The organism is Sagittula sp. S175 (genome assembly GCF_049800975.1).
Lineage (GTDB): Bacteria > Pseudomonadota > Alphaproteobacteria > Rhodobacterales > Rhodobacteraceae > Sagittula.
In genome coordinates this window covers 576,837-618,781 of sequence record NZ_JBNAGB010000001.1, presented here as the reverse complement: position 1 = coordinate 618,781, position 41,945 = coordinate 576,837, and the positions used below count along the sequence as shown (strand labels likewise).

Here is a 41,945-nt window from a genome sequence, read left to right as displayed (position 1 = left end):
AAAGATCACCGGCGCATCGTTCGTCCCGGCGATCACGATCCGAAAGGTCTGGTCGAAGGAGGTGTTGTTCGCCGCCCCGCTGCTGTCCACCACCCGCAAAAGCGTGGCCAGCGTCAGCGACTCGCCATGCGCCAGCTGGTCCAGCAGCAACGTGGCAGGCAGGTCCAGCGACCACGACCCGTCCGCGCCAAAGCTCAGCCCGTCGATGATCACCGCCTCGGTTGCCGCGTCAAAGGGCGAGGGGCCCATGCCACCTTCGCCATCGCGGAAGGTCAGTTGTGGCATGTCGACCGGGGTCACATGCGTGTCGTTCAGGTCCAGATCGTCCCATGTCACCTGACCCGAGGCGAACAGCGGCGCAGGATCCACCGCTTCGTTCAGGATCACCTCGACCGGGGCCGAGGTGATGGCCGGACGGTCATTCGTGCCGGTGAGGGTGAACTGCACCACATCCGTCGCCACCGCCCCGGCACTGTCCGTCGCCGTGATCGTGTAGGACCAAGTGACCGTCTCGCCCTCGGACAGGAAATCCAGAACGGCGGTCGCGTCATAGGTCCAGGGGACGCTGCCCGGTGCCATCGGCCCCGTGGCCCCCAGCGAGAATCCCGCCACCAGCGTATCCGCCAGCAACGCCTTCAGCGTCCCGCCGCTCCAGACCATGTCGTCGTTCGAGGCAACCGACAGCGCGATCAGGTCGCCGCTGTCGATATCGTCAAAGCTCACCACCCCGGTGTCGGACAGCGTCTGGTTCTGCGCGTCCAGCGCCTCGACAAAACCGGTCGCGGGCGTGGCCGAGACCGTCGGCGCATCGTTCGTCCCGCTGACCGTGACCGTCACATGGGCCACCGCCGTCGCGCCCTGCGCGTCCGTCGCCGTCACCTCGACCACCACGTCCCGCGTCTGGCCAACCCCGAGGTCCTGGAAATCCGCCAGCGGGTCAAAGACCAGATCGGTCCCCACAACGCTGGCCGACCCTTCGGAGGGCGCGCCGGTCACCGTGTAGACCAGCGTCGTGCCATCATGCTCGCTGTCGATGTCATCCCCCAGCGCCGTCAGGTCCAGCAGCACCGCCGGGCCATCCTCCTCGGCCAGCATCGCGCCATCCATCAGCGTCGGCGCGTCGTTCTCGCCGGTGACGGTCACCACGACCTCGCGCGTGACCAGACCGCCTTCGCCATCGTCCAGAACGATGGTCACGGTCACCTCCGCCGTCTCCCCGACCGAGAGCCACTCGAATTCACCGTTGGTGTCGAACACCAGCGTGTACCGGTCCGCCGGGATGCAGCCATCGTCGCTGCCCGTCACCTCAGTATAGCTGACCAGCCCCGCCGAGGCTGTGATGCTGTCCACGACCACCGCGTCGCCGTCGAAGTCGTAGACCTCCATGTCAAAGGCCACCGTGCCGCTCTCGGTCACGGTCTGGTCCGCGACACTGACAACGGGAATGTTGTTCGTGCCGTCGAGCAGCAGCACGTAATCGCCAAATACGATCTGCTCGATCCCGTCGAGACTGTCCGTCCCTTCGGCCCCGGTCAGATCAGTGACGGTCAGCCGGTCGCCCCAGCCGCAATGGAAATACCCGCCGTTGTGGCCATAGCCATGCCCGCGCCCATGCTCTTCGTGGCCGCGCCCGTGGCCCTCGTGGCCCGGATCCTCATGGCCACGCTTCTTGTCCTTCTTGCTTCCGGCATGGCCGTGGTGATGGCCCCGGTCGTCGTCCCGCCCGCAGCTGTCGGCACAGCTGCCGGTAAAGCAGATCTCGAAATCCAGGATCGATCCCGCGTAGATCACCGTGTCGAAACCGGACCCGCCCGAGATCGTGTCATCCCCCGCGCCCCCCTGCGCTGTGTCGTCGCCACAGCCAAGGTCGATCTCATCGTCACCCGCGCCCCCCGTCACAAGGTCGTTGCCGCTGTCCGCGTCGATCCGGTCGTCGCCTGCGCCGCCGTCCACGACGTCATCGCCCGAACCCGCCTCGATCCCATCGTCGCCCGCGCCCCCCAACAGGGTATCGTTGCCCTGGCCGCCGTCGATGCAGTCGTCGCCGTCACCGCCATCGACACTATCATCGCCCTTGTCCGCGTCGATCCGGTCATCGCCCGCACCGCCCAGCACGGTGTCATCGCCCTTGCCAGCCTCCACCCGGTCGTCACCGTCCCCGGCATCCACACTGTCGTCGCCCTTGCCGGTTCGGATGCGGTCGTCAAAGGCAGAGCTCGTGACCGTGTCATCGCCGGACTGCGTGTTGATCCGCTGCCCGCGCGTGGCGTCCGAGACATCGATCTCGACGTCCTTGTTGCCGGATTTGTCGCCGGATTTTCCGTCGGAATCGCAGCCAGAATCGGACTGCCCGCCAAGGCGGCCAAAGCGCGAGAAATTCATGGTGTCCCCCCAAGAACCTAAAATGGTCACTTCTATACATTCGAAAGGGTACATACCTCATCCGTTCAGGTGAACCGCAAATTTCGATGGCGCCTTTCGGACTGCGGAGCGTCCTGATTTTTCGAAGAAAAATCGCACCACCCGGAACGAGGCCGCACCGCTTCCGATGCAACAGCCACGCCAGCCATATCAGACGAATCGCCATGCGCCCTTCCGGGTGAAGCGGTTGCTTTCACCAGCGAATCCTGTCTAGTCTCGCTTGCGGGATAGATTCCCGGGGGGATAAACGATGAAGAGCGAACTGACGGTTCGCCTGGCCGCGCGGCTGTCTGCCCTGCGCGCGGCCCGCGGTTGGACATTGGACCAGCTGGCCTCGGCCAGCGGGGTGTCGCGCGCGGCCCTGTCGCGCCTCGAAAACGCCGAGGTCAGCCCCTCGGCCGATGTCCTCTACCGTCTCGCTGCCGCTCACGAGATGACCCTCTCACGCTTGATGTCGATGATGGAAGACGGCTTTGCCGCACAGGTGAAACGCGACGACCAGCCGCTCTGGCGCGACGGCGAAACCGGTCTTTCCCGCCGGATCGTATCACCTGCCGCCCCGGCGCTGGCGGGCGAGGTCGTGGAATGCAAGATCACGCCGGGCACGCATTGGGTGCAGGAGGCCCCGGACGTCCCGGGCCAGGAACACCACCTCGTCATGTTGACAGGCTACATGCATGCAGTGGTAGACGGCGAGGCACATTACCTGGCCCCCGGCGACACCTTGCGCTACCGCGAACACGGCGAGACGCGCTTCGTGACGGCGAAGGGGCAGGGCGCCAAGTTCATGCTTTGCCGCATCAGTGGCTGAGTGGTCCCACTGGGTTCCGCCTTCGCTTCGCTCAGACGGCCGGCGCTCGGCTGACGCCTCGCGCCGTCGGAGGCTCTGCCTCCGAACCTCCGCGGTATTTTCTTCAAGATGAAGGAACGAGCGCCTTTCTTTCCTTCATCTTGACCCAAATACCCTCGGAGGGGTCCGGGGAGGCAGAGCCTCCCCGGCGGGGGGGGGGGGGGGGCGCCGCCCCCCCCCCCCCCCGGGCGCGTGCAAGGCACGCGCCGGTCGCCTGAGCGTAGCGAAGGCGAAACCTCAGCAGTTCGGCACGTTCACCGCCAGCCCGCCCAGCGAGGTTTCCTTGTACTTTTCGTGCATGTCGTGGCCGGTCTGGCGCATGGTCTCGATCGCGGCATCCAGCGGTACGAAATGCGTGCCGTCGCCGCGAATGGCCAGCGAGGCCGCCGAGACCGCCTTGATCGCTCCCAAACCATTACGCTCGATGCAGGGCACCTGCACGAGGCCTTTCACCGGGTCGCAGGTCATCCCCAGATGATGCTCCAGCGCGATTTCCGCCGCGTTCTCCACCTGCTCCGGCGTGCCGCCCATCACGGCGCAGAGCCCCGCCGCCGCCATGGCCGAGGCGCTGCCAACCTCCGCCTGGCACCCGGCCTCGGCACCCGAGATCGAGGCGTTGTACTTCACCAGCCCGCCGATCGCTGCCGCCGTCAGCAAAAAGTCCGGGATCTTCGCCCGCGTCGCCCCCGGCACGTGGTCCAGCCAGTAGCGGATCACCGCCGGCACCACGCCCGCCGCGCCATTCGTCGGGGCCGTCACCACTTGGCCGCCCGCCGCGTTCTCCTCGTTCACCGCCATGGCGTAGACGCTCATCCAGTCGTTGCACACATGCGGCGCCGACTGGTTCAGCCCGCGCTCCGCCAGCAACTGCTCGTGGATGCGCCGCGCCCGCCGTTTCACGCCCAGACCACCGGGCAAAATCCCATCCCCTTCAAGCCCGCGATTGATGCAGCCTTCCATGACCTCCCAGAGCCGGGCGATGCCGTCGTCCAGCCTGGCCGCGCCGCCCCGAGACACCTCGTTCGCCCGCTTCATCTGCGCCACGGTCTTGCCCGAGATGCTGGCCATCTCCAGCATCTCCGCCGCCGACTTGAACGGGTAGGGCACCGCAGGGCCGTCATCGGTATCCTTGCCCGCCGCCAGTTCATCGGCGGTCAACACGAAACCGCCGCCCACCGAATAATACGTCTCCTGCAGGATCACGTCACCCTGCGCGTCCAGCGCCTCCAGCAGCATGCCATTGGCGTGCCCCGGCAAGGCGGGGCCGAAATCGAACCGCAGGTCCGCGCCGGGATCAAACGCCAGTTCGCCCAGCCCCTCGGGCCGCAGCACCTTGTCCTCGCGGATGCGCGCCAGCGCCGCCTCGGCCTTCTCGTGGTCGTAATCGGCTGGCACAAACCCCGCCAGCCCCAGCACCGTCGCCCGGTCGGTGGCATGGCCCACCCCGGTAAACGCCAGCGAGCCATACAGCGCCGCGCGCACGCCATGCGCCTGAAAGGGCGCCGCGCGCAGCAGATCGAGGAACTTGGCCCCGGCCACCATTGGCCCCATGGTATGTGAGGAGGACGGCCCAACGCCGACCTTGAACATGTCGAAAACCGATAGAAACATCGCGCGCCCCTTTGGGTGTTTTGCGTCACGCTACAGCCTGCACGGCCAAAGGAGCGCACGGAACCGACCATTTGGACGCAGTTTGCACCGCCGCAGCAATGCGGCTCAGGTCGCCGATCCCTCGGGCGGTTCCGCAAATTGCGGCAAGGTGAAGGGATGTGGCCCCAGCCCTTCGGCCCGTGCCGCGCGCAGCACCGCCGGACGACCCTCAAGGGAGGCAACCATGCGCTGCAGGGCGGGGTAGTCCGACAGCGCAAACCACCCCGTGTCTCCCGCCGGATACAGCGCACACCAGCGCAACAGGCAGGCAAGGTAACAGGACAGCACGTCCACGCCTTCACTGCCCGACAATTCCCGATCCAGCAGGCTCAGCGCATTCGGCAGGCTCATGGCCTCGCCGCGCGCCACCAGTTGCGCCCGCAGCGCTGCCTGCGCGCCCGCATCCTCCCCGACATATTTCTCGGGATAAAAGGTCATCCGCAGCATCGCGTGCAACGTGTTCGAGGTGAAGAACAGCCGCTTCAGGAAATCGCCCCGCGCCGGGTCCGACGGGGCAGGGGCCATGCGCCCCGCACGATCCGCCAGCCACAGCACGATGGCGCCCGTTTCAAAGATCACGCCTTCGGGTGTCTCAAGCGCCGGAATCAACCCCGCCGGGTTCAGCGCGCGATAGGCCGCGCCCTCCTGCGCCCGCGCGCGGCGATCCACCAGCCGCGTCTCGTAGGGCAGGCCCAGTTCCTCCAGCACCAGCCGGACGATCAGCGAGGCATTGTCGGGGGCGTAGTGCAGCACGTATGTCATGCCTTCTCTCTACCGCGCCCGCGCCCTCGCGACCATGCCAGATGCGACCTCACGCATCCGTGATCGCCGTCCTGAAACTTCGCCCGATTCCCTCCGTGGTTCTCCCTGACCGCCGCCGATCAGGCGCGGCACACCACTCAGGGAGAAGGACCCCAAAATGAAAACCCTCATCGCACTCACCGCCACCGCACTGACCCTCGGCACCGCAGCATTCGCCGAAAGCCACGCCATGACCAACCCGCAGGTCGGCGGCGCCGACATGTTCTCGGACAAGACCATCGTCGAGAATGCCGTGAACTCGCCGATCCACACCACTCTGGTCGCCGCCGTGCAGCAGGCAGGCCTCGTTGACACGCTGAACTCCGAAGGGCCGTTCACCGTCTTTGCTCCCACCGACGAGGCCTTCGGCATGATCGCAGAGGATAGCCTCAAGGCGCTGATGATGGACGAGAACAAGGCCCAGCTGGCGCAAATCCTGACCTGCCACGTGGTCTCGGCCAATGCCATGTCTGACGCCATCGCTGGCATGATTGCCGATGACGGCGGCATGCACCCGGTGCCGACCGTGGGCGGCTGCACCCTTCAGGCCAAGATGGACGGCGACAAGATCACCCTGACCGACGAGAACGGCCGCGAGGCCACCGTCACCACCGCCGACGTGATGCAGTCCAACGGCGTGATCCACGTCATCGACCGCGTGCTGCTGCCCAAGTCGTGATCTCCATGCGGTCCGGGGCGGACTGATGCGCCTTGTGAGAGGGGCGCAAACGCCACCCCGGACCCATACGTAACGAGTCTTCACGTTTCCGCGCCCCCGGCTGTTCAACCCCTGCTCGGGGGCGCACCCTGTTTCCAAAGATCGGAGGAGACACCATGATCAGACGCCTGTTCCTGCTGGGCAGCGCCGCTGCCCTTGCCACACCCGCCGCCGCCTTCGAGGTCACGCGCAGCGACGCCGAATGGCGCGCCATGCTCTCGGACCTCGAATACAAGGTCATGCGCCGCGAGGGCACCGAACGCGCCTTCACCTCGCCCCTGAACGACGAGAAGCGGGCCGGAACCTTTCTGTGCCGGGGCTGCGACCTGCCGCTCTACGACGCCGCGACGAAGTTCGACAGCGGCACCGGCTGGCCGTCCTTCTACGAAGCGCTGCCGAACGCCGTGGAAACCAAAGCCGACCGCTCGCTCTTCATGGTGCGTACCGAGTGCCACTGCCGGCGCTGCGGCTCGCACCTTGGGCACATTTTTGACGATGGCCCGGCCCCTACGGGCAAACGCCACTGCATCAACGGTGTCTCTCTGACGTTCCGGTCGGCATGACTGACCGTGAAGGGGCTGCAACGGGGCGATGGCGCGCAGCCCGCACATTGCAAATGCCTCAAACGGCGGCGGACACCGACCCAATCATCGGTGCCCGCATCCGTGAGTGATAACTTAATCGCCGTAATGCGGCCTAAACTGACGTTAAGTCGCGTCGACTCATCTGTCCAGTAAAATGAACAACCAAGAGTAGTTTCCCGCGGGCAGGGGCAGCAAGGTTTCGGATGCGCCTCCCGTATTAGCCTGCCCGGAATGACAAAGGCCCGCCTCTGCGTGATACACAGGGCGGGCCATGTCACGTGCAGCTGGCCTTACTTGAAGCTGCGCGAATCCTTGATCTGGTCCCAAGCCCAGACGACCTCCTGCAACTGGTCTTCCTGGCTGCGGTCGCCGCCGTTCATATCCGGGTGCAGCACCTTGATCAGCTTCTTGTACGCCTTGCGGATTTCCGCCTTGGTCATCGTATCGTTGGCCTCGAGGATCTCGATCGCCTTGCGCTCCGTCGGCGGCAACTTGCGCCCACCACCGGCTTTCTGCCGCCCCGGGTTCCGCGTCGCGTTGTTGCCCAGCACCTGGTGCGGATCCTCAATCCCCAGCCGCGCCCAGGCCTTCGCCTCCGGGTCGCGCCAGTCCTTCGTCCGACGCTCCCACACCTTGTCCGCCGACGCCTGCGCGTTCATCTCCGCCTCGGTCTTGCCGTCAAAGAACGACCACTTGGCGTTGTACTCCCGCACGTGGTCCTTGCAGAACCAGTAAAAGTCATCCAGCACATCCGGTGCCTTCGGCGCCCGGAACTTCCCCGGCTCCTCGCAGCCCTCATGCTCGCAGACCCGCTGCGAGGTTTCGGATTCGCCGGTCATGCCTCTGCGCCCGCGCGGGTTCTTCTTCTTCGCGGACTTCACGGACATGTCGAAACCGAAGGGATCATCTCTGCTCATATCGCACCTCTCTCGACTCGGACGCCAGATTTTAGACATTCTGACGCCCAAGAACAGGTCTGGAGGCAAAAAATTATCCGCGAGTCATGAACTCTGCGTGAAACCGCGCCGGGCATTTGCACCGATCGGCGCCCTACCGCGCATCCCCGTCATACGGATCGGTCAGGGCCGCCCGCAGCGACACCTCCGCCGCATCCACAGGCCCCTCGGGAGCCCGCCGGGGCCGCGCGGGGGCAGGGGCCTCCTTGACCTCCGCCTTCACCTCCGGCGCCTCCAGCAACTTCGGCTGGAACGCGCTCGCATCCTCCGCGTGTGGCCTGCGGAACACCAACAAGTTGCGCCAGACCGTCTCGCTCCCCGACAGCCCCGCCCGCTCCGTCGCCGGAAGCGTATCCGTCCGCTGGTACTCCCACCCGCGCGCGCCCATGTCGTTGAGCACACGCTCGACCGCAGCGGCAAAGCGCGCCTCCGCACTCGCCCCCTTCACCTTCTCGCCCTTCTCCGGGGCGGGCACGATCTTGTATTCATACCGCATGTCACGAGGGTAGCAGGGCCATGGCGAGATAAAAGCGAAATCGGGCCCCGCACCGGCCCAAGCAAAAAGGGGCGGGTCCCTGCGGACCACGCCCCGTTTGAATGAAGTAACGGATGAAATCCCCCGCTCTCAATCCTTTGCGTCGCGCCCCGACCAATCCTGAGGCTCCCCCGCGACCCGAACCAAAGGTCCGAACCCTCGGGGTGACAACACCCTAACATTTCCCCGTGACGTGGGGGCAGTCAGGGATTCCTTACGTAGGGTTATCGTGATGTAACCATGGGGTGAGGGGCCTCCCCATCACTCGCGCAACCCCGCACGCCGCTTTGAGATGTCCGCAAGAATCCAATCTGACTTCCCGATGTAATAGCTGGCTCCAGCCTCCTCCCAGACCTTCCGCGCCGCCCGCACCGAGGCCTCCGCATCGTCCAGATACGCCGCCTCGCCGGTCTTCTCGAACAGCGCTTCCTGTGCCAGACCAATATTCTCCACCGTCCCGGCCCAATCCAGCGGCACGCGCGCGCGGGTGCGTTCCTCCAGCGCCGCGCGATAGGCGGTGACGGCCTCCTCCAACCGCTCCGTGCCGCTCACCCGTTCCCCGAGGGCCCCAAGTGCAGTACCAAGGTTGTTCTGCACCGAGGCCCAATCCAGCGGCACGCGGTCGCGGGTGTATTCCTCCAGCGCCGCGCGATAGGCGGTGACGGACTCCTCCAAGCGCGCCGTGCCGCTCTCCCGCTCCCCAAGGGTCTGAAGCGCAGTGCCGAGGTTGTTCTGCGTCATGGCCCACTCCAGCGGCACGCGGTTGCGGGTCCGGACCGTTTGCGCCGCGCGATAGGCAGTGACGGCCTCCTGCAACAGCAAGGTGCCGCTCTGCCGTTCCCCGAGGCTTTGCAGCGCATTGCCGAGGTTGTTCTGCGTCATGGCCCAATCCAGCGGCACGCGGTCGCGGGTCCATTCCTCCAGCGCCGCGCGAAAGGCGGTGACCGCCTCCTCCAACCGCGTCGTGCCGCTCTCCCGTGCCCCGAGGGACCAAAGCGCAATGCCCAGATCGTTCTGCGCCTTGCCACGCTCATCGGCATCCCGCGCGCGGGACAGGCAGGCGCGGGCGAGGGCGATGGCGACTTCGAGGTCAAAGCCCAACCCCTTGTCCCGCCCGCGTTCGTACCAGACGTCCTGCACCGCCCGCAGCGCCTCGAACCCGCCGCCCTCGCGGGTCCAGCGGTCCAGTTCCAGCGCCGCCGCCCAGTCCACGTCGCGTTCCAGCACCGCCTGCGCCAGACCCTTTTCCACTAGCCGCAGATGCGCCGCCTCGCGGCGGGCCATCTCCTCCGCATCCTCTGCCAGCTTGCGCCGCAGATATTCCCCCGCGTCCTCGATCTGCCCTTCGGCGTTCAGCCGGTCCACCTCCGCCAGCACCGCATCCACCGCATCGTCGGTGTTCGACGGCAACCCCGCCCGCGCCTGCTGCTCCGCCGCGACCCGCAGCGCGTTGGCCAGTTCGTTCAGCGCGTTGTCGAAACTGTCCGGGTTCCCCTCGGCAAAGCGTTCGGCCAGGGCCTCCGCCAGCGCCTCCGGCACATGCGACTGCGCCACCGCGTCCTTCAGCGTCGTCAGCAGGCGATGCGCATAGCGCGCCAGTTCGATTTCCGCCGGGGTGCGGCAGGCGTCGATTTCGTCCTGAGTGACGATCCCGGCATCGCGGAAGTATTTCAGCGTCTTCGCCGTGGGTTTCTTTGTCTGGCCGTCTTCCAGTTTCTGGATGTCGCCCTTGCGCGTCTCGCCGCCCGGCCCAGCATTGGGCAGCACCTCGGAGGCCATGCGCGCATAGCTCCACCCGCGTTCCTCGCGTTTGCGACAGATCAGCCGACCAAAGCGCGCGCCGAAATGCGGCATCCGGTTTCCCCACGTTTCCCAACACTTCCAAATCTTACCCCACGGGGCTTTTTGCCCCGCGCACGCCAATCTGGTCCCGTCGACACTAACCAAGACCGGGCCCGGTTCTCAAGCATCGGAGAACCGCCAGATGAAGAAACTCTACGAAGCGCTGCGCGCCCCGCGCGTGAAGTTCACCCTCGCCCTGATCGCCGCGCTGGCCGGGGTGGCCAAGGCCTTCGGCCTCTGCCCCGAAACGGCGGGGCAGGTCGGCGCGCTGGTCAAGCTGGCGCTTGTCCTGCTCGGCTGACCCACCAATGGGGGGCGCGGCACCGCGCTCCCCGCACGGTTGGATTCATGTGTATGAACGACACGTGAACCCCCATCCCAGCCAAATTAACCAAATGTTCGCGCAACGTTCATGCGCATGGTTTCCGCATGCTTTCCGCATGGTTTCTGCATACGGAAAAAGGCCCCGAGTCATCACCCGGGGCCCCAATCTTAACCAATCTGTCCCGGCCCTTGCGGCGTCAGAGACCCAGCTTCGCCATGACGATGTCGTTGACCGCCTTCGGGTTGGCCTTGCCGCCCGTGGCCTTCATCACCTGACCCACGAACCAGCCTGCAAGCTTCGGATTCTGCTGGGCTTTTGCCACCTGGTCCGGGTTGGCCGCGATGATTTCGGCCACCGCCGTCTCGATTGCGCCGGTGTCGGTCACCTGCTTCATCCCGCGCGCCTCGACGATCTGTTCGGGGTCGCCGCCTTCGGTATAGACGATCTCGAACAGGTCCTTCGCGATCTTGCCGCTGATGGCGTCCGAGCGGATAAGCCGAATGATTCCAGCCAGTTGCTCCGGATTGACCGGGCTGTCCTCGATGCCCTTGTCGTCCTTTTTCAGGCGCCCGAACAGCTCGTTGATGACCCAGTTGGCGGCCAATTTACCGTCGCCAGCCCCCGCGGCAACCTTTTCGAAATAATCGGCATTCACCACCTCGGCGGTCAGAACCCCCGCGTCATAGTCCGATAGGCCGAAGTCATTGACAAACCGCGCCTTTTTCGCATCCGGCAGCTCCGGCAGGCTGGCCGCGATATCATCGACCCACTCTTGCTCGATCTCCAGCGGCAACAGGTCGGGGCAGGGGAAATACCGATAATCATGCGCCTCCTCCTTCGACCGCATCGACCGCGTCTCGTTCTTGTCCGGATCGTACAGGCGCGTCTCCTGATCGACCTTTCCGCCCGCCTCGACAATCGCGATCTGGCGCCGCGCTTCGACCTCGATGGCGGCCTGGATGAAGCGCATCGAGTTCATATTCTTGATCTCGCAGCGCGTGCCGAGATGCGAAAAGTCCTGCGTTTCCTGATACTTCTCATAAGCACCCGGCAAGCAGATCGACACGTTCACGTCCGCCCGCAGGTTGCCGTTCTGCATGTTGCCGTCGCAGGTCCCGAGATAGCGCAGGATCTGGCGCAGCTTGGCGATATAGGCGGCGGCTTCCTCCGGCCCCCGGATGTCGGGGCGCGACACGATCTCCATCAGCGCCACACCGGTGCGGTTCAGATCGACGAAGGACATGTGCGGGTCCATGTCGTGGATCGACTTGCCCGCGTCCTGTTCGACGTGGATACGCTCGACGCGTACGCGACGCGCGATGCCCGGCTCCATGTCGACGATGATCTCGCCCTCGCCGACCAGCGGATGATACAGCTGGGAAATCTGGTAGCCCTGCGGCAGGTCGGGGTAGAAGTAATTCTTGCGGTCGAAGGCCGATTTCAGGTTGATCTCTGCCTTCAGGCCAAGGCCAGTGCGCACAGCCTGCTCGATGCAGTATTCGTTGATCACCGGCAGCATCCCCGGCATGGCCGCATCCACGAAGGACACGTTGGAGTTCGGCTCGGCCCCGAAACGCGTCGACGCGCCCGAGAACAGTTTCGCCTGTGTCGCGATCTGTGCGTGGACCTCCATGCCGATGACCAGTTCCCAGTCGTGCTTGGCGCCCGCGATCACCTTGGGCTTGGGAGTCTCGAATGTCAGGTCCAGCATGATGTGTCCTCGTCAGAAAGGGTCAGGAGGTCGCATAATTCAGCAGGCGCGCGGGGGCAAGGCTGTTGGCAGGTTGAGCGCCCTTGCGGTCGCGCTGTTTGCCTGCGGTGCCCCTGCGGGGGCATCTGCGGGGTTTTGAGTAATTTTACCAAGAAGAAGCCCGAAAGGGTCTATTCCTTCAGCATCCTGACGCCATCGGCGGTGAACACCAGGCGGCGCCCGGCCTCCAGCGCGGGGGCGTAATATTCCGCCAAGCTCGAATTGGCGCGGATGCGGCCGCGTTTCAGGATGTCGTCGCTTGTCGCATTGTTGACGGCCCGGCCTGGTGTCGGGGCATGCGCCCAGATGGCGGGGTGCAGTTCGCGCAGGTGATCCTGCGTGATCCAGCCAAAGGCATCGGCCACGCGCCGCCGCGCGCTGCCGGGATCGCAGGGGCCGCCGACCGTCACACCGGTGAAAGCCGCAAGGCGGTTGGCCATGTCCTGCGTCGGAAAGCGATCGAGAATATCGTGCAGCCCCTCGCTGAACAGTTCCGCGTCGAGCCTGCGGAACGCACCAAGGTCGCGTTCCAGTGCGCCCATGTAGACCCAGGCATAGCCGCCGACGCCCCATATGTCCCGGGTTTGCATGGCGACGCGGCGCGCCTCGTTGTCCAGCACTTCCCAGGTGCCGAACCGGTGGGGGCGGGCGGCGTCGCCAAGCGCCTTCATGGTGGCGGGGACGCAGGGGGCCAGTTCGATCAGGTCCTCGTAATCGTCGGCGAGGCGGGCGGCGGGCTGGGTATCGGCCTCCAGCACGGCGCAGCGCAGCGCGGCCCAGAGCGGCGAGCCGGTTTCAAAGGGATCGAACAGATCGGCCATCGCCTGCGCCGTCTTCATGTGGTGGGCGTAAGCGGCGCGACGCTGTTGCGACAGCTTCGACGTGGCCGAAGCCCCGCGCCAGGCGTGCGCCATGTCCACATGCGCCATTGCGGTGATATAGGTCAGGGCAGGGCGGTGGACGGCGTCTTCGTCCTCGAGGCTGGTCTCGAAGGCGGCGAGCACAGCCTGTACGGCGCGCGGTTCGCCCCGGGCGCCTGCGGCACAGGCTGCTTCGACTGCGTCGGCGCGCGCGCCTTGGGCCAGGCATCCCGCCACGGGGTACAGGCCAGTTGTCAGCTGGCCTTGCGACTCGGCCGCTTGCATTTCCTCGGCCAGTTCATCCCAGGCTTCCTGCCGGGCAAGGAACCGGCCACGGGCCGTGTAGCGCGCGCATTCTTCGGCATCGGGGGAGGGGTCGCGCACGGGGATTTCGACCCGTGGCCTCAGTGGCGGGACGGGGGAGTGCACGGATCCCGCGCCGTTGGACTCCACCGGCGACTGCGCCTGCGGACCGTCATACGCGTCATTGCCCACCACGGACAGGCGCGGCGTTTGCTCGGACTGTGTGTTTTGAGACCGGATCAGGCGCATTGCTATTCCACGGGGCATCTGGGGACGAGACACTCTTTATACGTACGAGGGGACAGGGTGCCGTCGCTTCTGGGCCAAAACTGGGCGCGAAGGGGAACAAGCCCGGGCTTGTCTTCGGTCTTTCTCAGGCAGGAAGAGGACGGGAGATGGGCGCAGATGGTTCGAATTGGGCAGTAAATCGCCCGGATCGGCGTATCTTTGCCGTAATTTGCTAGAACTCGGTCAACCGTGGATGCACCGCAGGCTTGCCAACGGAGGGGATTCTATGCAGCTTGCACAGGTCATGTTGCGTGCTGCTGCCCTTATCACGCTCATCGGGACATTGTCGGTCTGGACGCCAGCGGATGCCAATCCGCTGTCCGTACCTGCCGAGCCCGCATCGCCTGAAGTCATCTCGGACCAGGCGGTCCTTGTCTCGTTGCGCCCCGCCACCCGCCGCCTTGCGGTGCCCGAAGCCCGCTGGGATGCAAAGCCCGGCCGAAAGAGCTGGACGATGGCCAGCCTCAAGGCCCTGCGCACCCATGCCAACAATCTACCAGATATCGTACCGAAGGATATAGCAAATTATTGCCCGGCTTACCCTACGGCATCGCGTGAACAGCGCGAGGCGTTCTGGGTCGGGCTGGTGTCTTCGCTCGCCTGGCACGAAAGCACGCACCGTCCGACGGCGGTCGGCGGGGGTGGTCTGTGGTACGGCCTGACACAGATCCTGCCTGGCACTGCGCGCAGCTACGGGTGCAAGGCGCGCTCGGGCGACGCATTGAAGGACCCCGAAGACAATCTGTCATGTGCATTCCGAATCATGTCACGAACCGTTGCGCGGGACCAGGTTGTCAGCGCCGGAATGCGGGGCGTGGCAGCCGACTGGGGGCCTTTCCACTCTTCTCGGAAGCGGCAGGACATGATGGAATGGACGCGATCCCAAGGCTACTGCCAAGGTATCGCCCGTTCGCTCAAGCCTAAAGCCCGTTCTCATGACTTGATGGCGAGCTTTGCCGTCGAGCAACATCACCGAGAGATGGCCGCTTTTGCAGAGGTGCGTCCGCAAGCGCGGACACAGACCGTCATTGCCCGCGCGCAGGCTGATCGCCTGCTGCCGGGCGCTCTGGGAGCGCCGCAGCAGGAGGCAATGGAAATGCCGGTCATCAGCACCCAGTCAGAAAGCTGACGCCACAAAAAAGGCCCCGCGCGGGGCCTTTTCCTCAAGCGTTCGAGAGCGGTTACACCTTGCGCCAACTCGGTCGCCGCGTCGCATCGACAAGGGATACCGCCGGTGCTTTGGGACCACCCAAAGCCAGCGTTGCCCGTCGCAGCATGTCGATGCCCTCTTCCGATTTGGCGGGAAGGGCAGAAGGCGAAATCGGCTCGCCAATGGTGATGCGGAACGGCTGCCGGGCCTTGTTCAGTGTCTCGTGGAACAGAGAAATGTCGCGCAGAGTCGGGTGAAGGATGTCGAAAAGATAGAACATCACGGAGTTCCGCGCCCGGATGTTCACCGGGATCACCGGCAATTCCAGCTTTCGCGCGATCATCGCGGCCGAGGCCATCCAAGGCCGCTCGTGCAGCGAAAGACCGCGCCGCTTCGCCAGCCGTCCCGAGGGAAAGATGACGCCAAGACGCCCATCTTCCACCGCTTGCCGGCAGTAGGCCATGGTTTCCTTGGTCTTGGCGTGCGACCGTTTCTCCTGTCGCCACTCCACCGGACAGATGATGTCATCCAACTGCGGCAGAACCCGCACGACGTCCTTGTTGGCAAAGAAATAGGTGTCGGGCCGAATATCCGCCAGCGCATTGTACAGCATCACGCCATCCGCCAGCCCTGTCGGGTGGTTCGACACGATCAGCGCCGGACCATGCCGGGGAATATTGTGCAGGCCCGAGACCTCGACATCGCGGTAGATCATCTGACCCAGCCGCCGGAACCCGTCCTGCGCACTCAGATGTTCGAGTTCGCGGGCCACTTCCAGCGTCAGCGGATACTGTAACACGCGTTCCAGCACCGCCTTGGCGGCGTTGACGGCAAGGTTGTCCCTCAGAAACCAGGGGGCGCGTTCCTCAATCAGCGGATCGATGCGGTCTTTCATGGGTCAGCCCAGATCACTTTTACGTAAAGGCTCCATGACAGAGGGTCTCCCCCCTGTCTAGTTTTCATCATCTGCTAACTATGACGGCAATGCAAATCGGCAATGTCCGGCGCAGCACCGCTGGGATATAAACCGTTCGTAAAGGTTAACGTCCGCCCGTCACGTCGAGGATGCTGCGCGTGACATAAGACGCGCGTTCCGACAGAAGCCAGAGGATCGATTCTGCAATCTCGTCGGCAGTGCCGGGACGTCCCAGAGGAGGCGTGCGCCCGATGCGCTCCAGACGGTCAGGGTCGCCGCCCTTTGCGTGAATGCCGGTTTCGATCAAGCCGGGACGGATCGCGTTGACCCGTATCCCCTCTGGTGCCAATTCATCCGCCAGCCCTAGCGTGAAGGTGTCGATGGCACCTTTGCTCGCGGCATAATCGATGTACATATTGGCCGATCCCAGCCGCGCCGCCGCGCTGGAGACATTGACGATGGCGCCGCCCTTGCCCCAACTCCGCATCAGACCGACCGTCCGCCGCGCCACCTCAATCGCGCCCATCACGTTGACCTGGAAAAGCTTTTCCACCCGCTCTGGTGTCAGATCCATGATCGAGGCATTTGACATCACCATGCCTGCGTTGTTCACAAGACCGATCCGCCCGGGCTTCAGTTCGGCCAGCTTGTCGAACATGCGCCCCACGGCCTTGGGTTTGGATACGTCTGCCTGAAAGACGTAGGCTTGTGCCCCCATGCTCTCGACAACCGATGCGGTTTGCTCGGCGCCATCCTTGTCCTGCCCGTAATGCACGACAATGCGCGACCAGCCCGAAAATGCAGCCATGCGGGCGGTTGCCGATCCGATACCAGCCGACGCCCCGGTTATGATGAGCAATCCACTCATTCCGACCCCCTTCTACGACAACCTGAAGGCACGCGTGAGGTCGTCCAGCGCTTCGCGCTGTTTGGCCGACAGGTCTCCGGAGCCAGCATTGGCCACGCCCTGCACGATGTCCATCAAGGGTTGGAAACCCTCCGCGCCCTGCATCTTGTATAGTTTTTTGCCCAATCGGGGAACAGCTTGGGCCGGGCCGCCGCATTCGTTCATGATCCAGCGTCCCAGGATCAGCAACTCTTCAGCGTCGCCTGTATTGACCCGACCGGCTCGCGCCAAGGCGCCGGTCAAGGCGATGCGCTGCTCTTTCGATGGCAGGTCGTCCAGTTCCAGAAAGGCGGTTCCCAGCGCCGCCAACGCGATGTTGGGATCGTCGATCGATTCTGCGGGATGTTCAGCCCCACGGCGGACGAATCCGAACCGCCTCGCGGCCAGTCGGACATCGTTGGCGACATCCATCAGTTCGGTGGTGAGATGTGCGGCGTTCCGCGCGCGCATGATAAAGAAATAAACAGCGGCAAGAACCCCAAGTGCGGCAATCAGAAACGGCATGACAAAACTCCAAGGCGAATGCCTCGCCAGCCTATCCTGTCCAGCGAGCATCCTGCAAGTCACTGAAATCCCGCCTTGTCAGGCCGCTCATGGCCGCGTCAGAAGCTTAGCGTCACGACGATCCGACATGCGCCCGTGAGTCAGACGCCAAGGATACGCGACACCATCTCATCCGTGTCTCGGCTCAGCTTTGGCTTGGCCTTGATCCGCTCAAGTTGTTCCCGCACCAGAGCCTGACGCGCTGCGTCGTAGCGTTTCCACGTCTGGAAAACAGAGCACATCCGTGCCGTGGTCTGCGGGTTCAGGTCATCCAGCGCGATCAGTTTGTCGGTCAACAGCCTGTAGCCCGCGCCGTCCTTGCGGTGGAAGGCCGCGTGGTATCCCGACAGCGCCCCCAACGTGGCGCGAAAGCGGTTCGGGTTGGTCATGGTGAAATCGGCGTGGCGGGTCAGAGCGTCGGCACGTTCTACCGCCTCGGCCGGGGGCAGGGCGCTGATTTGCAGGCCGAACCACTTGTCCATGACCAACCGATCGTGTCGCCATTGGTCGTAGAAGGCGGCCAGAACGGCGTCGCCTTTGCCAGCCTTGACCAATTGAACAAGCGCGGAAAGCTGAAGCGTCATGTTGTCGGCGGCGTCGTATTGGGCCTTTGCCGCTGCTCCGCCGTCCAGCCTGCTCAGCAAAGACAAGACGGCCCCACCGAGGGCCCGCTTGCCGGATTGTTCAGCGTTTGGTGCGTAGGCTTCGGTGACTTGTGCCTCGGCGGCGAGGCGAGGCAAGAGATCGACCCAACGCTCGGCCTTGAACTGGGCAAGGCTTTCGCCCGCATCGTAGATGGCCTCTGGGTCGGGGGTGTGGCCGCGCTCGTGCAGGATTTGTGCCAGTTCGGCGGCTCCGGGGCCGCCCATCATCAGGGCACGATAGGCGGGATCGAGGGTTTCGTCACGCAACACCGCTTCCAGCCCGTCGAGCCAGGCAGTGTCGGGGCCCGTGCCGTCGAGGATCATCGACACGAGACACTCGCGGGCGAGGTCGCGATTGGCCTCCCAACGGTTGAAACTGTCGGTGTCATGGGCCAGAAGAAAGGCCTTTTCCTGCGGGGAGGTGTCCCGCTCCAGCACCACGGGGGCCGAGAAACCGCGCAGGATAGACGACGTCGGTTTCGCGGCGAAACCTCCGAACTCGAAGGTCTGCTCCGCTTGGTCCAGTTCCAGAACGGTGGTCGGCAGCACCTCGTCCCCGTTCGGATTCAGCAGGCCGACCGCGATGGGGATCACCTGGGGGGCCTTGCCGGACTGGTTGGGGGTGTCCGGGGAATGCTGGGTGAAGGTCAGGGAATAGGTGCCGTTAACGAAGGTTTCGGAAACCTTGACGCGCGGGGTGCCGGACTGGGAATACCACAGCTTGAACTGCGACAGGTCGCGGCCGGTGGCATCCTCGAAGACCTTCAGCCAGTCCTCAATGGTGGCGGCATCGCCGTCGTGGCGGTCGAAATAGAGGTCCAGCGCCTTGTAATAGGCCTCGTCCCCAACCAGAAGTTTCAGCATGCCGATGACCTCGGCGCCCTTTTCATACACCGTTGCGGTGTAGAAGTTGTTGATCTCCTGGAAGCTTTCGGGCCGCACCGGGTGCGACAGGGGGCCCTGATCCTCGGGGAACTGGCGGGCGCGCAGGTCGATGACGTCCGAGATCCGCTTCACCGGGGCAGAGCGCAGGTCGGAGGTGAACTGGCTGTCGCGGTAGACGGTCAGGCCTTCCTTGAGACACAGCTGGAACCAGTCGCGGCAGGTGATGCGGTTGCCGGTCCAGTTGTGGAAATATTCATGGGCGATGATCGCCTCGATGCGCTCGAAATTCGCGTCGGTCGACGTTTCCCGGGAGGCCAGAACGCAGGAGGAATTGAAGATGTTCAGACCCTTGTTCTCCATCGCGCCCATATTGAAATCATCGACGGCCACGATGTTGAAGACGTCAAGATCGTATTCACGCCCGTAAACGTCCTCGTCCCACTTCATGGAATCCTTCAACGCCTGCATGCCGAAGGAGCATTTGCCCTCGTCGCCGGGACGCACCCAGATGTTCAGGTCCACATCGCGCCCCGAGCGGGTCACGAATTTTCCCGGAAAATTCACCAGCTCCCCGGCCACAAGGGCAAAGAGATAGGCGGGCTTGGGCCAGGGGTCGTGCCATTCCGCGAAACCCTCGCCGGAGGCACCGGGATTGCCATTCGACAGCTTCACAGGCTCGGCCCCCTCGATGCGGACGGTGAAGACCGACATCACGTCGGGGCGGTCGGGGTAGTAAGTAATCTTGCGAAAACCTTCCGCCTCGCATTGTGTGCAATACATGCCGTTGGACATGTAAAGACCCTCAAGCGCGGTGTTGCGCACCGGGGCGATTTCGACCTCGCATTCCCAGAGGAACGGGCCTGCGGGCACGGCCACCTTCAACCCGCCGTCGACCATCTGCGGCGCGACCTCGACTCCGTCGATTGCCGCGCGGATAAGGGTCAGCTCCTCGCCATGCAGAAAGAAATCCTGCGCAGGCGCTGCCGGGTTCGGTGCGAAGTGGATGCTGGCCAGGACGCGCGTGGCCTCTGGCGCCAATCGGAAGGTCAGGTGCACGTCTTCGACGGTCCAGCCGAAGGGGGTGTAATCCTTGAGGTAGACGGTCTGCGGCGTGGCCTGCGGTGCCTGGTCCTTCATGATCTATGCTCCTGTTGCCTTGGCCCTGCGAGGAACCTGATGGAACCGGGGCGTCGGTTCAAGTGTTAGGCCTGCAAGAGGGGGGCGGCAACCAGAACGCCCCGATGTTTACAACAGTTCAGCGAGGAATGTCCCATGTCCGCACCCGACACCAACATCAAGGTTCAAGAACGCCAGCACAAGGCACCGCTGAGTGGCATGGCGCTGGCCGTGGGGTTCGGCGTGCTGCTGATCGCCTTCCTTGGCGGCTACCTGATGGTCACCGGAAATGAGCCGGGCGAGGCCGATGTGGCCCCGGCAGCGACCATGAGCACCACGGAAGAGGCCGACCCGGCTGTCACGCAGGACCCGGTGTCGGGGATCGTGAACCCGGGCGCACCGGAGGCCGCTGGCGCGTCGGAGTGATCTGCCACGTTTGACGGTTCGTAGTGCCAAGGCGCGTCCAGATGGGGCGCGCCTTTTGTCATGTGTGGATGCCTTGGGAGGGACGCCATGCCGCGCGGTGTCAAGAAGGCCGATCTGCCGCAGAAGCTGTGTGCCTGCTGCGGCAAGCCCTTTGCCTGGCGCAAGAAATGGGCGCGGGACTGGGAGGCGGTTAGGTTCTGTTCCGAGCGCTGTCGGAAGGAGGGGAGAGGTAAATGAGCCTGGTGCGATTCAAGAGCCGATTAACCACTTTGTAGTTTCGCGCGCTTGGCCTCCGCCTTGCGCCGACATTTCGGCGTAGAAAGGAGGTAGAAAGGAGGTAGAATGAATGAGCACACTTATCGTTGGCTGACTGTCAGCCTGACGGTTCTCACGATCCTCGTGATGATCGCATTGGCCTGACATAGGTCGGCCCGGGATGCTGGCACATCCCGGGCCTCATTAGAAAGGAGTGTAGAATGAACGCTCCACATATCGTGCATCAAAGATAGGCGCGTTTTCCTAACAAATCAATAATGGCTGCGCGCGATGGTTACCGTCGTGGTCACTCTGCTGCGCGCAGGCCGGGGTCTTCGGGGAAGGTCTGGGGGGCCGTCCGAGGGGCGGCGCCGTCGAGGTCTTCCCACTGGATCTCCGGGGCCCTGATCCGCTTGGCCTCGCGGGCCAGCGCCCAGTCGCGGGCGATGCGCGAGCCGCGGCCAAAGGACAGGCGGGCGAGTTGCGTGGCGATCCACTTGGCGTAGGTCGAGGCCCAGATGCGAATGGCCAGCATCGAGGGGGTGAACACCAGCGTCAGGATGGTTGCCGTCGCAAGGCCGAAGACCACCGCCGTGGCGAGGTTCTTCCACCACAGCGCCGTGGGGCTGTCGATGGAATAGCCGCCGCCGAAGAAGTCGAGCGAGAGGCCGAACATCATCGGCGTCAGGCCCGCGATGGTGGTGATGGTGGTCAGCAGCACCGGGCGGATGCGGTCCTCGGCGGTGCGCACGATGGCCTCGAGCCGGGGCATGTAGCGTTCGTATTCCTGGTAGGTGTCGATCAGCACGATATTGTTGTTCACCACGATGCCCGCAAGCGCGACGATGCCGACGCCGGTCATGATGATCGAGAAGAACTGCCCCATGATAATCATGCCCCAGAGCACGCCCGCGACGGACATGATGACGGCGAGCAGCACTAGCACCGAGTTGTAGAAGGAGTTGAACTGCGCCAGCAGGATGATGAACATCAGCCCGAGCGCGCCGGTGAAGGCCGATTGCAGGAAGGCGCCGGATTCCTCCTGGTCCTCCTGATCGCCGGTCCATTCGTAGTCGATGCCGGTTGGGAGAGGGGAGGTTTCCAGCCAGTCTGTCAGCGTGGCGATGCGCTCGTTGGCGGTGACCGGCTGGGCGGTGGGGGTGGTGCTTTCGAGCGTTTCGAGGTCGGTGGCGGAGACGTGGTAGGTCTTGTCGCCCAAGGTGAAGGGGACTTGGTCGCCGGTCTGTTCCGTGGTGCCGAGGGCGAGGGTGGTGCCGTCCTTGTCGGTGAATTTGACCAGCCCGTCGGCCACGTCGGCCTTTACGTCGAAGTAGCGTTTCTGGTCGATGCGGTTGATCTCGGCCAGCTTTTCGACGGGGGTGCGGGTGATGAAGTTGGACAGTGGCACGAGGCCGTCGGCGGTGCGCACCTTGAGCGTGTCGAGGGTGGACAGGACGCGGTCCTGTTCGGGCAGGCGGACGCGGATCTCGATTTCCTCGTCGGAGCTATCGACGCGCATGGTGTCGAGCAGGATGCCACGGGTCACGAGCTGGACCATGGCTCCCACAGTGGCGACGTCGGCACCGTAGAGGCCGGCCTTTTCCACGTCCACGTCGATCTGCCAGTCGATGCCGGGCAGGGGGCGGGTGTCCTCGATCAGGGTGAGGCCGGGGGTGGCGTCATATTTCTCGCGCGCCAGTGTCGTGGCGGCGAGGAGGTCGTCCCAGTTGTCGCCCTTGAGGCGGAGGTGGACGGGCTTGCCCGAGGCCGGGCCGCGCGCTTGGGCGAGGATCTCGACCTCAATGCCGGGGATCTGTTCCAGCTGGCGGGTCAGGCGGGCGATGATGACGTCGCCGTCGAGGTCGGCCAGCGTCACGTCCTGCGCATGCGAGGCGGCGTAGGCGGCGCGGTCCTCCCACGGAATGGTTTCCAGCTGGACCTGGCCGATGGTGTCCTTGGGGGCCTCGGCGCCGCCGGTGTTGTTGTTCAACCCGCCGTCGCCCGCGAAGGAGAAGGCGTTGAGGATGCCGGGGTGGGCGAGGACGATGTCCTCGGCGCGTTTGACGATGGCGTCCTTCTCGGCGAGCGAGAGGTTGCCGCGGGCGCGGACGTAGACGATGGCCTGTTCGGGCTCGGAATCCACGAAGAAGTTCACGCCGTTGTTGTTCTGCCCGTAGTAGACGAAGCTGAACCCGACGAAGCCCACGACGGACGCGGCGGTCAGCAGCGGCATGATCGGGTTGCCCGCGATGAAGTGGATCACATGGCCAAAGGCGGTGCGGCGGTAGCTGCCGTTGATCCGCTTGGGCTTGCGCACGGGGGCGGCGGCGTCCAGCACGACCGAGGCCATGACTGAGAACAGCATGAAGACCACGACGCCCGGGAAACGCGCTCCGAACCCGGTGGCGTCGGTCGGGCCGAGGTAGGCGGGGTTCAGCACCATCATGGCGCCGGTATAAAGACCGATCAGCGCCACGGGGACCAGCGCCACGCGCAGCCACCAGGGGGCGGCACGTCGCAGGCCCTGACCCATGCGGTGGACCTGCCGCGACCAGCGGCCCGAGACGCCGCCCATGACCGGCAGGTAGATCAGCGCCACCACCAGCGAGGCGGAGAGGACAAAGATCAGCGTCACCGGCAACATGCCCATGAACTGCCCCGCCACGCCGGGCCAGAACAGCATCGGCAGGAAGGCGCAAAGCGTCGTCGCCGTGGACGACACCACCGGCCAGAACATGCGGTGCGCGGCCTCGACATAGGCGTGCATCGGGCCGGAGCCTTCGTCGATACGCTTGTCGGCGTATTCCACCACCACGATGGCCCCGTCCACTAGCATCCCCACGGCGAGGATCAGGCCGAACATGACGATGTTGGAGACCGACACGCCCATCAGCGCCAGCAGCAGGAAGCACAACAGGAAGGAGGTCGGGATGGCAAAGCCCACCAGCAGCGCGGGGCGCAGGCCCAGCGAGGCGAGGACCACGATCATCACCAGCGCGATGGCGGTCAGCACGGAGCCTTCGAGCTGCGAGACCATGGAGGCCACCTGCCGCGACTGGTCGTTGGAGGCACCGATATCGAGGATGGCCTGCAATTCGGGGGGCCAGTTGGCCTCGGCCTCGGCGATCACCGCGCGCACCTCGTTGGCGGTGTCGATGATATTGAAGCCCTTGCGCTTGACCACTTGCAGGGCAACGGTCGTTTCACCGTTGAAACGCGCGGTGCCGAGACGGTCCTCGAAGGTCAGGCGGATGTCGGCCAGTTCGCCCAGCGTCACGGTGCGCTGGCCGTTGGTCTTGATGGGGAGATTATAGATATCCTGGCTTTCCTCGAAGGAGGCCGGAATTTTGACCGCAAAGGTGCCCTGATCGGTTTCGATCTCGCCCGCGGCGATCAGCTGGTTGTTGTTCTGGACGATCTGGATCAGCTCACCGGCGGTGACGTTATAACTTTCCAGACGCAGCGGATCGATGACCACCTCGACCATCTCGTCGCGGTTGCCCGCGATCCCGGCCTCGAGCACGGAATCGAGCGTTTCCACCCGGTCCTGCAAATCCTTGGCGATCTTTGCCATGGTGCGCTCCGGCACCGGGCCGGTGAGGTTGACGATGAGGATGGGGAATTCCGAGAAGTTGATCTCGTTGATCGAGTATTTCTCGGCCCCGCTGGGGAATTTGCCCTCGACCGTGTTCATGGCGTCGCGGACGTCGGCGATGATCTCTGTCTTGTTCCAGCCGAATTCGAATTCAAGCGCGACACCGGCATAGCCTTCGGCGGCGGTGCCGGACATCTTTTTCAGCCCGTCGAGGTCGGAAAGCTCTGTCTCCATCGGTTTGACGAGAAGCTTTTCGGCGTCGGCGGCAGAGATGCCGGGGAAGGGGACCGAGACGAAAAGCGCCGGGATTTCGATATCCGGTTCGCCTTCCTTGGGGAGCGTGGCATAGGCCCAGCCCCCGGCGACCAGCGACAGGAAAATGAAGGCGATGACCATCCGGGCGCGCTGTGCGGCCCAGTCGATGATTCCGGTCATTGAATGACCTCCTCGAAGCTGGGCAGGACCGGCACGCCGTCGGTGACGTATTCCTGGCCAAGGATGATGATATCGGCGGATTCCGGCAGGCCCGCGACCCAGACGCCCTGCCGGGTGTCGCGCAGGACCGAGACGGGGACGAACAGCGCGGTGCCGTCCGTGGCGATGGTGCGCACGCCCAACTCGCCCTCGTCATCGAGGGTGAGGGCGGATTGCGGGATCAGATGGCCGCGTGCGCCGTCGGCCTCGATCGCGATATCGGCGGTCTGGCCGTCGCGGATCGCGAGGTCGGGGTTGGCGACTTCGAGTTCGACGCGGAAGGTGCGGGTGGCCGGGTCGGCGGAGCGCGAGATAAAGGCGACGGTGCCCACGATTTCGCGGCCATCCACGAGGCGCGCTCCGGCGCGGGCGCCAAGGTCGATGCGCCCCACGGAGGTTTCCGGCACGTAGGCCACGATCTTGACCGGGTCGAGCTGGATCACGGTGGCGCAGGCCGATCCTGGCTGCATCAGCGCGCCCAGTTCGGCGGTGTCGGTTTCCAAGAGGCCGCCGAAGGGGGCGGTGATGGAGAGGTTTTCGATCTCCCGCTCGGCGGCGGCCACGGCGGCCTCGGCGGACTGGATCGAGGAGAGCGCGCTTTCCTCGCCGGTCATGGCGGCCTGCACGCCCGCCTGCGCGCTTTCGAGTTGCGATTTGGCGGAGGCCACGGCGGCCTTGGCGCCTTCGACGCCGGAGAGGGCGCTTTGTACGCCTGCGCGTGCGCCTTCGACGGCGGATTTCGCGGCTTCGATCCCGGCGGCGGCGCTTTTCAGGCCGGTCTGGGCGGTCTGCACCTGCGCCTTGGCGGATTCAAAGGCCGCCTCGGCCCCGGCGAGGCGGGTCTGGGCGGCAAAGCCGTCGCGGGCAAGGGACTGCGCGGCGGTGAGGTTGATTTCGGCCTCGCGCACGCGGGCGGCGGCCTCGGTCACGCGGGCCTCGGATTCCGGCAGGCGGGCGCGGGCTTCTTCGAGGGCGGCCTCGACCTCCGGCACGCGGGCGCGGGCCTGGGCGAGGGTGGCCTCGGCGGCGGGGACGTTGGCCTGGGCCTCGAGGATGCGGGCCTCAGCGGCGGGGACCTGTGCCTTTGCTTCGGCGAGGCGGGCGCGGGATTCCGGAAGGAGGGCCTTGGCGGAGGCGAGGCGGGCCTCGGCCTCGCGCTTGGATACGGCGCGGGTGCCGGGGTCGAGTTCACAGAGCAGTTGCCCGGCGGTGACCTGCGCGCCCTTGCGCAGCGGTTCCGAGATGACCTTGCCGGAAGTTTCGGCGCGGACTTCGACTTGGCGGACGGCCTGGGTCTCGCCGCGCAGGACGACGGCGCTGTCGACAGGCTGGGCGGTGGAGCGACGGGCCATGACACGGACGGCGCCGTCGGGGGTCGTTTGTGCGGTTTCGGTTTCGGTATCTGTCGCCGGGGTCTCGGGAGCCGGGTCCTGCCCGCTGAAGGCCATGAGCGCGTCGCGCTCCATCACCAGGGCATAAAGCACGGCGGCCACGATGATGGCGGTGATGATCGAAACTATTCGCATTCCCGGTGTTCCCGTGTGTCCAGCACCGGCCGGTGTTCCGGTCGGCGGGGTTTGTCTGTTCGTATGGTCTTACGTGTCGCGCGGCAGTTCGGCTCAGTCGCGGGCGAATGAACCGTTTGGTTCAGTTTCTTAGGGAGTCGCGGGCTTCGCCGCAAGGTTGATCGATGCAAATTGCATGGAAACCGGCTGTTTCCGCTTCTTTTCCTGTCGGGTTCTGGCAAGAGTGCCACTGTTGCGGGCGGATCGCTTGGTGTTGGCAACGGGCGGGGCAGGCTGTAAGAGGGGGCAAATTGCGAACGGGGGGCGCGGGTGAGCAACGCTGAGAGTTTCATCGACGAGGTGACCGAAGAGGTCAAACGCGACAGGCTGTTCGCGGCGATGCGCAAGTATGGCTGGATCGCGGTGCTGGTGGTGCTGGCGCTGGTCGGTGGCACGGCGTGGCGCGAGTATTCCAAGGCGCAGGAGGCCGCGCAGGCGCAGGCGCTGGGGGATAGCATCCTCGCGGCGATGGATAGCGGTGACTCAGCCGCGCGCGCCACCGCTCTGGAAGACGTGGCCGCTCCGAATGCCTCCGCCGATGCCATCGTCGAGATGCTTGCCGCCGAGGCTGAAGTCGAGGCAGGCAATGTCGACGCGGCGGTGAAGCGGTTGCAGGCTGTGGCGGACAACGCCGGGGTTCCGCAGATCTATCGGCAGATCGCCAGCTTCAAGGCGCTTACCAGCGGTGCGAGTGTGCTGACGGTCGAGGACCGCCGTGCGGGCTTTCAGGCACTTGCCGTCGCTGGCCAACCGCTGCGCTTGCTGGCAGAAGAACAGCTGGCCCTGATCGATGTCGAAACCGGTGAGCGGGATGCCGCCATCGAACGCCTGCAGACCTTGCTGCAGGATGCCGAGATCACCGCAGGCTTGCGCCGCCGGGCAAGTCAGTTGATTGTGGCACTGGGTGGTACGCTGCCGGAGCAGGCCTGAGCCATCAGGCCCGTCGTTCTGGCGGGAGAGGATCGCAGGCGGGGAGAACCCGGCGCGAAGAACGGGCACGAGAGGTACGACGATGCAGCGTAATGCATTCATCCTGACAACGCTGGGCGCACTTGCGCTGGCGGGTTGCGCGGAAAAGGACCCGATCCTCACCGGCGAGCGGTTGAACGTACGGGATGTGCTGGAAACGCGGGCCGTTGCCTCGGATGTCGAGCACGTCAACGAGGCGCGGCCCTTGGCTCTGCCGTCGAGCGTTGCAAATGCCTCTTGGGCGCAAAGCCCGGTGAGCCCCTCGTCGCGGACAGCGAATGCCGCGCTTGGCACCACGCTGCAACCTCTCTTCGCGACATCGATTGGCGCAGGCGACTCGCGCCGGTCGCGGCTGAATGCGGATCCGGTGGTTGCGGATGGCCGCATCTTTACCATGGACTCGCAAAGCGTCGTGCGTGCGGTTTCCCCCGCGGGCGCAGTCTTGTGGTCGGCCGATCTGACGCCGGCCCGCGAGAGGACACCGGTGGGACAGGGCGGTGGCCTGGCCGCGGGCGGCGGCAAGCTGTTCGTCTCTTCCGGCTATGGCTCGGTCGTGGCGCTTGATCCGGCGACGGGTAAAGAGATTTGGGAACAGAAGCTGGGCAATACCGCAACCGGCGCGCCGAGCTATGCCGACGGATTGGTTTACGTCGTTTCGGGCGACAGCACAGGTTGGGCGATCGAGGCCGAGGACGGTCGGGTGCGCTGGCAGGTCGACGGTCAGGGCGATGTGAACAACGTGGCTGGTGCTGCGGCTCCGGCGGTGGGGGCACAGCACGTTGTGTTCTCCTACGGGTCCGGCGCGGTGCAGGGGGCCTTCCGGCAGGGTGGCCTTCGGATGTGGAGTTCCGAACTGCTGGGGCGGCGTTCTGGCGTGACCGTGGCGGGTGTCGATGACGTGACGGGCGATCCGCTGATCGCGGGTGACGTGGTTTATGCGGGCAACCATTCCGGCAACGTGGCGGCCATGTCGGTGTACGACGGCGAGCGGCTGTGGAGCGCGCCTTACGGTGCGTTGGGGCCGCTCTGGCCAGCGGGAAATTCCGTATTCTTCGTGTCCGATCGAAACCAGCTGGTACGGCTGGATGCAGCGACCGGCGAGGAGATCTGGAAAGTCGATCTTCCGGGCTATGTGCCGACGCGCAAGCCAAACAAGCGCCGTGACGAAGCCTATGCCAACATGGGACCGATCCTTGCCGGAGGTCGGCTGATCGTGGCGGGCTCCGACGGGCAGTTGCGGTCTTTCGACCCGGTGAGCGGTGCGCTGGTCGCGTCGGTCGAGGTGCCGGGTGGCGCCACGACGCGGCCCGTGGTTGCGGGCGGTGTTCTTTATGTCGTCTCCAGGAAGGGTGTGCTGCACGCCTACCGTTGAGGGTGCGCGATTTTTCGTCCGAAAAATCGGGTGCGCGCGGGGACTTTCGCCGCGCGCGAATATGCGCTATCTGCGCCTCTTGATCCGCGGAGCCGTTTCCCATGTCCTTCACTCTCGCCATCGTCGGTCGCCCCAACGTGGGCAAGTCGACCCTGTTCAACCGCCTCGTAGGCAAACGTCTTGCCTTGGTGGACGATCAGCCCGGTGTGACGCGCGACCTGCGCGAGGGCGCGGCGCGCCTGGGAGACTTGCGGTTCACCGTGATCGACACGGCGGGCCTAGAGAACGAGACCGACGATTCGCTGCCTGCGCGGATGCGCCGTCTTACGGAGCGCGCCGTGGATATGGCGGATGTATGCCTGTTCCTTGTGGACGCGCGGGCGGGACTTTTGCCGGATGATCGAGTGTTCGCCGAGATCCTGCGCAAGAGGGCCAAGCGAGTCATCCTTGCGGCCAACAAAGCCGAGGGCAATGCTGCCGATGCCGGGGTCTTCGAGGCCTACGAACTGGGCCTTGGCGAGCCCCTGCGGCTGTCGGCAGAGCATGGCGAGGGCATGCCGGAGCTCTATTCCATCCTGCTGCCGATCTCGGAAGAGTTCGAAGAGCGTGCCGCCGAGGATGCGCCAGACACGGACGTCGATCTGAGCGAGGCAGAGGCGGATGAGGCCGATGAAGGGGCGATCCCCATGCCGACGCCCGAGAAGCCTCTGCAGATCGCGGTGGTGGGCCGTCCGAATGCGGGCAAGTCGACGCTGATCAACCAGATCATTGGCGAGGACCGGTTGCTGACCGGGCCAGAGGCGGGGATCACACGGGATGCAATCTCGCTGAACCACGAATGGAACGGCGTGCCGATGCGCATTTTCGATACGGCAGGGATGCGCCGTCGGGCGAAGGTTCAGGAAAAGCTTGAAAAGCTGTCGGTCTCTGACGGCATCCGCGCGGTCAAATTCGCCGAGGTGGTGGTGGTTCTGCTGGACGCAGCCATTCCCTTCGAAGTTCAGGACCTTAAAATCGCGGATCTGGCCGAGCGCGAAGGGCGCGCAGTGGTCATCGCTGTCAACAAGTGGGACATCGAGGACGAGAAGCAGGAAAAGCTGAAGTGGCTGCGCGAGCAGTTCGAGCAGGTTCTGCCACAACTGCGCGGTGCGCCCCTGGTCACTGTCTCGGCGCGCACGGGCAAGGGGCTCGACAAGCTGCAAGAGGCCATCATGAAGGCCTACCTTGTGTGGAACCGTCGCGTGACAACCGGCAACCTGAACCGCTGGTTGGAAGCGATGATTTCCCGTCATCCGCCGCCCGCGCCGCAAGGCAAGCGCATCAAGCTGCGCTACATGACGCAAGCCAAGACACGGCCACCGCATTTCGTCGTGATGTGCTCGCACCCTGACAAGCTGCCGGAGAGCTATTCGCGTTATCTGGTGAACGGGTTGCGCGAGGATTTCGACATGCCCGGCACTCCGATCCGGTTGCACATGCGCGGGCAGTCGGACCGCAACCCTTACAAGGGGCGGCGGCCGAGGAAGCCGGGTGCGCTTGGCAAGCACTTGGGCAAGTTGCAGAAGAAGAAGGACTGAGCGGGGAGGCCTGCTCTGATTTGACGGAGGTCTGCAGGAGAGGGGCTCTGCCCCTCGGCCTGCGGCCTCACCCCGCGGTATTTTCGTCAAGATGAAGGCTGGTGCGCTGGTGCTTGTGGCCGCCCTTCGAAATGGTGTTCTCGGGCGCGGCGGCGCAGGGCCGTTGCGAAGCGGCGCGGCTGCTGGTTGAGTTTCCAAGAAATGAGCAGGACAGCGGGTAGCTTTGCAGTCGTGATGGCTGTTGCGGGGAGCGCCTTGTGGGCCGGTGTAAAGGACTCGAACGTCAGAGGCGTGTATTCAGGCGCCGAACTGATGGTGACCTATCCATCCCGAGCTGAACGGGGAGTATTGGGCCGATATCGCTGTCGACAAGGACAGTGTCGCTGCGGAGGACGGGTTGCTCTTGGTCCTCGCAGGAGAAGGCTTAGCCGCGCGGTAAACGCTGCGCCGGTGGCGCAGCAGGCCAAGGTCAGTTCTTTGGGCTGGCCTTTTCCAGGGCGTGCCCGTCAGACCATGTGCCATGTAACGAGCCGTCTGGCATGAGGACGTAGGTTATCGGGGTCGGATCCCCGAAATTCAGCGTAAGGATGCGACCTTCCAACTGGCCTTTTCCGGCGTAGGCCTGTCCTGCGACGGACCAACCAGCTTGGACTGAGGTGCCTTCGCCGACGAGAACAAGTTCACCGGTGTAAGCGCTGCCATCAGGGTTCAAGCCATTGATGCGGTAGGTGCCGGAAAGGCTCTCTGATTGGGCGAAGAGGGGTGGCGCTGCGAGAACAAGGGCCGCAAAGGGAAGAATGCGCATGGGAAATGGCTTTCGCACTGGGACAATGCGATAGCCTAGGCGCAATTATTGCGGTCTGTCTATTCCGTATCGGTGCCGCGCAGGCCGAGGATGCCGATGATGCCGATCACGCAGAGGCCGACCACGGCGGCGTTCAGCGGGCCGGTGTTCTGGACGATTACGCCGACCAGCGCCCAGATGACCGTCAGGCCGTATTCCGGGGCGCGGTGCAGACGGTACTGCACTGTCAGGGCGATGAGCAGCGCGAGGATCAGCGAAATCAGCGCGGCGGGGGTGGGCGGCAGGATGTTGTAACCGCCCAGCAGGACGCCAAGCGCCACGCAGGCGGCAGCAGTCAGCCATCCGGCGTAGATCGCCACGGGGGCCTGTTGCAGCCAGCGGTCGGTGACGCCCAAGCGAAAGACGGCCTTCAGCGCGGCGGCGAGCATACCAAAGATCAACGCCATCGCAAGCAGCGGCGAGACGGAGGCGACGGGCAGCCAGGTGGCGCCGATGCCGAGGCTGAGCACCATCCAGGGGCGGTAGGCGGCCCAGTCCGGGTCCTCGGGGCGCTTGAGGGCACCGAACACCGCCGCGATGACCAGCCAGACGTAGATCATGCCCCAGATGGCAAAGGCGTAGCCCGAGGGCTGGACGGGCGGTTCCTCGATCACCTTGGGGAATTGCGTCGGCTCGAAGCCGTTGAAACCGGGCACCACGAAATACGAGCCGATGAAGGCCGCCGTGGCGAGCACGAGGCCGTAGGCCCAGAGACGGTTCTTCGTCGGGTCTGTGAGTGTCACGCGAGGGTGCCTTCGGCTGTGAGGCGGGTCTTGCCGCCGAGGTAGGGGTGCAGGACGGCGGGCAGGTCGATGGAGCCGTCCGCCTGCTGGCCATTTTCCAGCACGGCGATCAGGCAGCGCCCCACGGCGAGGCCGGAGCCGTTCAGCGTGCCGACGAAGCCGGGCTTGCCGCCGTCGGCGGGCTTGAACCGGGCGTTCATGCGGCGCGCCTGGAAGTCACCGCAGGTCGAGACGGACGAGATCTCGCGGTAGGTGTCCTGACCGGGCAGCCAGACCTCGATATCGTGGGTCTTTTGCGCGCCAAAGCCCATGTCGCCGGTGCACAGGACCACGGTGCGATAGGGCAGTTCCAGCTTTTCGAGGATTGCCTGCGCGCATTTCGTCATGCGGTGGTGTTCGTTGATGCACTCGTCGGGGTGGCAGATGGTGACCATCTCGACCTTTTCGAACTGGTGCTGGCGCAGCATCCCGGCGGTGTCGCGGCCTGCGCTGCCCGCCTCCGAACGGAAGCACTGCGAATGCGAGGTCATGCGGCGGGGGAGGCTCACCTCGTCCACCGTGTCGCCGTAGACCGTGTTGGTCAGCGTGACCTCCGACGTCGGGATCAGCCACCAGCCGTTGGTGGTTTCATAGGAATCTTCGCCGAATTTCGGCAGCTGGCCGGTGCCGTACATCATGTCGGATTTCACCAGCACAGGCGCCCATGTCTCGGTCAGTTCGTGCTCGTCGATGTGGGTGTCGAGCATGAATTGCGCCAGCGCGCGGTGGACGCGGGCGACGGCGCCTTTCAGCACCACGAAGCGCGAGCCGGAAAGTTTTGCAGCGGTCTCGAAATCCATCCCGGGCAGAACGCCGGGCAGTTCATAATGTTCCTTCGGTTTGAAATCGAAGGTCCGGGGCGTGCCCCAGCGGTGGATTTCCACGTTGTCGTTTTCATCCGCGCCGTCCGGTACATCGGCCAGCGGCAGGTTCGGGATGCCCATGAGCAACTCGGTCAGCTGGGCGTCCAGCGCCTTTGCCTTCTCGGTCATCTCGGCCACTTCGGCCTTTTTCGTGGCGACCAGCGCGCGCAGGCGTTCGAATTCGGCCTCGTCGCCCGACGCCTTGGCGGCGCCGACCGATTTCGAGGCCTTGTTCTGGTCGGCCTGCGCGGTCTCGGCGGCATGGATCGCGGCGCGGCGTTCCTCGTCCAGGGCCAGGACCTGAGACGACATCGGGGCATCCCCACGGCGCGAGAGCGCCGCATCCCATGCGGCCGGATTTTCGCGGATGGCGCGGATGTCGTGCATCACTTTCTCCCTGAGGTCGGCATATGAGTCGGACCGCTTATGCCCCAACTTTGCGGGGGAGTGTAGGGGCCAGCCCGTCGCGGTCCAGAGCGCGCTTTCCTAATTGTTTCCTAACGGAATACGCAGCGTTTCCAACTTAACGGGATTTTTCCGACTCATCGTCATGATCCCCGACATAGCCCGGCGACAGAGGCAGACCGGGCATCGAGGAGTACCGCGATGGCTTTTGGCTTGCTCGCGGTCATCGGGGCGATGGTCCTGATGACCATTCAAAGTGCTGTGGATGACATCGCCGAACTGGGCGACGAGATCATCACCGAAGGCAACAACACCGCCGGAAGCAACGGCGACGATGTGATCGAGGGCAATGCCGAACCCAACTACATCCTGCCCAGCAGCGGCAACGACGTGGTGGATGCGGGTGCCGGGAACGACACCATCTCGGACTACACCCTGGGGGCCGAAAAAGTGCGCTCGGACGCCGGTCTGGTGAACGGCAACTGGAGCGATGATACGATTTACGGCGGCGAGGGGAACGACGTGATCCTTGCAACGGGGGGGGCGGACTGGGTTGACGGCGGGCCGGGGGATGACCGGATCAATACGCTGGATCTGCATCCGGACTCGCCCTATGCGCCCGATCACGTCGACGGTGGTTCGGGCGATGATTGGCTGGTGGGTAACGACGGTGACACGCTGATCGGTGGAACAGGAACGGATTTCTTCACCAATCTCATCGAAGACCACAACGATGACTCCGCGGTGGTGGTCGAGGATTTTCAGCCCGGTGAGGTGATGGAACTGCTGATTTACGACCGTGCGTTGCTGCCAGCGGATGGCAGCGATCCGGTGGGCGAGCTGCGCGACGGTCCGGACGGGGCGATCCTGTCGGTGAATGGCTACGACGCGGTCGTCTTCAGGGATTCGCTGGCCAAGGATCTGAACGGCGACATCCGGGTGCTGGACGGGCGTTCGCTTTAGGTTTGGCCCGAGGGATCCCCCGCGCCGGAGATTTAAGACAAAGGTCACGCCGGGGCGCCCTGCCTCGGCGATTTTCGTCCGTCATTTGCGCATGGACAGCTGGTCCCTGAGCCAGTCGTCGACCGGCACGACCAGCGCTTCCTCCTCGACGACGGCAGAGATGACCGCGACGATGCGTCGGTCCTTGCCCTCGCCGGACAGGACTGGCCCGCCGGACTGCCCGGGCTCCACCCGGCAACGGATGCGCCATATGGCAAAGGTCTCATCGCCGTAACAGTAGGGCGTTTCGGTCAGGTGATGTGGAGCGCTGCGTTGATAGCCCATGAGGGTCAAAGGGCCGGGCAAACCGCCCGACCCAAGTGGCACCGGTGCGGGGGACAGCGGTTCCGCCAATGTTATCAGTGCAATATCGTGACGCAGATCAAAGCCGCCGTCGTGGTAGGCCTGCGGGTGAACGTCGACCGATTTGATCCTGGCCGTGCCGGTCGTGGTCTCTCCGTTCCATCCCGCCACGAACACCATGTCCCCCAGCCGTTTCAGATAGCCGTCGGAGGGGGACGTCACGCAATGCGCGGCGGTCAGGGCCAGGTCGGGCGCAACGAGGCTGGCGGTGCACATTTCACGGTGGCGATAACCTGAAAGGTTCAATCGCCCGACGGCCTCTTGGACGTCCGCCTGTGCGGCGGGCGCAAGTGTCAGCACGAGGACCGTCAGGGCGCGAAACATGTCGCCAACATAACGCAGACAGGATCGCAATCCAGCCGTCACCGCGTCACGCTGCCTTCGCCGCCTTGCATCCGCGCCCCGGCGGGCATAGGTATCGCGCAATTTCGCGGGGGGTGCCCCTGTGAGCATAACTGACCCTGACAGGAGCATCCCATGGACCAGCAGACCCTTTCCTCCTTCGTGATGATGGGCCTGATCTTTGCCATCATGTACTTTCTTCTCATCCGCCCGCAGCAGAAGAAGGTGAAGGAACACAAGGCAATGATCGAGGCCATCCGCCGCAATGACATCGTCATCACGCAGGGTGGGATCATCGGCAAGGTGTCCAAGGTCAAGGACGACAACGAGCTGGAAATCGAGATCGCCGAGGGTGTGAAGGTCCGCGTCATGCGCGCCACAATCGCCACGGTGAAATCCAAGACCGAACCCGCCGAGGCCTGATACCAAATGTTGCAGATCGACGCCTGGAAGCGCTGGACGATCTGGCTCACCGTCGTGGTGGGCCTGGCGCTGGCCCTGCCGAACCTGTTCTACACCCGTGTTGAGCAGCACAATGACGCGGTAAAGGCCATCGAGGCCGGGGCCGATACCTCCGAGAACCGCGCGGCCGAGGCCCTCTGGCCCTCGTACCTGCCCTCGGGGCTGGTCAATCTCGGGCTCGATCTGCGTGGCGGTGCGCATCTTCTGGCCGAAGTGCGCGTCGAAGAAGTCTACAAGTCCCGCATGGAAGCGCTGTGGCCCGAGGTCCTGCGCGTCCTGCGGGCAGAGCGCGATACCGTCGGCACAATCCGCTGGAACTCTGCCGCCACCGATCAGGGTGAATTGCGGGTGCGGCTGGTGTCTAACTCGGACGCCATGCCGCGTGCCATCGAACTGGTGAACGCGCTGCGTCAGCCGGTCGTGTCGCTGACCGGGGCGGGCACCCATGACATCGAAGTCTCGGGCGAGGGCGACGAACTGGTCGTGCGCCTGTCGGAGGCCGAAAAGCAGGCCACCGACGACCGCACCATGCAGCAGTCGCTGGAGATCATCCGCCGCCGCATCGACGAGGTCGGCACGCGGGAGCCTACGATCCAACGCCAGGGCTTCAACCGGATCCTGATCCAGGTGCCGGGCATCGGCTCGGCGGCTGAGCTGAAAGACATCATCGGCACCACCGCGCAGCTGACGTTCCAGCCCGTGGTAGGCCGCACCGACAATGCGAACGAAGTGGCCGGGGCGGGGAATGAAGTGCTGCCCTCGGCCGAGGACGCAGGCGTCTACTACATCCTCGAACAAAGCGCAGTCGTGACGGGCGAGGAGCTGACAAACGCGCAGCCATCCTTCGACCAGAACGGCCGCCCGGCGGTGAGCTTCACCTTCAACCCCGGTGGCGCCCGCAAGTTCGGCGATTACACGGCGGCGAACATCGGGTCTCCCTTTGCCATCGTGCTCGACAACGAGGTCATCTCGGCCCCCGTCATCCAGTCGCACATCGGCGGCGGGTCCGGGATCATAACCGGCAATTTCTCGGTCGAGGAATCGACAAACCTCGCGGTGCTGCTGCGCGCCGGTGCGCTGCCTGCGGGCATGGACTTCCTCGAAGAACGGACCATCGGCCCGGAACTGGGGCAGGACAGCATCGAAGCCGGCAAGCTGGCGACCGGTGTAGCCTTTGTCGCTGTGCTGGGGTTCATGCTGGCCAGCTACGGCCTGTTCGGCGTGTTTGCCAATATCGCGCTGATCCTTAACGTGGCGCTGATGTTCGGCCTGCTGTCCATGATCGGTGCGACGCTGACACTGCCGGGGATCGCGGGCATCGTGCTGACGGTGGGCATGGCTGTGGACGCCAACGTTCTGATCTTCGAACGTATCCGTGAAGAGTTAAGAACCGCCAAAGGCCCCGCGCGGGCCATCGAACTGGGCTATGAAAAGGCGCTGAGCGCCATCGTCGATGCCAACATTACCACCTTCATCACCGCAATGATTCTCTACGTGATGGGCTCTGGCCCGGTGCGTGGCTTTGCGGTGACGCTGGGCTTTGGCATCATCACTTCGGTGTTCACCGCGATCTTTGTCACGCGTCTGCTGATCGTGACCTGGTTCGAACGCCGCCGCCCCAAGACGATCGAGGTCTGACATGCGCTTGCGACTGGTTAAAGACGACCTGAACTGGGACTTCTTCTCGAAGTCCATTTTGTGGCTGGGCATTTCCGGCGTGATGGTGATCGTGGCCCTGGGCAGCTTCTTTGTGCAGGGGCTGAACTATGGCATCGATTTCAAGGGCGGCACCACGATCCGAACCGAGAGCGCGCAGGCGGTTGACGTGGGCGCCTACCGTGATGCGTTGGCTGCCTTGGGGCTGGGCGATACGGTGATTTCCGAGGTCTTCGACCCGAATTTCCGCGACGATCAGCATGTTGCCATGGTTCGCATCGGCGCGCAGGACGACGCCGAGGCGGTGAGCGCAGAGACGCTCCAAGCCGCCGAGGACGCGTTGAAGGCCGTGTCGCCCGACATCAAGTTCGTATCGGTCGAATCGGTGGGGCCGAAGGTGTCCGGCGAATTGATCCAGACGGCCGCTGTGGCCGTGGCCTTGGCCATCGGAGCCGTGCTGGTCTACATCTGGTTGCGGTTCGAATGGCAATTCGCCCTAGGTGCGGTGATCGCGCTGATCCACGACGTGGCCCTGACCATCGGGATTTTCAGCGAATTGCAGATCAAGTTCGACCTTGCGATCATCGCGGCGCTGCTGACCATCGTCGGCTACTCGCTGAACGACACGGTGGTGGTGTTCGACCGGGTGCGCGAGAACCTCATCAAATACAAGACCAAGGACCTCAAGGAAGTCCTGAACATGTCGATCAACGAGACCATGAGCCGGACGATCATGACCTCGCTCACCACGCTGCTGGCGCTGATTGCGCTGCTGGTGCTGGGCGGCGACGTGATCCGCGGCTTCGTCTTTGCGATGACTTGGGGTGTAATTGTCGGCACGTACTCGTCGATCTTCGTGGCCTCTGCCATCCTTCTACGTCTTGGCGTAAAGCGCGACTGGTCGAAGCCGGCGGACACACCGGGCACGCAGTTCGGCGATGTGGACGCGTGATGCGGTTGAACGAGATCAGCTTTGGCAATGCCCGGCCCGTGGATGGCTACGGACCGGGCTTTTTCCGTGTCGGCGGCGAGGTGCATGAGGGCGCTTTGTTGTTGTGGGACAAGGGCCTGGCGGGCTGGGGTGGTCTGGAGGATCATGCCAGCCTGATGGGCTTTGTGGGGCAGGTGGACGTGTTGTTCGTCGGTACCGGCGCCGAGATCGCGCATCTGCCCGCGGCGCTGCGCGAGCGGCTGGAGGCCGAGGGGCTGGGGGTCGAGGTGATGAATTCGCCGTCGGCCTGCCGGACCTACAACGTGCTGTTGTCCGAAGGGCGGCGGGTGGCCCTGGCGGTGCTGCCAGTCTGAGGCGGGGGACGAATTTTCATGAAAATTCGGGGGCTTCCGTGTTGAAGGTGACGGATCTGACGGTGTCGCGCGGCGGAGTGCCGGTGCTGGAGGAGCTGTCGTTCGTGCTGGAGCCGGGCCGCGCGCTGGTGCTGCGGGGGCCGAATGGTGCGGGCAAGACGACGCTGCTGCGCACGGTGGCGGGCTTGCAGCCTGCCTTGGCGGGCACCGTCGAGGGGGCGGGCGAGCGCATCGCCTATGCCGCCCATGCCGACGGGTTGAAGACCATGCTTACGGTGACGGAGAATCTGCACTTCTGGGCGCAGGTCTTTGGCACCAAAGGGATTCCCGAGGCGGTCGAGGCCTTTGACCTCTTGGCTTTGCAAGACCGTCCGGCGGGTTCGCTGAGCGCCGGGCAGAAGCGGAGGCTGGGGCTGGCGCGGCTGATGGTGACGGGGCGGCCCGTCTGGGTGCTGGACGAGCCGACGGTGTCGCTGGACGTGGCCTCGGTCGCCTTGTTCGCCGATGCGGTGCGGCGGCATCTGGCGGGTGGAGGCTCGGCCCTGATGGCGACGCATATCGACCTCGGGCTGGAGGCGGACGTGCTGGATGTCGGTCCCTACAAGGCCCGTCCAAGGGTCGCCGTGGAAGACGAGGCTTTCCTGTGACTGCGTTGCTTGTCAGGGACTTGCGGCTCGCGGTTCGTGCGGGCGGGGGCTTCGGCCTGGGCCTCGCGTTCTTTCTGATCGTGACGGTGCTGGTGCCCTTTGGCGTCGGGCCGGAGATGGGTCTGCTGTCCAAGATCGCACCGGGGGTGCTGTGGATCGGGGCTTTGCTTGCCTGCCTGCTGTCGCTGGACCGCATTCTGGCGCTGGATTGGGAGGACGGGTCGCTGGACCTGCTGGCGACGGCTCCGCTGCCGATGGAGGGGATCGTCAGCGTGAAGGCGCTGGCGCATTGGATCACCACGGGGTTGCCGCTGGTGGTCGCGGCGCCGATGCTGGGCGTGCTGCTGGGGCTGCCGCCGGAGGGGTTCCGCTGGGTGTTCGTCAGCCTGCTGCTGGGCACACCCGCGCTGTCGGTCATTGGGACCTTTGGCGCGGCGCTGACCGTGGGGTTGAAGCGCGGCGGGTTGCTGATGTCGCTGTTGGTGCTGCCGCTCTACGTGCCGACGCTGATCTTTGGCGCGGAGGTGGCGCGGAGGGGCGCCGAGGGGCTGGCGGTGTCGACACCGCTGGCGATGCTGGCGGGGATCAGCTTTGGCGTGATGGCGCTGTTGCCTTTTGCCAGCGCGGCGGTGCTGAAGATCAACCTGCGGTGAGGGAGGGGCCGGTGGCGGCCCCTCGTTTGGTCATGCGACGGTGTGGAACAGCGCCGAGGCGGGCTTGCGCACCTTGGGGGCCTTTTCCAGCCAGTCGCCTTCGCCACGGTAGCCGAGCGCCAGGATGACCTGCGACTTCAGGCCCTTGGCTGCGAGGTCGAGGGTCTTGTCGGCCTCGGCGGGGTTGAAGCCTTCCATCGGCGTGGCGTCCACCTGCTGTTCGGCGGCGGCGAGCATGGCAAAGCCCAGTGCGATATAGGCCTGGCGGGCGGCGTGTTCGGCGTTCACCTTGGGGTCGCGGGGGACATAGGCGCCCTTGAGCATGGTGAAATAGTTGGAGGCTATCTCGGAGGGGCCGCGCGCAGCCTCGTTCGCGGCGAGCACGTCGTCGATTCGGGCGTCGGTGTAGGTGTCCCAGCTGGCAAAGACCAGCACGTGGCTGGCGTTGTCCACGGCGGCCTGATTCATGCCCATGAGGCCGAGGTTCTTCTTTACCTCGGGGTTGGTCACCACGAAGACTTCGAAGGGCTGGGTGCCGGAGGAGGTCGGCGCGAGGCGAATGGCCTCGAGGATCGCGTCGAGCTTGTCTGCGGGGATGGTGCGGGTGGCGTCGTAGGTCTTGGTGGCGTAGCGCCAGGTCATCAGGTCGTGAAGCATGTCGTTCTCGTGAGTGGGGCGCGTCCGATGGGGCGCGGCATGTGGCGTAACTAAACAGTTCGGTTCAGAATTCAAACGCCGTCGCCGCACATGGGCTGTGCGCTGGCGATTGGTCGCGGTTCTTTGAGCGTGGAGATGTTGCGCGGGGGGCCGTTTTCGGGTGTAAACGCCGCGAAGAAGGGGAGGATCCATGGCGTCGATCTGGGAATATGCCAATCCGGTGAAGTTCATCCGTACCACGGACAAACTGTTGCCGTGGCTGTCGGGGGCGGCGGTCATCGCCTTGGTGGGCGGGCTGATCTGGGGCTTCTTCCTGACGCCCGAGGATTACAAGCAGGGGTCCACGGTCAAGATCATCTACCTGCATGTCCCGGCGGCGCTGATGGCGATCAATGCCTGGCTGATGATGCTGGTGGCCTCGCTGGTGTGGATCGTGCGGCGGCACCATGTGAGTGCGCTGGCGGCGCGGGCGGCGGCCCCCATCGGAGCGCTGTTCACGGTGATCGCCTTGGCAACCGGCGCGATCTGGGGCCAGCCCATGTGGGGAACCTGGTGGGCCTGGGACCCGCGTCTGACGTCCTTCCTGATCCTGTTCCTGTTCTACCTCGGTTACATGGCCCTGTGGGAAGCGATCGAGAATGACGACACCGCCGCCGACCTGACGTCGATCCTGTGCCTCGTGGGGTCAGTCTTTGCTGTGCTCAGCCGCTATGCGGTGAACTTCTGGAACCAGGGCTTGCACCAGGGCGCGTCGGTGATGCGTGCGGGCGCGATGATGGGCGACACCGAGGAGCGCGTGTCCAACGTCTATGCCCTGCCGCTGTTCGTCTGCATGGCTGGGTTTGCGCTGCTGTTCATCGCGCTGGTGTTCCTGCGCACGCAGACGGAGATCCGGGCGCGGCGCACGCGGGCGCTGCTGGCGCGGGAGCGCATGGCATGAAGGAGAGCCTGATGCCGGAACTGGGCAAATATGCGACCGAGGTGCTGTCGTCTTACGTGGTGTCCCTGGTGTTGATCGTGGTCTTCGTGGCGATGTCCGTGCATCGGTCGCGCAAGGTGCGCCGCGCGCTGGAGCAGGTGGAGGGCCGCAAGAATGGCTAAGGTTTCGCCGCTGATGGTGCTGCCGCCGCTGATCTTTGCGGCGTTTGGCGTGATGGCCTACATGGGTCTGAAGAACTCGGACGAAACGCACCGGCTGGAGAGCATGTTCGAGGGCAAGCCTGCGCCCGCCATGACGGATGTGGCGCTGGAAGGCTATCCGGGGATCACGCTGGAGATGCTGACCTCGGGCGAGGTGACGCTGGTGAACTTCTGGGCCTCCTGGTGCCCGCCGTGCCGGGCGGAGCATCCGAAGCTGTTGGAATTGCAGGGGCAGGGGCTGACGATCCTTGGCGTGAACTTCAAGGATCAGGCGGGCAATGCGACGTCTTACCTTGGCGACGAGGGGAACCCGTTTGCGGCGGTGGCCTTTGACCCGGCGGGGCGCACGGCGATCGACTGGGGTGTGACCGGGCCGCCGGAGACCTTCATCCTCGACGGTGAGGGAACGGTGCTGTTCAAGTTCGTCGGTCCGCTGGTCGGGTCCGATTACGAGCAGCGGTTCCTGCCGGAGCTGGAGAAGGCGCTGGCCGCGCAGTAAGGCGGGGCTGCGCTTGCAGCGCGTATCTGCGAAACAAGGAAGCAGGGG

39 protein-coding genes are annotated in these 41,945 nt (G+C 64.7%); 20 read left to right on the top strand and 19 right to left on the bottom strand.

Features of this window, described 5'->3' with window-relative positions:
* Nucleotides 1-2,382 (bottom strand): VCBS domain-containing protein (locus ACP16H_RS03075; RefSeq protein WP_425070766.1); only part of this gene is annotated, 2,382 nt, incomplete at its 3' end.
* Between the two features lie 289 nt (nt 2,383-2,671).
* Between ACP16H_RS03075 and ACP16H_RS03070 the strand changes: the two genes are divergently transcribed.
* Nucleotides 2,672-3,232, top strand: a complete 561-nt coding sequence (locus ACP16H_RS03070) for a helix-turn-helix domain-containing protein (RefSeq protein ID WP_425070765.1) — start codon at nt 2,672-2,674, stop codon at nt 3,230-3,232.
* 276 nt (nt 3,233-3,508) lie between these two features.
* Here the strand turns inward: ACP16H_RS03070 and ACP16H_RS03065 are convergent, their stop codons facing one another.
* Nucleotides 3,509-4,882: an L-serine ammonia-lyase gene (locus tag ACP16H_RS03065; RefSeq protein WP_425070764.1), complete on the bottom strand. Its 1,374-nt coding sequence runs from the start codon at nt 4,880-4,882 to the stop codon at nt 3,509-3,511.
* Nucleotides 4,883-4,987: 105 nt separating this feature from the next.
* Nucleotides 4,988-5,683, bottom strand: coding sequence for a glutathione S-transferase family protein (locus ACP16H_RS03060; RefSeq protein WP_425070763.1), 696 nt, complete (start codon nt 5,681-5,683; stop codon nt 4,988-4,990).
* Nucleotides 5,684-5,840: 157 nt separating this feature from the next.
* On the opposite strand from ACP16H_RS03060, the gene ACP16H_RS03055 reads away from it, so the two are divergent.
* Both ACP16H_RS03055 and msrB read left to right on the top strand, forming a co-directional pair.
* Nucleotides 5,841-6,401: a fasciclin domain-containing protein gene (locus ACP16H_RS03055; protein WP_425070762.1), complete on the top strand. Its 561-nt coding sequence runs from the start codon at nt 5,841-5,843 to the stop codon at nt 6,399-6,401.
* A 155-nt stretch (nt 6,402-6,556) separates the two neighbouring features.
* Nucleotides 6,557-7,003, top strand: a complete 447-nt coding sequence (gene msrB / locus ACP16H_RS03050; protein WP_425070761.1) for a peptide-methionine (R)-S-oxide reductase MsrB — start codon at nt 6,557-6,559, stop codon at nt 7,001-7,003.
* 311 nt (nt 7,004-7,314) lie between these two features.
* On the opposite strand, the gene ACP16H_RS03045 is transcribed toward msrB, so the two are convergent.
* From ACP16H_RS03045 to ACP16H_RS03035, 3 genes are all read right to left on the bottom strand, one after another.
* Nucleotides 7,315-7,941: a J domain-containing protein gene (locus tag ACP16H_RS03045; RefSeq protein ID WP_425070760.1), complete on the bottom strand. Its 627-nt coding sequence runs from the start codon at nt 7,939-7,941 to the stop codon at nt 7,315-7,317.
* A gap of 133 nt (nt 7,942-8,074) precedes the next feature.
* Nucleotides 8,075-8,476: a hypothetical protein gene (locus tag ACP16H_RS03040; protein WP_425070759.1), complete on the bottom strand. Its 402-nt coding sequence runs from the start codon at nt 8,474-8,476 to the stop codon at nt 8,075-8,077.
* 300 nt (nt 8,477-8,776) lie between these two features.
* Nucleotides 8,777-10,369, bottom strand: coding sequence for a hypothetical protein (locus ACP16H_RS03035; RefSeq protein ID WP_425070758.1), 1,593 nt, complete (start codon nt 10,367-10,369; stop codon nt 8,777-8,779).
* A gap of 130 nt (nt 10,370-10,499) precedes the next feature.
* Between ACP16H_RS03035 and ACP16H_RS03030 the strand changes: the two genes are divergently transcribed.
* Entirely contained in the window at nt 10,500-10,658 is a 159-nt protein-coding gene (locus ACP16H_RS03030) for a hypothetical protein (protein WP_425070757.1), read from the top strand.
* A 220-nt stretch (nt 10,659-10,878) separates the two neighbouring features.
* On the opposite strand, the gene gatB is transcribed toward ACP16H_RS03030, so the two are convergent.
* Both gatB and ACP16H_RS03020 read right to left on the bottom strand, forming a co-directional pair.
* Entirely contained in the window at nt 10,879-12,393 is a 1,515-nt protein-coding gene (gene gatB / locus ACP16H_RS03025; protein ID WP_425070756.1) for an Asp-tRNA(Asn)/Glu-tRNA(Gln) amidotransferase subunit GatB, read from the bottom strand.
* A gap of 170 nt (nt 12,394-12,563) precedes the next feature.
* The gene (locus ACP16H_RS03020; RefSeq protein WP_425070755.1) at nt 12,564-13,844 is read right to left on the bottom strand and encodes a hypothetical protein; all 1,281 of its coding nucleotides are present in this window, start codon (nt 13,842-13,844) and stop codon (nt 12,564-12,566) included.
* 265 nt (nt 13,845-14,109) lie between these two features.
* Here ACP16H_RS03020 and ACP16H_RS03015 point away from each other — a divergent pair, with 265 nt between their 5' ends.
* Nucleotides 14,110-15,012, top strand: a complete 903-nt coding sequence (locus tag ACP16H_RS03015) for a transglycosylase SLT domain-containing protein (protein WP_425070754.1) — start codon at nt 14,110-14,112, stop codon at nt 15,010-15,012.
* Nucleotides 15,013-15,064: 52 nt separating this feature from the next.
* Here ACP16H_RS03015 and ACP16H_RS03010 read toward each other — a convergent pair whose 3' ends face one another.
* The 4 genes from ACP16H_RS03010 to pepN form a co-directional block, all read right to left on the bottom strand.
* Nucleotides 15,065-15,928 carry a lysophospholipid acyltransferase family protein gene (locus ACP16H_RS03010; RefSeq protein ID WP_425070753.1) on the bottom strand — a complete coding sequence of 288 codons (864 nt, stop codon included), beginning with the start codon at nt 15,926-15,928 and terminating at the stop codon, nt 15,065-15,067.
* Between the two features lie 145 nt (nt 15,929-16,073).
* Nucleotides 16,074-16,817, bottom strand: a complete 744-nt coding sequence (locus ACP16H_RS03005) for an SDR family oxidoreductase (RefSeq protein ID WP_425070752.1) — start codon at nt 16,815-16,817, stop codon at nt 16,074-16,076.
* Between the two features lie 12 nt (nt 16,818-16,829).
* Entirely contained in the window at nt 16,830-17,360 is a 531-nt protein-coding gene (locus tag ACP16H_RS03000) for a hypothetical protein (protein WP_425070751.1), read from the bottom strand.
* 140 nt (nt 17,361-17,500) lie between these two features.
* A complete protein-coding gene (gene pepN / locus ACP16H_RS02995) occupies nt 17,501-20,065 on the bottom strand; it encodes an aminopeptidase N (RefSeq protein WP_425070750.1) in 2,565 nt (854 codons plus the stop codon).
* Nucleotides 20,066-20,200: 135 nt separating this feature from the next.
* Between pepN and ACP16H_RS02990 the strand changes: the two genes are divergently transcribed.
* Together ACP16H_RS02990 and ACP16H_RS02985 are read left to right on the top strand one after the other, a co-directional pair.
* The gene (locus ACP16H_RS02990; protein WP_425070749.1) at nt 20,201-20,470 is read left to right on the top strand and encodes a hypothetical protein; all 270 of its coding nucleotides are present in this window, start codon (nt 20,201-20,203) and stop codon (nt 20,468-20,470) included.
* Nucleotides 20,471-20,557: 87 nt separating this feature from the next.
* Complete coding sequence (locus ACP16H_RS02985; RefSeq protein ID WP_425070748.1) at nt 20,558-20,707, top strand: DUF2256 domain-containing protein; 150 nt, start codon at nt 20,558-20,560, stop codon at nt 20,705-20,707.
* 325 nt (nt 20,708-21,032) lie between these two features.
* Here the strand turns inward: ACP16H_RS02985 and ACP16H_RS02980 are convergent, their stop codons facing one another.
* Together ACP16H_RS02980 and ACP16H_RS02975 are read right to left on the bottom strand one after the other, a co-directional pair.
* Complete coding sequence (locus ACP16H_RS02980; RefSeq protein WP_425070747.1) at nt 21,033-24,755, bottom strand: efflux RND transporter permease subunit; 3,723 nt, start codon at nt 24,753-24,755, stop codon at nt 21,033-21,035.
* The gene (locus ACP16H_RS02975) at nt 24,752-26,320 is read right to left on the bottom strand and encodes an efflux RND transporter periplasmic adaptor subunit (RefSeq protein WP_425070746.1); all 1,569 of its coding nucleotides are present in this window, start codon (nt 26,318-26,320) and stop codon (nt 24,752-24,754) included. The genes ACP16H_RS02980 and ACP16H_RS02975 overlap by 4 nt, the downstream gene beginning before the upstream one ends.
* Nucleotides 26,321-26,629: 309 nt before the next feature.
* On the opposite strand from ACP16H_RS02975, the gene ACP16H_RS02970 reads away from it, so the two are divergent.
* From ACP16H_RS02970 to der, 3 genes are all read left to right on the top strand, one after another.
* The gene (locus ACP16H_RS02970) at nt 26,630-27,289 is read left to right on the top strand and encodes a tetratricopeptide repeat protein (protein WP_425070745.1); all 660 of its coding nucleotides are present in this window, start codon (nt 26,630-26,632) and stop codon (nt 27,287-27,289) included.
* A gap of 82 nt (nt 27,290-27,371) precedes the next feature.
* Nucleotides 27,372-28,700, top strand: coding sequence for a PQQ-binding-like beta-propeller repeat protein (locus tag ACP16H_RS02965; RefSeq protein WP_425070744.1), 1,329 nt, complete (start codon nt 27,372-27,374; stop codon nt 28,698-28,700).
* Between the two features lie 101 nt (nt 28,701-28,801).
* Nucleotides 28,802-30,277: a ribosome biogenesis GTPase Der gene (gene der / locus ACP16H_RS02960; RefSeq protein ID WP_425070743.1), complete on the top strand. Its 1,476-nt coding sequence runs from the start codon at nt 28,802-28,804 to the stop codon at nt 30,275-30,277.
* A 469-nt stretch (nt 30,278-30,746) separates the two neighbouring features.
* Here der and ACP16H_RS02955 read toward each other — a convergent pair whose 3' ends face one another.
* The 3 genes from ACP16H_RS02955 to serS are packed head-to-tail and all read right to left on the bottom strand — an operon-like array spanning nt 30,747 to nt 33,153.
* On the bottom strand, nt 30,747-31,082 hold the full coding sequence (locus ACP16H_RS02955) for a hypothetical protein (protein WP_425070742.1): 336 nt from the start codon (nt 31,080-31,082) through the stop codon (nt 30,747-30,749).
* 59 nt (nt 31,083-31,141) lie between these two features.
* Nucleotides 31,142-31,864 (bottom strand): hypothetical protein, encoded by a 723-nt coding sequence (locus tag ACP16H_RS02950; RefSeq protein ID WP_425070741.1) that lies wholly within the window; start codon nt 31,862-31,864, stop codon nt 31,142-31,144.
* Nucleotides 31,861-33,153 (bottom strand): serine--tRNA ligase, encoded by a 1,293-nt coding sequence (serS, locus tag ACP16H_RS02945; RefSeq protein WP_425070740.1) that lies wholly within the window; start codon nt 33,151-33,153, stop codon nt 31,861-31,863. Before serS ends, ACP16H_RS02950 begins: the two co-directional genes overlap by 4 nt.
* Nucleotides 33,154-33,372: 219 nt before the next feature.
* Here serS and ACP16H_RS02940 point away from each other — a divergent pair, with 219 nt between their 5' ends.
* Nucleotides 33,373-34,134: a calcium-binding protein gene (locus ACP16H_RS02940; RefSeq protein WP_425070739.1), complete on the top strand. Its 762-nt coding sequence runs from the start codon at nt 33,373-33,375 to the stop codon at nt 34,132-34,134.
* An 81-nt stretch (nt 34,135-34,215) separates the two neighbouring features.
* Here ACP16H_RS02940 and ACP16H_RS02935 read toward each other — a convergent pair whose 3' ends face one another.
* The gene (locus ACP16H_RS02935; RefSeq protein WP_425070738.1) at nt 34,216-34,860 is read right to left on the bottom strand and encodes a trypsin-like serine peptidase; all 645 of its coding nucleotides are present in this window, start codon (nt 34,858-34,860) and stop codon (nt 34,216-34,218) included.
* A gap of 153 nt (nt 34,861-35,013) precedes the next feature.
* Here ACP16H_RS02935 and yajC point away from each other — a divergent pair, with 153 nt between their 5' ends.
* The 6 genes from yajC to ccmB are packed head-to-tail and all read left to right on the top strand — an operon-like array spanning nt 35,014 to nt 39,601.
* Nucleotides 35,014-35,301 (top strand): preprotein translocase subunit YajC, encoded by a 288-nt coding sequence (gene yajC / locus ACP16H_RS02930; RefSeq protein ID WP_425070737.1) that lies wholly within the window; start codon nt 35,014-35,016, stop codon nt 35,299-35,301.
* A gap of 6 nt (nt 35,302-35,307) precedes the next feature.
* Nucleotides 35,308-36,978 (top strand): protein translocase subunit SecD, encoded by a 1,671-nt coding sequence (gene secD / locus ACP16H_RS02925; protein ID WP_425070736.1) that lies wholly within the window; start codon nt 35,308-35,310, stop codon nt 36,976-36,978.
* A gap of 1 nt (nt 36,979) precedes the next feature.
* Nucleotides 36,980-37,948 (top strand): protein translocase subunit SecF, encoded by a 969-nt coding sequence (secF, locus tag ACP16H_RS02920; RefSeq protein WP_425070735.1) that lies wholly within the window; start codon nt 36,980-36,982, stop codon nt 37,946-37,948.
* Complete coding sequence (locus ACP16H_RS02915; protein ID WP_425070734.1) at nt 37,948-38,301, top strand: Mth938-like domain-containing protein; 354 nt, start codon at nt 37,948-37,950, stop codon at nt 38,299-38,301. Before secF ends, ACP16H_RS02915 begins: the two co-directional genes overlap by 1 nt.
* A 41-nt stretch (nt 38,302-38,342) precedes the next feature.
* On the top strand, nt 38,343-38,948 hold the full coding sequence (gene ccmA, locus ACP16H_RS02910; protein WP_425070787.1) for a heme ABC exporter ATP-binding protein CcmA: 606 nt from the start codon (nt 38,343-38,345) through the stop codon (nt 38,946-38,948).
* The gene (ccmB, locus tag ACP16H_RS02905; protein WP_425070733.1) at nt 38,945-39,601 is read left to right on the top strand and encodes a heme exporter protein CcmB; all 657 of its coding nucleotides are present in this window, start codon (nt 38,945-38,947) and stop codon (nt 39,599-39,601) included. The genes ccmA and ccmB overlap by 4 nt, the downstream gene beginning before the upstream one ends.
* Before the next feature lie 30 nt (nt 39,602-39,631).
* On the opposite strand, the gene ACP16H_RS02900 is transcribed toward ccmB, so the two are convergent.
* A complete protein-coding gene (locus tag ACP16H_RS02900) occupies nt 39,632-40,258 on the bottom strand; it encodes an NAD(P)H-dependent oxidoreductase (RefSeq protein ID WP_425070732.1) in 627 nt (208 codons plus the stop codon).
* A 190-nt stretch (nt 40,259-40,448) separates the two neighbouring features.
* Between ACP16H_RS02900 and ACP16H_RS02895 the strand changes: the two genes are divergently transcribed.
* Genes ACP16H_RS02895 through ACP16H_RS02885 form a run of 3 tightly spaced genes read left to right on the top strand, consistent with a single transcriptional unit; the run spans nt 40,449 to nt 41,897 of the window.
* Complete coding sequence (locus tag ACP16H_RS02895; protein WP_425070731.1) at nt 40,449-41,198, top strand: heme ABC transporter permease; 750 nt, start codon at nt 40,449-40,451, stop codon at nt 41,196-41,198.
* Nucleotides 41,195-41,359, top strand: coding sequence for a heme exporter protein CcmD (gene ccmD, locus ACP16H_RS02890; protein WP_425070730.1), 165 nt, complete (start codon nt 41,195-41,197; stop codon nt 41,357-41,359). Before ACP16H_RS02895 ends, ccmD begins: the two co-directional genes overlap by 4 nt.
* Nucleotides 41,352-41,897 carry a DsbE family thiol:disulfide interchange protein gene (locus ACP16H_RS02885; protein WP_425070729.1) on the top strand — a complete coding sequence of 182 codons (546 nt, stop codon included), beginning with the start codon at nt 41,352-41,354 and terminating at the stop codon, nt 41,895-41,897. The genes ccmD and ACP16H_RS02885 overlap by 8 nt, the downstream gene beginning before the upstream one ends.
* Nucleotides 41,898-41,945: the final 48 nt, after the last annotated feature.

Excerpts from the sequence above, each read along its gene's own strand:
- ACP16H_RS02955 (WP_425070742.1), bottom strand. The coding sequence starts at position 31,082 with ATGCGCATTCTTCCCTTTGCGGCCCTTGTTCTCGCAGCGCCACCCCTC.
- ACP16H_RS03045 (WP_425070760.1), bottom strand. The coding sequence starts at position 7,941 with ATGAGCAGAGATGATCCCTTCGGTTTCGACATGTCCGTGAAGTCCGCG.
- ACP16H_RS02965 (WP_425070744.1), top strand. The coding sequence starts at position 27,372 with ATGCAGCGTAATGCATTCATCCTGACAACGCTGGGCGCACTTGCGCTG.
- ACP16H_RS03040 (WP_425070759.1), bottom strand. The coding sequence starts at position 8,476 with ATGCGGTATGAATACAAGATCGTGCCCGCCCCGGAGAAGGGCGAGAAG.
- gatB (WP_425070756.1), bottom strand. The coding sequence starts at position 12,393 with ATGCTGGACCTGACATTCGAGACTCCCAAGCCCAAGGTGATCGCGGGC.
- ACP16H_RS02895 (WP_425070731.1), top strand. The coding sequence starts at position 40,449 with ATGGCGTCGATCTGGGAATATGCCAATCCGGTGAAGTTCATCCGTACC.
- ACP16H_RS02985 (WP_425070748.1), top strand. The coding sequence starts at position 20,558 with ATGCCGCGCGGTGTCAAGAAGGCCGATCTGCCGCAGAAGCTGTGTGCC.
- ACP16H_RS03005 (WP_425070752.1), bottom strand. The coding sequence starts at position 16,817 with ATGAGTGGATTGCTCATCATAACCGGGGCGTCGGCTGGTATCGGATCG.
- ACP16H_RS03020 (WP_425070755.1), bottom strand. The coding sequence starts at position 13,844 with ATGCGCCTGATCCGGTCTCAAAACACACAGTCCGAGCAAACGCCGCGC.
- ACP16H_RS03055 (WP_425070762.1), top strand. The coding sequence starts at position 5,841 with ATGAAAACCCTCATCGCACTCACCGCCACCGCACTGACCCTCGGCACC.
- ACP16H_RS03070 (WP_425070765.1), top strand. The coding sequence starts at position 2,672 with ATGAAGAGCGAACTGACGGTTCGCCTGGCCGCGCGGCTGTCTGCCCTG.
- ACP16H_RS03015 (WP_425070754.1), top strand. The coding sequence starts at position 14,110 with ATGCAGCTTGCACAGGTCATGTTGCGTGCTGCTGCCCTTATCACGCTC.
- ACP16H_RS02900 (WP_425070732.1), bottom strand. The coding sequence starts at position 40,258 with ATGCTTCACGACCTGATGACCTGGCGCTACGCCACCAAGACCTACGAC.
- ACP16H_RS02980 (WP_425070747.1), bottom strand. The coding sequence starts at position 24,755 with ATGACCGGAATCATCGACTGGGCCGCACAGCGCGCCCGGATGGTCATC.
- ACP16H_RS03060 (WP_425070763.1), bottom strand. The coding sequence starts at position 5,683 with ATGACATACGTGCTGCACTACGCCCCCGACAATGCCTCGCTGATCGTC.
- ACP16H_RS02975 (WP_425070746.1), bottom strand. The coding sequence starts at position 26,320 with ATGCGAATAGTTTCGATCATCACCGCCATCATCGTGGCCGCCGTGCTT.
- ACP16H_RS02935 (WP_425070738.1), bottom strand. The coding sequence starts at position 34,860 with ATGTTTCGCGCCCTGACGGTCCTCGTGCTGACACTTGCGCCCGCCGCA.
- ACP16H_RS03000 (WP_425070751.1), bottom strand. The coding sequence starts at position 17,360 with ATGCCGTTTCTGATTGCCGCACTTGGGGTTCTTGCCGCTGTTTATTTC.
- serS (WP_425070740.1), bottom strand. The coding sequence starts at position 33,153 with ATGCACGACATCCGCGCCATCCGCGAAAATCCGGCCGCATGGGATGCG.
- der (WP_425070743.1), top strand. The coding sequence starts at position 28,802 with ATGTCCTTCACTCTCGCCATCGTCGGTCGCCCCAACGTGGGCAAGTCG.
- ACP16H_RS02885 (WP_425070729.1), top strand. The coding sequence starts at position 41,352 with ATGGCTAAGGTTTCGCCGCTGATGGTGCTGCCGCCGCTGATCTTTGCG.
- msrB (WP_425070761.1), top strand. The coding sequence starts at position 6,557 with ATGATCAGACGCCTGTTCCTGCTGGGCAGCGCCGCTGCCCTTGCCACA.
- secD (WP_425070736.1), top strand. The coding sequence starts at position 35,308 with ATGTTGCAGATCGACGCCTGGAAGCGCTGGACGATCTGGCTCACCGTC.
- ACP16H_RS03065 (WP_425070764.1), bottom strand. The coding sequence starts at position 4,882 with ATGTTTCTATCGGTTTTCGACATGTTCAAGGTCGGCGTTGGGCCGTCC.
- yajC (WP_425070737.1), top strand. The coding sequence starts at position 35,014 with ATGGACCAGCAGACCCTTTCCTCCTTCGTGATGATGGGCCTGATCTTT.
- pepN (WP_425070750.1), bottom strand. The coding sequence starts at position 20,065 with ATGAAGGACCAGGCACCGCAGGCCACGCCGCAGACCGTCTACCTCAAG.
- secF (WP_425070735.1), top strand. The coding sequence starts at position 36,980 with ATGCGCTTGCGACTGGTTAAAGACGACCTGAACTGGGACTTCTTCTCG.
- ACP16H_RS03035 (WP_425070758.1), bottom strand. The coding sequence starts at position 10,369 with ATGCCGCATTTCGGCGCGCGCTTTGGTCGGCTGATCTGTCGCAAACGC.
- ccmD (WP_425070730.1), top strand. The coding sequence starts at position 41,195 with ATGAAGGAGAGCCTGATGCCGGAACTGGGCAAATATGCGACCGAGGTG.
- ACP16H_RS03010 (WP_425070753.1), bottom strand. The coding sequence starts at position 15,928 with ATGAAAGACCGCATCGATCCGCTGATTGAGGAACGCGCCCCCTGGTTT.
- ACP16H_RS02915 (WP_425070734.1), top strand. The coding sequence starts at position 37,948 with ATGCGGTTGAACGAGATCAGCTTTGGCAATGCCCGGCCCGTGGATGGC.
- ACP16H_RS02940 (WP_425070739.1), top strand. The coding sequence starts at position 33,373 with ATGGCTTTTGGCTTGCTCGCGGTCATCGGGGCGATGGTCCTGATGACC.
- ACP16H_RS03030 (WP_425070757.1), top strand. The coding sequence starts at position 10,500 with ATGAAGAAACTCTACGAAGCGCTGCGCGCCCCGCGCGTGAAGTTCACC.
- ACP16H_RS02990 (WP_425070749.1), top strand. The coding sequence starts at position 20,201 with ATGTCCGCACCCGACACCAACATCAAGGTTCAAGAACGCCAGCACAAG.